Source organism: Bradyrhizobium sp. LA6.1, assembly GCF_040547805.1.
Classification (GTDB): domain Bacteria; phylum Pseudomonadota; class Alphaproteobacteria; order Rhizobiales; family Xanthobacteraceae; genus Bradyrhizobium; species Bradyrhizobium barranii.
In genome coordinates this window covers 1-54923 of record NZ_JBEPQK010000016.1, presented here as the reverse complement: position 1 = coordinate 54923, position 54923 = coordinate 1, and the positions used below count along the sequence as shown (strand labels likewise).

Below are 54923 nucleotides of genomic sequence, written 5' to 3'. Positions count from 1 at the left end.
GGATCACCGCGCGCACGTTCAGCCGGCAAAAAGGGCACCAATGGCCGCGAAAGAACATGACCGCCACCGGGCCGCGCGCGAGCAGCGACGGCAGCGTGACCAGCCGCCCCTTGTGGTCGGGCAACATGAAGGGCGGCATCACCTCGCCCGGACGCGGCGCATCCTCGCCGCCGCCGTTCTCGGTAAGTCTTGCCACTAGGCGATCGACCGCCTCGCCATAGGCCGGAAAGATCTCGCGCCCGGCATCGGCATAGGCTCGAAGCTGCTCGTTCAGCGTTCCCTCCATGTCACGGCAGCGCTGGAAGGCAAGCTTGAGCCGTTCGGCATCGACTGGTGAAAGGGACGTCATCTTCCGCTCCGGCACAGGAGTTGGACCTATTATTTCGCATTTCGGCCGCCCCGCAAGGGGCGACCATCGCGCGAGGCGCTATAGTCAGTTCACGTAAAAATTGCCGGTCGGATCGAGCCTGCCGGAGGTGTAGTAAAGCGAGCCGTTGTCCATGAAGAACACCGTATTCTCGGGCACCTTCTTCGCGTGCTTCATCATGGACTCGTGGTTCTTCTCAGTTGAGGCCAAGGCCATGGCCGACATTTTGCCCGGCCCATCATAGAGATAGGCCATACCGGACTTGAACTCCCACGGCGTCTGCGCGAATGCGGCTGTGGCGATCACAAATGCGCCGGCGGCGATGAGGCTCTTGGGCAGCTTCGTCATTGGATGTTCCTCCTGACATGAACGCCCGCTGATCGGGCGCTCTGCCATCGAATGCCCGTTCACAGAGGAACGGAAATGCCGATGCCCAATCGGTTTGATAGCCGCTGCCTATCGCGCACGCGATAGCGTGGGGCTATCGCCTCAAGAGCCAGACGGCATTTCACCTCCTTGAAGTCGGCGCCCATCCTGCACGCAATCCCGAGCGGCCCATTTAGAGGAGGAAACGCCATGAATCGTCTCATCACCTCACGTCTTACAAATTTCGCGACCTCGCTTCTGCTGTTGTTCCTCTTGTTTTCGGCAGCGACATCCGTCGCGCGGGCCGACAGCGATGATGGCATCGTCCGCCTGAAGAGCGCGGTACCAATGTCGGAAGCGATCAACCGCATCAAGTCGGACATTGCCGCCAAGGGCATCAAGTTCTTCCTGGAGGTCGATCAGTCGAAACTTGCCGCTGACGCCGGCATCAAGCTCCGGCCTTCCACCCTGCTCATCTTCGGCAATCCGCCGCTCGGTACTCAATTCATCACCGCTAACCCCAACGCGGGGCTGGACTGGCCGGTTCGCCTGCTGCTCACGCAAGACGACAATGGCGACGTCTGGGCCGTATGGACCGATTTCGATTGGATCGCCAAGCGGCACAACATCGGGAATCGCGAAGCGCAGTTCAAGATGGCGACCATGGTGGTCAAGTCCATCACCTCCACCATCACAACCAAGTAGCACGCAGCGAAGAATGCCCCGGCGTCGGACCGCATCGAAAGCGCGGCCCGGTCGCCCAAGCGACGCTCTCATCCGGCATTGGAGACCCGTCCTATGACCAGCGAGACATTCGACGTGGTGATCCTGGGCGGCGGCAACGCCGGCCTTTCGGTCGCGATGATTGAGCCTCGCGATCTTGGCGGCACTCGCCCTAACCGTGGCTGCACACCCAAGAAGATTCTGAACGCGGCAGGTCAGGCCCTGCACGACATCGAACGCGCGTCCGCTCATGACATCACGGTCGGTAAACCCTGGCTTGATTGGGCCGCGCTGATCGACCGTGAGAAGGCGATGATCAAGGATATTCCTACGAACCTCGCCCGCGCGATGGCGCGCCGGAACGTCGACGTGATCGGGGGCCATGGCGCCGTCGTCGCCTCCAACGCAATCCGCGTCGGGCGATCGCGTGCTCGAGGCCCGGCATGTCGTGATCGTCACCGGATCCAAGCCGCGATCGCTGCCAATTCCTGGCGCCGAGCACATGATCACCTCGGACGAGATGCTGAGCGATCACGAGCTGCCGGTATCCGTGGTCTTCATCGGCGGTGCGTGATCTCGTTGGAATTCGGTCATGTCTTTGCACGCGCCGGTGCCGCGGCGGTTCTCGAGGCGCTGCCGCAGCTCCCCCCGGCGATGGACCTTGATGCGGTCGCGCAACTGCAGGCGGAGAGTGAGCGGATCGGCATCAAGATCAGGACCGGCGTCGCCGTCCAGCGGATCGAGGCGGCCGGCGGTCGGCTTCGGGTGGTCTTCACCCATGGTGGTATCGAACAGTCATTCGAAGCCGATCGTGTTGTCAACGGCGCCGGCCGGATCGCCAATGTCGACTCACTCGATCTGGCGAGAGGTCAGGTCGAGCACGTAAACGGCCGGATCGCCATCGATCGACACCTGCGCTCGACCTCGAACCCTCGAGTCCACGTCTGCGGCGATGCCATGCCGATCTCGCCGCAACTGTCGCCGATTGCAACCTATGAAGGCGACATAGTCGGCCGCAAAATCGTCGACGGACCGAAACACACGCCCGACTACGCGGGCATGGCGACGTCGGTCTACACCGTGCCGGCGCCGCCGCCGTCGGCCTCACCGAGGAAGCGGCGCGGCAGACTGGCTATGCAGTCGACGTTCACGTCAACGACATGCGCGACTGGTTCTCGTCGCGATCATATGCCGAGACCATCGCCTGGTCGAAAGTGATCGTCGATCGCGCCACAGATCGCATCCTCGGCGCGCATTTCGTCGGCCATGCCGGCCAGGAGCTGATCAACGTCTTCACTCTCGCCATCAAGGTCGGCATCACCGCAAAGCAACTGCGCGACAACGTCTACGCCTATCCGACGTTTTCGGCCGACATCAAGCACATGCCGGGCACGCATAGCGGCTCGCTATCGTTTCGAAAGACACACGGCATTTCAAGGAACGCTCAACTTCGGCGAAGCTGATCTCATAGCCGGCGACCAGTGAGGTTACGGCCAACAGAGGAGACCTCCCTATGTTCAAGAACTTCGAATTAGCGCGCGTTGTCTGGCCTGGCCTTGCCCTCATCGGCGCGCTCACGCTCACCATGCAGCCCGTGCTCGCGGGCGAGTGCCCGGCCGGCAAGGTCAAGCCGAACGCGCAGCCGATGGTCGACTACAAGCCGGTCGGCGTCACCGACGTCACGCTCGGCTCGATAGACCTTGGCAAGCAGCCTGCGCACATCGAGGGCCGCGAGCTGCGCTTCCGCAAGCTGACCATCGAGCCTGGCGGCATCGTGCCCTGGCACAGCCATGACGATCGCCCGGCTTTGATCTTCGTGCAGCAGGGCGAGATCGTCGAATACGCCTCCAACTGCATCGACCCGATCGTGCACAAGGCCGGCGATCTCCGCCCTGAGGTCTTCGGCACCTCGCACTGGTGGAAGAACCTCGGCAAGGAGACCGTCATTCTCTATGTCGGCGACGTCCGCAAGGATCCGCGCGACCACAACATGTAACGAGCGCTCCCAGCCCCAGCCTCGTTACCGGATGTGATGACCCGGGATCCCCCGTGCCGCCCCGCACGCCGGGCGTCACATCCTCCTTTGAAGCCCTATGAGAGGTCGCGCAATGACCGAAATGTCCGCCCGCATGAAGTCGGTTGCGATCAAGATGCAGGAGCATTCGTCAGGCCTCGTGGTTCGCTACCTCGTGATCGGACTGACCGCATTCCTGACCGTCGTCGATCTGTTCGCAACGCAAGCGATCCTCCCTTCCCTGACGCGCCACTACGGCGTGACCCCGGCGGAAATGGGATTTGCAGTCAATGCCAGCACATTCGGAATGGCAATCGCAGGTCTCGTCGTCGGCTTCTTCAGCCCGCACATTGACCGAAGACTCGGCATCCTTCTCAGCCTGACGCTACTCGCGATCCCCACAAGCCTGCTTGCGATCGCGCCTAATATCACCGTCTTCACGATACTGCGCGTAGCGCAGGGTCTGTGCATGGCTTCCGCATTTACCTTGACGTTTGCGTACCTTGGTGAGCAGTGCAGTGCTATGGACGCCGGCGGCGCGTTTGCCGCCTACATCACCGGCAACGTTGCCAGCAATCTCATTGGCCGGCTGGTCTCCGCCGCAGTTGCCGACAGTCTGGGCCTGGCCTGGAACTTCTATTTCTTCGCGACCCTGAATCTCGCCGGCGCTGCCTTGGTCTACTTCTCCATACATCGCGTGCAGCCAATGCAGGCGATGACGGCAATCGACTCGCCACTTGGCGCCATGCTCGCGCATTGGCGAAATCCTCGGCTACGCGCAGCCTACGGTCTCGGCTTTTGCATCCTGTTTGCTTTCATCGGTACTTTCACATTCGTGAACTTCGTTTTGGTACGGCCACCACTATCGGTCGGCATGATGGACCTGGGCCTTGTTTACTTCGTGTTTCTGCCGTCGATTTTCACCACGCTGCTCGCAGGAAAGGCCGTCGCGTGGCTCGGGACTCGCCCAACGATCTGGACCGCCCTCGGCGTTGCCGTGATTGGCCTCCCTCTGATGCTGACGTCGCATCTGCCTCAAGTTCTGACTGGAATGGTACTGGTCGGCGTCGGAACGTTCTTTGCGCAGGCCGCAGCGACCGGATTCGTCGGCCAGGCCGCCAGCGAGAGCCGGGGAATTGCCAGCGGCACTTATCTCGCCTGCTACTTCCTTGGGGGGCTTGTCGGTACCGCGGTTCTAGGCCGGCTCTTTGACTCACTGGGATGGACCGCTTGCGTGATCGGCGTTGGAGCGTCTCTTGCTCTAGCCGCTGTGCTCACGCTGGCGTTGAAACCGAAATTGCGCTGACACGGGCTTGGGCGATTTAGAGCGGCAAGTTGCGGCAGCCCAGCGAGCCCGACGTTCGGCATTCTCATACAGCGCCGATATATTCGCCGCGCGCCGGATAGTCGTTCTTGATGATGAAGTCGAACGCCTGAACCATCTCGCCGAAGTTCGGCCGCGGGTCGGATCAGGAAGACGCCGGGTTCGGAGAAGAGCGCCGGCTCGTCGATACCAATTGAGGTCTTGCCGCACGAGGCGGAAATGTAGAGGCCCCATTCGCGTGCCCTGGCAAGGCTAAGTCCATACCCGAAGCGAAGCTTCGAGGCACTCACCTTCTCGGCCATTGCCCGCGCCCGCTCCTCGTTGTCGGAGCTGATCGCAATCGTGCTCACGCCGCGCTCAGCGAAGGCTGGAGAATGGCGTTCCAGCTCCTTGAGATAGTTGGCGCAGATCGGACAGTGCAGGCCGCGGTAGAAGCAGACGAGCGTGAAGCGCTGTGGCGCCTCGTTGGCGAGATCGAAGAGGCCACCGTCGAGCGTTTCGACGGAAAGTTCGGGAGCCTTCTGGCGGGGGATCAGCATAAGAGGTCCTTTTTGCGAGGGGGCCATCTCCTGGCCTCTTGCGACAACGAGCTCTTTCTGCCAGATTTTAAGATATGAAATATCCAGAAAACATGATTGAAAGTCCAATTGCCGCGAAACGCGACCGGCTCGCCGCTTTCTTCGAGACCTTCGACCTGTCGGTGGTCGTGGTTTCGACCGAAGCACCGGGCGCGACAGCCAACCTTGTCGTGGCCGGCGAGGCTGGCGTGGCGGAGCGGGTGCTCTTCCATTCGCGAGGCGACACCCTCGCCGATCCCGACCTGCTCGTCGCCGCGGCGGTCGACTTCGGAGGAACAACGAACCCTCTGGTGAATGCCCTGCCTGAAACGGTCGATGTCGACCTCGACGGGCGCCCAGCCTTGCAGGCCTTGGTCGAGGCCTTCGTTACCGAGGGACAGGGCAATCGCTGCGGGCGGCGGGTCGCCCTGAAGCGGCTCTGCGAATTGATCGTGCTCTTGGTGCTGCGGGAAGCGATCGACACGGCCGCGACGAACCCGGGTCTCCTTGCCGGCCTTTCGCATCCCTCCCTGCACAAGGCAATCGTCGCGATACACGACGAGCCGGCGAAACCTTGGAGCGTCGAGCAGTTGGCCGAAATCGCCGGCATGTCGCGCAGCCGGTTCATGGAGCTCTTTCCTAAAGTCCTAGGCACGACGCCCGCCGCCTATCTGAACGCCTGGCGCCTCACGCTCGGCCAGCGGCAACTTATGCGCGGCGGGCACGTGAAATCGGTGGCTCGTCGTGTGGGTTTTGGGAGTGCCGCCGCCTTCTCGCGGGCCTATTCCAGGATGTTTGGCCATTCTCCGATGTCTACGCGAGGTGCGCAGCAGGACATCGGCAGTGCCGGCCCAAGTGCGGAAGGGTGGTCGATTGGCGCCAGATCGGTGAGTCTACGTCGGCCCGATTCGAGCGCGCCAGGCGCAGAAGGACCTTGATCGGCGTGGAAGAGCCCGCGAGCTTCTCCCAGCCGGCGGTCCATCTTATCCGGCCGGATAGCACGCTCTACTTCGGTAGCGCGAATGCCCAGCGCACTGGAGAGGTAAATTCGCTAACGTTCCCATTGGCCCCAACATACCTCGTCCACAACGCCGCAGGGATTCTCACGGCGCCCGTTCTTGCGGCACCGTCCCCCGCGGCGGTTCGGGGGACGGAAAGCCTCATCGAAATGATACGATGAGTGATGCAGGAAACAATAGGTTCCATTGCGGCGCAAGAGAGCGAAAAATACCAAGCTCCTAGTAGCGCATCATCTTTCCTGATCCCGGAAATCGAGCGGGTGGCGGCTGCGTCGTTTGGCGCCCAGTGCATCCGCCGTGATGCCGCGCTCACGCGCCCATATGATCGCAGCGCTGCGACGGTTGACGCCAATCTTCCGATAGAGCGATGCGACGTGATTTCGTACGGTATTTTCCGACAGTTTCAGATGTTCGCTCATGTCGATATCGCTCTTTCCCTGACATATCAGGGCAAGGACCTCGCGCTCCCGCTCGCTGAGAAAGTCCAGGTCTTGAGATGTATGGTTCTTTGAGCCGTCTGGCGGAGACCTCTGAGCTTGTCGATGACATTGCGAGTAAACGATGAGGTATCGGCCAAAACCGCTTCGAACGCCGCCAACAGGTCACGGTTGGCCTCCTTGGTTTCCTGAATCACGCAGACGACGGACGGCTCGCCATTAATCGTCAAACTGGCAGCCTCCACGAAGCAGTCGATCGCTATCGAATCAGACTTTTGGAGCGGCAGGACCAGATTCCTGCAGTTCGCCGTTCACACGGCGGCGTGTTTTCTCGTCCATCCAAACGATCTGTCCATCGGCATCGGCAAGAATAACGCCGCCGCTCAATGCTGAAGCAATTTGTTCCCGTCGCTCATTATCGCGCGCATCATCGCTCACCACCTGGTCCATGGCTGTCCCCTGCGTTGCTTGATGTCTCTGTATGGTTGGGTCGCAGTACTAACGTCGACAAAGAAACCTAGTTCCTTTCCACTAAGTCCCTGGTAGTTATGCGCCAATAGCAGTCCCTCGCGATCGAGGGATGTCGAAAAACGGCGCAGCGTCCTATTTCCGACGATCCAATCCGCGGCTGATAACCACAAGCGAGATGCGCGAACCATCCGGCCGCGGCCGGATCATGCTCCGGCGCGACGGACGCATGCTTTGTGTGAATCGGCGCCGAAGGAGGCCCCGCAACGCCAAGCGGATCGAAGCGATTGTTGTGCCGATCAGCGTCGGCAGCCACGTCGATTGACAATCAAATGAAATTTGGGCGAAGGCGTTAAGGCGCCCTAAGTGGTGGACGTGCCGGCGTTGAGAAGCTGGGACACGGCGGTGACAAGCTGCGCCGGCGCGAAGGGCTTGGTCAGGAGAATGCTGTTGGGGACGCCGTTGGCGGCCCAGTCGTCCGCGCTATCGCCGGTCATGTAGACGACCGGAAATGCCGGATCGATTTCTCTGGCGTGCTTGGCGATTTCCCAACCCTCGATCTTCCCATTCAATTTGATGTCAGTAACCAGGGCGCGGTATTTGGGCTTGCTCGCATCGAGCAAACTCACCGCCTGCTCGCCGGAAGAAGCGATCGCAACTTCGAAGCCGCCTTCGATGAGAGCGTCTTTGACGATGTCTTGGACCATATGGTCGTCTTCGACCACCAGAATGGGAAGGGGTTGATCCAAGCTCCAACTCCTGGGCTTCATTGCCTGCGGGATGACGCAAAACACAAGGATCGGTTCCCTTAGAAAAGTCCAAAAGTGAACACAAGACCCCACCCGCGGTTCCCATGCTCGGCCCTCGCCCCTCGATCGCGGTAGGCCCCCCTGCGCCGAGGTGCTGGCGGCACCGATCCTTGCCTTCGGCCTTAATCGCCCCGAGAAATCCGTCCGCCTAAGGTGTTTAATTCAGACGGTCGCTTCAGGACCGTCTGGATGGTAGGATCCGACCAGACGGTAGACTGCTTCAATTGGGTCGGAGCTTTGATGCGATCTCTTCGGTCCCGGCTGCTTGCCCTTTGGATCATGTTGGTCGTTTCGGGCGCGACAACCGCCTACCTTTTGTTCGAGTCGTTCCGACAGACCTCCGATGCACGGGTTGCCCGGTCGGAGGAATTGGTGGCGCGCGCTTGCCGCGACATCGCCGACCGCTACCAGTTCTTCGTCTCGGGCTGGTCCGGCGGGCCGATCGACGACCGGTTGAAACAGGAGTTCGTCACCTTGGTCCGCACAGCCCTGGTTAATGCCGTGGGTGTCGAGGGCGGAGTCTGGCAGGCCGATACAGGGTCGCTCGCTTATGCATTCCCCACCTATGAAGGCACCGGCCCAAAGACCGACCTTCCGGCAGCGGAATCGGACACCATCCGCGAGGTGAACGCAGAAGCCTTGCGGTCGGCCGCCCCGCCATCATTCGCCAAACCGGTCGGTCACAAGTACTGCTGGTGCAGGCGTGCCCGCTGCGAGGGCCCCTCCAAGGTGTTACGGCCTGGACCATGACTCGAACGTTTACAGCCGAAGGGCCCGCCTACAAGCAGTTGCTCACGGGTCTGGCCGTGCTGGTCCTGACGATCTTCGGTTCCGCGCTATGGCTCGCGCGCGTGCTGCTCTCTTGGTCGCGCAAGATCGCGCTGATTGAGGACACGCTCGGCAAAGGCAAGAGCGGTTTGGTCGATCTTCCGACGCTACCGCGGACGGGCGAACAAGAACTCGACCGGCTGGTGGACGCATTGAACAACACGGGCGAGAGGCTTGCGCACGAGCGACAGCGCGCCACCGGTGCCGAGCGCCTTGCCGCCGTCGGGCGGCTTTCTGCCGGGCTTGCCCATGAAATCCGCAACCCAATTGCGGCGATGCGGCTGAAAGCCGAGAATGCGCTCGCCGCCAGCGATGACGCCCGAAAAGCGAATGCGCTCGAAGCAATCCTGCACCAGGTGGGCCGGCTTGACCGTCTGTTACACGATCTTCTTGCAATGACCCAGGCCAGCGAGCCGAAACTTGCGGATGTCGAACTTTCGTCCTTCCTGAAGAGCACCCTGGAGAGCCACCGGGAGTTGGCAACTGCCAAGGGGCTGTCCTTGAAGGCTGGAACCGAGGACCAATATAGTCCGTTACCTCAGCTTGATCCGTTTCAGATGCAGCGGGCTCTCGACAATCTGATCCTCAATGCCATCCAGAATACGCCCGGCGGCGGACGGGTCTGCGTGGATGCTCTTCGTCAAGGAGACAAGCTATTGTTGCGCGTGAGCGATACCGGCCCGGGCGTGAACGAGGAGGTTCGCGACCGCCTGTTCGAGCCGTTCGTAACGGCCAGGCCAGACGGGACGGGGCTCGGGCTTGCTATTGTCCGTGAAATCGCCCGCGCCCACCATGGAGATGCCCGGCTTGCCCGCAGTCACAGCGGCGCCACCTTTGAGATCGAAGTGCCATGGCGACCGTCCTGATCATCGATGACGACGCAGCCCTGCGGGATGGGCTATCGGAGACGCTGACCGATCTCGGCCACACGCCCCGGACGGCATCCTCCGGCCGAGAAGGACTGGCTGCCCTCTCGGGGGCAATCGATGCCGTGCTCCTTGATCTTAGGATGCCGGGCGGGCTCGATGGGATCGACGTTCTCCGCCGCATACGTTCGCAGGCCGCTGCGCCGCCGGTCGTGGTGCTAACCGCATTTGCGAGCGCCGAGAACACGATCGAAGCCATGCGGCTCGGCGCCTTCGACCATCTCACCAAGCCGATCGGACGAGACGAACTGAGAACCCTGCTCGATCGCCTGCCTTCGCGCACGCGTTCGGCGCTCAGCACGAGGCAAAGCAGCCCAGACGCGCTCGTCGGGCTGAGTGACGGCATGCGGCGTGTGCAGAAAGCGATCGGCCTTGCCGCCGACAGCCAGGCCACGGTTCTCATCCGTGGCGAGACGGGTACGGGGAAGGAACTGGTGGCTCGCGCTCTGCACGTTCATAGCCAGCGCAAGGATCATCCGTTCGTTGCGGTCAACTGCGCTGCGATCCCCGCGGACCTGCTTGAAAGCGAGTTGTTCGGCCATGTGAAAGGATTGTTCACCGGCGCGACCAGCGACCGCGCCGGCGCCTTCCGCGATGCTGAGAACGGAACACTGTTTCTCGACGAGATCGGCGACATGCCTCTTGCCATGCAGGCGAAAATTCTTCGTGCCCTGCAAGAGCGGATCATCACACCCGTCGGCGGCAAGCCGGTCCCGATCTTCGCACGCGTGATCGCGGCAACCCACCGGGACCTGTCAAAGCTCGTGGCAGCCGGACAATTCCGCGAGGATCTCTACTATCGCCTTAATGTCGTGCCGATCGCGATTCCGCCGTTGCGCGAGCGGCCCTCCGATATCATGCCGCTGGCCGAGCATTTTCTTCTCGCCGCTTCGTTCGGATCTTCGGGCAAGCAGCTAACCCCTGCAGCAATCGAGACGCTCTCGCGATACGATTGGCCCGGCAATGTTCGGGAGCTTCGCAACGTCATCGAACGCGCTTGCGTGCTGACGAGGAGCGACATCATCGATGCCTTGGATATCGACACCGGCGCGGGGGGAGGACAATCCCCGACGGCCACCTCTCAGCTCGAGGCCGACTTGCCTGCAGCCGTGGCAAAGCTGGAAGAGATCATGATCCGAACAGCGCTCCAAGCCTGCGGCGGCAATCGGACGGAAGCCGCGCGCCGTCTCAACATCAACCGCCAGCTGCTTTACACCAAGATGCAGCGCTATGGTCTCGCTGACGGCGAGCCGTCAGGAAAGGCGACACCCCCCGTCGGGAAAGACGACAGCTAAAGTCGCCGCGCTCAAGAAAACTCCTTCAAAATCAACGATGTCATCGCTTGGCACGGCGGTTGCTGAACCCTAGGCATCGGCGACTTCGTCGCAAACTTGAGGGAGTTTTCAGATGAACAAAACACGTATGCTGCGGTATGCGCTTCTCGCCACGACCGCGGTGGGTGCGAGCCCCTGCGCTTAGACCGTGGGAACAGTGTGGGATTCCTCGCAGCTTCCGGAAACACGAGGCACGGTCAGACAGTACACGCTTACCCCGCGCGGCGACGTCGACGGCCTGATTCTGATCGACGGTACGGAAGTCAAGCTGCCGCCGCATCTCACTGGGCAGATCGTCTTCGCTATCCGGCCGGGCGACGCGGTTTCGATCAGGGGGCTGCGCGCACGCGCCATTCCGCTGATCGATGCAACGGCGATCACGAATGTCGCGACCGGCAAGAGCGTCGTCGACAACGGACCGCCGGGCGGCGGCCGCGATCGCGGCGGGGACACACAAGCCGTCAGCGGCAGGATTGCCTCGACCTTGCACGGCAAGCGGGGTGAAGTGAATGGGGCGCTGCTCGAGGACGGCACCGTGCTCCGCCTTTCCCCACCCGAGGCAGAGCGCTTCGAAGGGTGGCTGCGGCCGGGACAAATGGTTTCCGTCCGCGGCGACATGCTCGATACCGCACTTGGCAGGGTGATCGACGTGCGCGCACTCGGTAGCTCGCCGGATCAGATGACCGAACTCGCCGGGCCTCGTCCGCCACGAGGCCCCAAGGACGGCCCCGACCGGCCCGGTCCGCCTCCCCCGCCGCCCGGCTTTGGGCCGCCTGCCCCGCCGCGGGGCTGATCACACCGGCAAGTCGCACTCAACAGACCAAACAGGAGACACTGATGCACTGGATTGACCCCGAGAGCCTGCCGGAAGTCGCCGGCACTGTCGAACGCTTCATCCTCAATTCTCATGGCGAGGTCGATGGCTTTGTCATGCAGGACTACAAACACGCGCCCATCCTCGTTCACACGCCCCCGCACCTGGAAGACGAGCTCACCCGCCATGTGAAGATCGGCGGAAAGGTCGGCGTGCGCGGCGTGCGGCCGCGCAGCGCGAAGCTCATTGCGGCAGTGGCCGTTAGTGCCGAGAACGGAGCGCAGATCATTGATAAGGGTCCGCCTCACGACCGCAAATCCCGCAAGCCGGACCATCGAAAAATGAAGGTCGAAGGAATCGTGCGGCTCTCGCTGTTCGGTCCGAAGGGCGACCTTCGCGGCGCGCTTCTGACCGACGGCGACATTCTGTGCATCGGTCCGAAGGAGGCCGAGCGGATTGCCGTACTGCTCGCGCCGGGCGCAAGAGTTGCCGCGAGCGGCGATGGCGTTGAGACCGGGCACGGTCGCGTCATCGCGGTGGGAGCGATCGGCATCGCAATGGATGAGCTTCGGCCGGTCGAGAGGCCGAAGCCCAAGCATCCTAAGCACGATCACGCGGCACACGGCTAAAGCCGGCATGCCCGTCGGGAGAAGATGCCGGAATCACCTCGAGGTTTGCCAAATGGCGCAAAGAGCCAATCAGAACCGACAAGCAAACCACGCGCTTGATGCCGCCAACTTCTTCCTCGCCGACGTTCGCGATGGGCTGGGGCCCTATCTCGCGATCTATCTCTTGACCGAGCAAAAATGGGATGAAGCCCGGATCGGCATGGTGATGTCAATCGCTGGCCTTGCTGGTGTCGTCGCGCAGACACCGGCGGGCGCGCTAATCGACACAACGAAAGCCAAGCGCCTCGTTATGGTGACTGCCGCCCTGGTCGTAACGTTGGCGTCGCTGTTGTTGCCGATGTTTCCGAGCTTTTGGGCGGTCGCGATCTCGCAAGGCGCTGCGCACGCGGCGGGCGTGATCTTCCCGCCAGCGATTGCCGCCGTGTCGCTGGGTGTCGTCGGCCATCGTGCCTTTACCGCGCGGATCGGCCGCAATGAGACTTTCAATCACGCCGGCAATGCTACGGCCGCCGCGATCGCAGGTCTTTCGGCCTACCTGTTCGGTCCGACCGTCGTTTTCTACCTTCTGGCCATGATGTCGCTCGCTAGCATCGTAAGCGTATGGGCGATACCGGAAAGCGCCATCGACCATGACCTCGCGCGCGGGCTGCACGACGTCGGGCCTGGGACCGCGCAGGTGCAAGACCAACCAGCCGGGCTAAACGTCCTCCTGACTTGCCGGCCGCTGCTGATCTTCGCAGTCTGCGTAACGCTTTTCCACCTGTCGAATGCAGCGATGCTGCCCCTCGTGGGCCAGAAGCTTGCGCTTCAGGACAAGAATCTCGGCACCAGCCTGATGTCGGCCTGCATCATTGCGGCTCAGATCATGATGGTGCCGATGGCGATGTTGGTCGGTGCGAAAGCCGATGACTGGGGTCACAGGCGGCTTTTCCTCGCCGCGCTCCTGATCTTGCCCATCCGTGGCGCGCTTTACACCCTGTCGGACAATCCCGCTTGGCTCGTCGGGGTGCAACTTCTCGACGGCGTCGGAGCTGGAATTTTCGGCGCTATCTTTCCGGTCATCGTCGCCGATCTCATGCGCAACACCGGGCGGTTCAACGTCGCGCAAGGCGCGGTCATCACGGCACAGAGCATAGGCGCGGCGCTCTCGACATCGCTTTCGGGACTGGTCGTCGTCGGGGCGGGCTATAGCGCAGCTTTCCTCACGCTCGGCGCGGTGGCGGCCATTGGAGCGGCGATTTGCTTCCTGACCTTGCCGGAAACTCGCAATTTTAGTCGAAGGTCGCGTCGTTGGCAGCGGGTGGCGGGATCGACCACCGGCGTCGCGGCGGAGTAGTCACCACATCCATCGAGGTCTCCTTTGCTAGTCGCTGCGTACCAAACAACCATCGCCTCGAGCATCATCATCCTGGCTACCGCGGGGGTCGTCGTCAGGCCGTTTCGCCTGCCAGAAGCCATCTGGTCGTTGGCCGGCGCCGTTGCGCTGGTGCTCTTTGGGCTTCTGCCCTGGGACGGCGCGCTCGATGGAATCCGCAAGGGTCTCGACGTTTATCTATTCCTAACCGGCATGATGCTGATCGCGGAACTCGCCCGGCAAGAGGGCCTGTTCGACTACCTTGCGGGGCTCGCGGTCGAATACGCGCGGGGCTCGCCGCAGCGGCTCTTCCTGCTGGTTTACCTGGTTGGCACGATCGTCACGGTCCTGCTGTCAAACGACGCCACAGCCATCGTGCTGACGCCCGCGGTATATGCGGCAACCCGTGCCGCAGGGGCTTCGCCACTGCCCTATCTGTTCGTCTGCGCCTTCATCGCCAATGCGGCGAGCTTCGTGCTGCCGATCTCGAACCCCGCCAATCTGGTGGTGTTCGGCGAACGCATGCCGCATCTGGCAGAATGGTTGCGCCAGTTCGCGCTGCCTTCCGTGGCGTCGATCGCGGTCACCTATGTCGTGCTGCGGCTGACTCAGCACCGCGCGCTGAAAGCCGAAAACATTGAACGCCGGGTGACGCACGCCCGGCTCAGCCGGGGCGGTCGGCTGACCGCCTGCGGTATCGCCACCATCGGCATCGTGCTCATCGGGGCCTCCGCGCTCGACGTTCGATCGGGATTGCCGACGTTCATCTGCGGGGTGGCCACGACTGTCGCCGTGCTCTTGCTGAGCCGTCAATCACCGTGGCCCGTGTTGAAGGGTGTTTCCTGGAGTGTTCTGCCGCTGGTGGCCGGCCTGTTCGTGATGGTGGAAGCCCTGACGCGCATCGGTGCGATCTCGCATCTAAGTGAGATGCTTCGCGGCTCGGTCGACCATTCCGTAGCAAAGTCGGCATGGGCAGTGGGCATCGCCACTAGCATCGCCGACAATATCGCGAATAATCTGCCGGTCGGCCTGGTCGCAGGATCGGTAGCGACCAACGATCACCTTCCTGCATCCGTGATGAGCGCAATGCTGATCGGCGTTGATCTCGGACCCAACCTGTCGGTCACGGGTTCACTCGCCACCATCCTCTGGCTGGTGGCCCTGCGCCGGGAGAAGATGGATGTCAGCGCCTGGCGCTTCCTGCGGCTCGGTCTGTTGGTGGCGCCGCCAGCGCTGCTCGCCGCTTTGGCCGCCGCGATCTGGTGAGTGGTCAAGTGCTCGCCAAACCAACCGCGCCTTCGCACCAAAAACCGACAACTACCGGAAAAACCGTGCTCGCCGAGGAAAGGGTGCCATCGATTGTTCAACCATGGTCTGACACCCTTCGAGCCCAGTCGGATGCTATCCCCAGCTATCATCACTCAACATCTTCGCCACTAGGACAGCAACTCTGTCATCGGAACAGAACAGTCGTTCGAGGAACGGTCTGATGGTAGCGGGACGATATGCCGAATCCCGTGCAGCGCGTTCCCCGCACACATTAATGCCCCGGCTAAAACAGTTCGATCGGATTGCCCGACGGATCGTCGAGCAGAAGTTGCGAACCGCCTACCCCTTTCAGTATTTCGTTACGAAAGCCCAGCCCGCTTGTGCGCAGTCGATTTGCTTCCGCCTCGATATCGCTAACCGTAAGCAGGATCCGGTTCCAGCCACCGGGGACCGGACGCCGGCCATCCGGCATGGGGCGCGCTCCGGAGCTACCTTGACCGCTCAGCAACAATCGAAGGCCTTCGCGGATAACGGAGGCAAAGGCCGGCCGAGCATCCTGCTCTAACGTGAAGCCGAGATGCGTGACGTAGAATTCAATCGACGCGGCGACGTCATCCACAATGTAGCGGACGCTTACGTTTTTCATTTTGGCCTCCTTTCAGGCGCAGACATATTGCCCCATCATCCCGGCATCCTCGTGCTCAAGAATGTGACAGTGATACATGAAAGGATGCTCCCGCGTCGCGGGGTGATTGAAGGCAACCAAAAGTTCGGCCTTGTCCTCGACGAGAACCACATCCTTCCACCCCGCTAGATGAGCAGGAGGTGGCGCGCCCGCCAGCGACAGAATCCGAAATGACGCGCCGTGCACATGAAACGGATGAGCCATGCCGACCGAGACGATTTCCCAGGCTTCAAGTGTGCCAAGCTGGGTCTCGGCGTCAATACGGGCCAGATCATGGGTCTTGCCGTTGATGCACATGCCGGGCAGCATGCCCATTTCCGTCGGTCGTTGACCTCCGCATATCCCGCTGTCCAGCACGAACTGGCGGCGGCGAACGGCCTTGGCTGAATCGGCTGCAGCAGGCTCAACTAGATGCGTCGGAAAATCTCTTACTGTTGCCGCCGCCGCCGTCGGTTCAAAGCGCAGGATCGAGACAAACGCGGCGCTCCCGTCCGGCGACACCGCGCCAAAGATACCCATGAGTGTGTCAGGGCCGGTCTCAAGCATGACTGGTTTGCGGTCGGCGAAATCGACTAGGATTTCGAATCGTTCCGCGGGAGAAATTCTGAGCTGCTTCACCGCGACCGGCGCTGAAAGGAATCCGGCGTCTGACGCTATGACACGAAACTCGCGACCGTCGCTGAACCGCAGGTCGAAATTTTGCGCGTTGGCTGCATTGAGAATTCGTAGCCGCACCAAACTGCATGGGACCTGGGCGACGGGACGAACCACGCCATTGACGATGATGGTGCTGCCCCGGCTGCCATACTGGATCGTTTGAGGATCGGGATCGCGATCGTACAAAAGCGACCCGTCGGTATCGAACGATCGATCCTGAATGATTATGGATAAATCGTCCAACCCGTATGTGTGCGGCAGACCGAGGCTGATGTCCGAGCCGTCGTCGACAATGATCAGTCCGGTGAGACCCATATAGATTTGCCGGGCCGTGTCATGGTGCAGATGGGGATGAAACCATGCAGTTGAAGCTGGCTGTTCAATCCTGAGTCTCGGGCGCCACATACTGCCCGACTTGATGATCTGATGCGGTCCGCCATCAACATTCCCGGGCACCAGAAGCCCGTGCCAATGGACTGTCGTATCAACGTCAAGCGCATTCTCGATCGTCATCTCCACCTCATCGCCACGGCGCAGGCGGATGACCGGTCCGAGGACGGGTCCCGAATAGCCATAGGAGCGTGTCGGCTTGCCCTGGAGGTAGGAATGCCGTCCGGACGCGACCTTCAGTTTTACTGCGTTGCCTTGCTTGGCCGCATCGATCAGCAGAGGAATGGGCAAGCGCGTGTTGAAGCGCACCGACTCGCTTTGCGCGACGTGAGCGCCGATGACTCCGCCGACGAGACCGCCCGATACGATTGCGGCAGATCCATTTGTAAATTGGCGTCGGGTCAGCATCGATTGCAGAACTCGCCTCTATTCCATTCGAACCAACGTGACGATGAGATGGTACCACATAAGGGGCCATCAGCATTTTGGGCGCACTATTGGGGAGCGGCCAGTAAACGTCTCGTGCTTTGACTGACGGTATCGGAAACCGATAATGATGGCAGATGTTTCTTCGCCTGACGAGGGAGAAAGCAGGATGACATCCTCCGCCGACCGGCTGCCCCAGCACTCAGTCGATCACCGTTTTTTGCGGGAAACGCGCTTCAGTCGTCGAGCACTGTTGCTGGGAGCCGGTACTGCGGGTTTGGCAGCGGTCGCGAACCGGTCTTGCTGCGCACAAGCTGCGCAGAGCTCTGCCGATCATACCATCCGGATTGCCCCTATCTCTCTGGAAATAGGGCCGAGCAGGGTCATCCAGACCACAGGCTACAACAATACGGTTCCGGGACCGCCGCTCCGACTAAAAGAGGGCATGCCAGTAACCATCAATGTCATCAACGATTCCGGCTATCCCAACCTGATCCACTGGCACGGGCTGTTCGTCCCGCCGCTTCAGGACGGCGCCATCGAAGAGGGGTCGCCGATCATCGCGCCCGGGGAGTCGCTGCTCTACAGCTTCGCACCCAAACCCTCGGGCACGCGATGGTACCACAGCCACGCCATGGCGATGACGGACCTCAATCGCAGCACGTATTCCGGCGAGTTCGGCTTCCTCATTATCGATCCAGCGGCGGGCGATCGCGGTCGATACGACCGCGAGGTCATGCTCGCCGCCCATCATTGGGAAGGCTCCTGGGTGAGTATGCAGGACATGCACAAGGGGCCGCCACCCGATAACGGGTTGGAGGCTATGTATCGTTCGGCTACTCTCGGCGATCGGATGCTGGGGCACGGTGAGCCAATCCGTGTGCGCCAGGGCGAGCGGGTGCTGTTCCGAATGCTGAACGCCAGCGGCAGCATGGGCATTTCACTGGCGCTGTCGGGACATCGGTTCACCGTTATCGCACTGGACGGCAATCCCGTGCCCGCGCCAACAACCGTGGATGTGTTGAAGATGGACGTGGCCGAGCGTGCGGACGTCATCGTTGAAATGAACAATCCCGGCGTTTGGGTTTTTGGATCGACAGACGATGATGACCGCAACATGGGTATGGGCGTTGTCGTCGAGTACGAAAATCGAAGCGGAGGCCCGGTCTGGTCTCCTCTCTCCAAAGCGGCATGGGACTACACCGCCTTTGGTCGGAGCAATCCGGCCGCGGCGCCGGACGAGACCATCAATCTGAAGTTCGAGAAAATCCCGGGAGGCCGTGGCGGCTACAACCGCTGGACCATTAACGGCAAATCCTGGCCCAATACCAATCCGTTATTCAAAGTGCAGCGCGGCAAGCGCTATCGCCTGGTTATGAACAATAACAGCGGCGATGAGCATCCCGTTCACCTGCATCGACATAGTTTCGAGGTCACCAAGGTTGGTGACAAGACCACATCGGGGCTAATGAAGGACACGATCAGCATGCCGCGCTACTCCACCGCGGAGATCGACTTCGTGGCCAATGATCGCGGCGACACACTGTTCCATTGCCATCATCAAGACCACATGGACGAGGGTTTTGCTGGACTGATCACCTATGCGACAACCTGAGCGCCTTAGCGCGACGATGGCTCCTGTCGGTTAGCGATTGCAAACAGAGGCAGGGAGATGAGCTGGGTGGCTACTGCGAACGCGACAAGTGCCCCCCGCGATTGGTCATACAGCAGCCCTGTCGCGACGCTGCCGATCAGCCACCCCACTCCATACCCTGTATAAAACAGACCGAACGCCAGATTGCGTTTGCCTTCGGGCAGCACGCCGGCCACCAGTGCCTTGAGCAACGTGTCCTGCGCTGCGTATCCAATACCCCAGAACACCATTCCGACCAGAACCGCCGAGAACGAGACTGGCGATCACGCCGCATGCCGTCGAAAACGCTAGAAAGACCGGTATCCAGTTTTCGGTGACGATCTTGGCCGTGACCAGGTGATAAGCGACCAGTTCGTAGCTCATCAGCCCGGCCGCGAAGCAGGCTGCCGCTACCATATACAGCCAATAGGATCGACTTAACCCGCCCGCTCGTGCCGTTCTTCCCTCTTCCAGACGCGAAGGAACGGGAAAGTTGATGCGCGCAACGGTCAACGCACCGAGCGTGAACACGCTCGAAACCAAAAGCAGCGCGTAGCCGGTCCGATAATCGCCGTGCAACAAAAGCACCAGCGCCATGATCAGGGGGCCAAGCGTGGCACCCGTCTCATCGAGCGCTGTGTTCACGCCGTACACCCATCCTTTGCCGTGCTTGCCCGTTGTATAGGAGAGCATGGCTTCGACCGTAGGCTTGCGAATGGCACGGCCGATGCGTTCAGCAAGGATGAGAAGGGCAGCGACCTGCCAGTTTCCGGCGAGCGCCATTGCAGGAACGGCGAGCAGGTTGATGGTATAGCCGACAAACGTGACAAGCCAGTAGCGCCCGGTCCTGTCTGCGATATAGCCGGAGACGGAGCGTATGGCGTAGCCCAGAAATTCTCCAAGCCCCGCGGTGATGCTGACGACGGCAGCGCTGGCGCCGAGCGTCGCCATGAACTGGCCGTTGATGGCCCCACCGCCCTCATAGGTCATGTCGCCGAACAGGTTCACGACCCCCATTGTCAGCACGAAGTTGAAGGCGGACGACGAACTGAGGCCCGATCTGACCATGGCGCGCTATTCCTTCCTCAGCCAATCGACCGACCACGGCCCGGCACCGACAATGGCTAGGTAGATGCAGCCGAGCAACATTGTGAGATCGGCGCGCGCTTCGTGCATCATGCTCCAGAAACCGGTGCGCTTGATGTCGCTGGCGATGTGAAACATCCCGACATCATGTCCGAGCAGGATCGGAAGCTTGGTCGAGATCAGGGCCACGATCATGATGATGATCAGCGGAATTGCCGCGAGACGGGTGAAGAACCCAATGATGATGAGCAAGCCGCATACGGTCTCGACGACGCCGACAAAAGGCCCCATCAAATCGGGGAAGGGAATCCCGATCTTGGCAAAGCGTCCCGTTCCCAGAAGATCCGGGAATGCCAGCTTCTGAATCCCTTCCGGCAGGAAGACAATGCCGACCAGAAGCCGCACCAGGATGGTCCAGCCGGAAACGTTGGTGCTGGAAAGGTCAGCCGACCTGATCGTCATTTTCAGTGCCGCCAACGCGGTGTGAATAGGGCGAGATCGTTTATGCGGTCTTGCGCCAGGCCGCTTCGTTCTTCTTTTCGTAATCGCCGAAAGCCTTGATCAGGCCGCCGAGCACCTCGGCTGAGGTCTCAAACATTGCCTTGAGCTGCGGTTCGTCGACCTTCTGGATGTCTTCCCGCAAATGGGTGACGGTCTCCTGCAGGCGGGTTTTCATCTTCTGGGTGTGATGTTGTGGGTTTCGGTCGGGCGCTGAAGCCATTATCGTTCTCCTTGCGTTACGCTGATGGCGGAAACGCTTGGCGACAGTATCGGTTCCCGATATCGTTGGACGATATTGGGGCCGAATCACATGAATTTGAGCAATGAAATTCGACGATCTCCTCACCGGCTTCATTCGGTTGCATATTCTGCATCACGCCGCGGAACACGAAATCTACGGGCAGTGGATGATCGACGAGTTGGCGCACCACGGCTACCGTCTCAGCCCTGGCACCCTTTACCCGATGCTGCATGCGATGGAACGCAAGGGGTATCTGACGTCGCGCGTGCAGCGCGAGGGACGTATCGCCAGAAAGCTCTACAAGGCAACCAAGCTGGGCAAACAGGGACTGGCGCTCGCCAAAGTCCGGGTTCGCGAGTTCACCGGCGAGGCCATGAAGCACTGACGTTCGTTGCCGGAGCTGCCCGATGAGCCGCGAATCTGCGAAGGGCTCGGTTGCGGAGGTGTTTGCGGCTTTCCTGAAGCTGGGCTTGACATCTTTCGGCGGCCCGATTGCGCACCTCGGCTATTTCCGCCACGAGTTCGTCGAACGCCGCAAATGGCTGGACGAGACGTCCTATGCTGATCTGGTCGCGCTTTGCCAGTTCCTACCGGGCCCGGCCTCCAGCCAGGTCGGCTTTACCCTCGGCATTCAGCGCGGCAACGGACTTTTGGGCGGGCTTGCGGCCTGGTTCGCCTTCACCATGCCTTCGGCGCTGATCCTGTTCGCTTTTGCGATGGGCGCCGCCGTGTTTACGGGGCCGGTTGCTGAAGGTTTTCTGCACGGGCTCAAGCTGGTCGCGGTCGCAGTGGTCGCGCAGGCCATTTGGGGCATGTCGCGAACCCTCACCCCCGATCGCACCCGCGCCGGCATCGCGCTCGCCGCGATTGGGATCGTTGTCATTTTCGCTGGATCGTTCGGGCAGATCGCGGCCATCGCGCTCGGCGCTTGCGCGGGCCTTTGGCTCTGCCGCGGTGAAGCCGCGCCGGTGTTCGGACATCTGAATTTTCCGGTGACCCGGCGCGCAGGCATTATTGCGCTGGTTCTATTCGCCGCACTTTTCTTGATTCCTCCGATCGTCGTGCGCGTGACCGGCGCGCAGGCGCTCGCGCTGTTCGACGCGTTCTACCGATCGGGTGCGCTGGTCTTTGGCGGCGGCCATGTCGTGCTGCCTCTGCTTCAGGCCGAGGTCGTCACGCCGGGATGGGTCAGCAACGAGACGTTTCTGGCAGGTTACGGGCTGGCTCAGGCCGTGCCGGGACCACTCTTCACCTTCGCCGCCTATCTTGGCGCAGTGACCGGTCCTCCGCCGAACGGTTTTGCCGGTGCAGCAATTGCCCTCGTCGCACTGCTCCTTCCAGGCATGCTGCTCGTATATGGCATGTTGCCGTTCTGGGATGCGATGCGCACACGGCCCGCCGCTCAGGCCGCCATGCGCGGCACCAATGCAGCCGTGGTCGGCATTCTCGGTGCGGCGCTCTACAACCCGGTCTGGACCAGTGCGGTTTTGACGCCGCGCGATTTTGCCCTCGCGCTCGCGGGCTTCCTGCTCCTCACAGTTTGGAAGTGGCCGCCCTGGGTCGTGGTGGTGCTTTTGGCGTTTGCCGGTCCCTTGTCACGAATGATCTGAACGTCATGCTCTGTGGAGACTCCATGCCCAGTGACCCCGTAATTGAACCCGCTGCACTTTCCGGTCTCGGCAAGATTCGCCTCCTCGACGTGCGGGACATAACGAGTTTCGAAGCGGGGCATCGGTCAGATGCCGCCCGCGTACCGATCGAAGTCTGGGAAGCTGCGGCGAAATCTGGTGAGGCCTCCTTCGAGAACACTGGCTATTGGAAAACAGCGATAGGTGCTCTGGAGTGGACGGCTCGGTGCCGGCTATCGTCTATGATGATGGGCGCATGACCGAGGCGGCGCGGGTCTGGTTCATTCTGCAATATTTCGGCGCCACGGCGCTCATCCTCAACGGCGGATGGCCGGCGATTCAGAACCGCGAAGGCCTGCGCGGGTTCGTTTCGGAAGCCGCCTGTGACCCAGATGCGGCAACGATCGTTACCCGAATGTGCGGAGACGCTAGCCAACGGTGGCTCCGGTCGCGGGTCTATGCCCGAGACTAGAGCATGACCGGCCGAAGGGCTGGCCGCGCAGACATCATTTCTCAGTCTACCCTGATAGCAGACATCCGGGGGACTAAGGAAAGGGTCCGAAATGGGCCAAGGCGATCCTGTCTTGAGCAAAATTGAACAGGCGGGATTGTCGATGCGGTTCAGTGTGAGGGATGGCCCGGAAAACAGACGCCCTAACCGCTGAAGAGTTCGCTTCGCTGCTTGTGGTTGGCAATGTGCCCCCAAACGGCCGCGCGCCCATAATCCCCGCCGCACACAGTGATCGGCTCATTGCTTTGGGCTACATGGTCTTTCTAGCGGGTAGACTGCGAATGACCACAAACGGCCGCGTTCGGATATACGCGGGGCAACTCGCGGCTGCCTGGGGCCTACTATTTTGGTGGCTGTAGCCCGGGCGATCTCAGCCATCGCTTATGTGAGAGCCGGTTTCGGCTTGGCGGGCCTCGCGGAGAGCGGCTTCACGTACAGGTCCGTGGTGCAGGAGTTCGGCTTCTTCGCGGAGGCGTTTGGCTTCTGCGGCAACGCGTTCTTCAAGGGAAACGGTTTGCTTAAATCGTCGGCGCGTCTGCATGGGCACTACCTCGGGTCATAACCGTGTGGTTTGAATTCCGATTCCTAATATGCCGATGAGCGGCCTTCAGTTCCGAAGTGAACATTTCAAATCAGGCCACCGTGATTTTCAAACTAGGCCACTGAGGTCGGAAACAGGCCAGCGCCCGCCCTGTGTATGGGAACATAGCGTCGGCACGTTTCAAGAACAGACTAAGAAAGTCAGCTCTGGGTCTTGAGCGGCGGTTTGGCGCTCGGCCGCAAACTTCCGGTCTGCCCTTATGAACCGACATGTAGCTGCATCGAGTCAACGGAAGCGATGAGCACAACAGCCGACATCTCCAAACATCGCAACAAGGGAACCACAAGGTCCATTCTCAACCGAAAATGAAATAGAGAACGTAGAGCGAGTAGCCGATCACAAGGAGGCCCATGACTACTGAAAGCAAGAATATGAGTTCATCATGTTTCATTGATGATCTACTGGCGGATCAAACCTTTGACGAGATAGCGAAGCCTATAGAGCCAATGCCTGACGAACAGCGGTAGCAGACAGTCAGATCTCCCCGCTTTGAGTCGAAACAAGCCGAATAGCGGCAGGACCTTCTATGTTGGCGCTAACATATTGCTGCGCGGCCGAAATGAGAGCTTCCACGGCGGAATTATTGTATGAGGAATGCTTCGGATTTAGGTGCAAGCCAGTTTCTATGATCATCACTTGGGTAACCCCAGAGGGCAGAATCTCGACGGCAAACGATACAAACGATACGCGGGGAGCTTTGAAAGACATTTGAGCTGCTTTCACTGACGTCGAACGTAGGTCGCGCCCCAGCCAAGGCCGAGTGTGGCGGCGACAAGCGAACCGAAGAGTACGCCCAGTTTCGCCGCCCTCAATAATCCTTGATCGGAGAAGGCGAGCATCGAGATGAAGATCGACATGGTAAAACCGATACCAGCCAGCAGGCCGACCAGACAGACGCCACCCCACGTAACTCCAGGAGCCAGGCGACACCAGCCCAGTCGTACCGCGATCCAAGTCGCGCCGACAACGCCAAGCGGTTTCCCAGCAACCAGAGCAAGCGCAGTGCCAATCATCACCAGATGGCCCCCTGCGGAGAGATCAGCGCCCGTTAAGCTGACGCCGGCATTCGCGAGAGCGAAGATCGGCATGACACCGTAAGCCACCCACGGATGCATTGCCATCTGCACCCGTGACACCGGCGGCAATAACTCGCGGTGAGCTACGCGAAGGTCTCGCAGCGGTTGCTCCAACAGGTGCGGATCCCTTGCCTTCACCGCATCGCTGCTTCGCAACTGTTTCAGCACTCGCGACACGACTTCCAGCGGCGGCTCCCGCATAGGTATGGCGCGTGCCGGAGTGATTAGCCCGAGCACGACACCTGCAAGGGTTGGATGGATCCCAGCTATCATGAACCCAATCCAAACCAAAGAGCCGGGCAGTATGTAAAACGGCGCGGAACCGATGCCGATCCGCTGAAATCCTAAAGCCGCGAGAACGCCAATTGACGCGATGATGAAACCGCCAGGCTGAAGACTGGCGGTGTAGAAGAGGGCAATGATCAGTACGGCAATGATGTCGTCGATGATTGCCAGAGCAAGTAGGAAGACCCGCACATTGACCGGGATCGTTCGTCCAAGCAGCGCGAGCACCCCGACGGCAAAGGCGATGTCTGTCGCGGTTGGCACGGCCCAGCCTTGCCCTCTAGCCGGATCGCTGTTGAGACTCAGATAGATGAGCGCCGGAACGATGACGCCACCAGTCGCGGCGACCAGCGGCAGAATGGCTTGGTCGAGTCTGCTCAGTGCGCCTTCATAGACCTCGCGCCGAATCTCCATGCCCACGACGAGGAAGAAGACTGTCATCAGCGCGTCGTTGACCCAGAAATGCAGCGACCGGGAAAAAACGTACTCGCCGACACCGATTGTGAGCGGAAGGTCCCAAAACGCGTAATAGCTATGAGCGAACGGAGAATTGGCCCAGATTAGTGCAGCGGCGGCGGCAACGAGAAGCGCGGCACCGCTGACGGCCTCGACATGCAGGAACCGATGAAGGGTGCTGAGGGCCTGTTCCGCGAGCCGCTGGGGTTTCGGCAGATCGTCAAATGAAGGGCTATCATTCATGGGGCGCACGCCTTCCGCGTGGCGGCCCGACCATCGCTCAGCCTGTCGCTGCTCCATGCAGCGAGCACCCGAACGCCGTTATACATGGCGATGGCGACAATTCAACCTCGCAGGAGTGATCGGTCAGCAATGTCTGTTCTGGGTGTGCGCCGTGACAAGGCGGCGCTTTCCAGTGGGTGCGAACCCCACCCGGCAACCGCTCCAGCCGGAAGCAATCGGAGCAGTCATGGAGGTAACGAAGTGGCTGAAGCCTTCGATTAGCGTGTCACGAATTGGTGATAGCGCGAGTGTGCAGGCCGTAACGCGAGTGAACGCTGAGCAATCCTCGAAAAGGACGATGCGCAGGCCGACCCGACAACCCTTTCGGGGAAGGCTGATACGGCTGGGTGAAGCAGAGCGAAGAGTACGCCCAGCCGCTGCGCCGGGGTAGTGGCGACAGCATGTACACAAGGAAAGCGTACGCAACACGGGAAGCCCCATGGCGTGGTCAGCAATGACCAACCGGAAGCCCGCGAGGGACAGACTGGGCGCCTTTGGTTCGAATCTTTGACGCGCAGACACCCAGTCCCTGAACTTAGTCTCCCTGGCTTTTCGTTTGAGCGCGTGCGGCAAGTGCCGCACCGGGCTCCCGTGTTGGGGTGGACGGCCCCCTTCCGCCACAGTGCGTGGCAAGATGAGGTCGTCCCTGACCCCAAACGAAGGAGCCGCCCGTGGAAACGATTGTTCGCATCGGTTTGGATACGTCAAAGAGTGTATTTCAGCTGCATGGCGTTGACGGGACGGAGCAGCCGGTTTTACCGCGTAAGTTGAGGCGCGGACAGGTTTTGGAGTTCTTCAGTCGTTTGCCGCCCGTGCTTGTCGCACTGGAGGCTTGCGGGGCGTCGCACTATTGGGCGCGGGAGCTGCAATCGCTCGGGCATGAGGTGGCGATGATTCCGCCGCAATATGTCAAACCGTATGTGCAGCGCGGAAAATCCGACGCTGCGGACGCCGAGGCGATTTGCGAGGTGGCAAGCCGGCCGAAACTGCGCAAGAACTTTGTGCCTGTCAAAAGCCCCGAGCAGCAAGGTGCACAGATGCTGGCGCGCGTGCGCAACCAGTTCATCGGCAGGCGAACCCAACTCGCCAACTCGATCCGCGGCTACGCTGCGGAGTTCGGCTTTACAGCGCCCAAGGGGCTTTCGTGGCTCCAACAATTGCTGATCGACATTCGGGCTGACGCGACAGTCCCCGAGTTGACGAAGGAGTTGGTGGACGCTTTGGCAACAGAACTGGCGCGCGTCGATGACCCGATCGCCAAGCTCGACAAGAAGCTCATGCAATTACACCGGAGTAACGAGATGAGCCGACGGCTGGCGGCTATCCCGGGCGTTGGTCCGATCGGCGCGACGCTGCTGTCGATCAAGGTCGTGGATGCACGCGGGTTCAAGTCGGCAAGAAATTTTGCTGTGAATCGGCGTCGAACTGAGCCCCTTGAACTAACGCCGATAATCCTTTGTGGCGAATAGGGGAATCTATGTTGGGGTGGGGGTCCCGATCGGCGCCGACGGTGACCCCATCTCGACCGGCGTTTGTTAATTGCCTTCAAAACGTTACTGCCGATACCTGCAACGGCCTGACCCCTGCGCCGAATCACACCCACAACGGATGGTCGCGTTGCGCTTGCGCAACGATCGTGGAAGGACAGCCTGGAAAAGCCAACAGAGGAGCAGAGATACGCCCGCGCGCCCACGAGCTTTGGGAGGCTGCCGGCAAACCGAGGGGCAACAGAACCAGTTCTGGTTTGAAGCTGAGCGTGAGCTCAGACAGCCGGATCCCGCGCTCAACCTTGATGAGAAATCCGGCACCTTCACCGAATGACGAGAGCGCCGCTTAGCGCAATTCGCGCCGCAGGCGCCACATTAAGACGGCGACTGCGAACCAGATCAGCGAAGCAGCGGCGAGGCAGAGGGCGGGCCGTGAGTCGGACGCCCGCCACCAGATCACGAGCGCGAAACAAGCAAGGCCCAGGCTTCCCCAGCCGGCCCCGGCGGCATCAAGCGCCGCCGCACTCCTGCCGCGCTCTTCGCCACGCAGGCCCTTTTGTTGCTTGCGCTCGCGCTCATGCTTTTCGATCAAGGTGGCACTCGCGCAGAAGATCGCTGGAAAGGCTAACATTAGCCCGCCGGCCACCGGCCCGGCCCAATCGGCCACAAGGCCCGCCACGACGGTCGCCAGTCCGCCCAATACAAAACGCACGACATATTCGTAAGGCCGTCCCTGCCTTAGCGCAGATAACTTGAAATGGACCACCATGACCATCACCCAATCAGAACTTGCTTGAGGCCTGCCGCCACCGCAAGCCAGATCGCGAGAGCGACGAGGGTGGCCTTCGGCGCGGACCAGTTGGCCCGCATCAGCAACTGACAGACAACAAGACTGTAAGCTGTGAGCGCGAAAGCGCCGAGGACCATCGAGCGACCTTCGATTGCAACGTATTCGCCGCCATGTTTCCAGAATGCAAGGCCCAGCGTCGCGAGCGCAACGGAAGGCGCGGCGCCAAACAATCCCGCAAAGCTCTTGGGGCGCAGTACGTCGCCTATCGCTGCAAACAGCGAGACGACCAAACCGCCAATCAGAAAGCGCAGCGCGTAGTCCACCATTCCCCCGTGCTCTTCGATTCGATGAGCGGCATCTAGCACGATCCTGGCATCAGCATGCTGATCGCCATGCCAACGCCATTGCCGCGGTTGATGCCCAGCCGAGCCAGTACAGCCAGCCTTCGACAACAAGCTTTCCCATCACGTCACGCCTCCTGACCAGCAACATCAGCATGGTCATCACGAGCCAGCACCCCGTTGATAACCGCGCTCCAGTAAAGCGCGACCAATGCGGCCCGAAATCTCTTGGATTGCCGCGCCATCAAGGGATAGCTCAGGAGCATCGTCCGCCGATGCCAAAGCCAAGCTGCGCGCCGGCCTGGCTGTAGATACCAATACCTGACGGTTCGTCGTCCAATGCGCCCGTGATCAGCCCGGGACCAAGCCGCTTCAGAAGGCTGCTCTGCGCCTTCATCTCTTTCGCGTCGGATCTTGCCATGTGCTCCTCGGGATTGGGGCAGCCCCAGGAGGGTCCCGTTGGCCACGCCGAGAAGCAGTGAGGGGTTCACCGGTTCGGACTCAACGCTCGATGCAGGACTAGAAATCCCGCGCAGCCTAAGCTCTGGATGCGCTGGTCATATCTGCGCCGGCCCATCCAGCTCGATGGTCCTCGTGTGGTTACTAACTCTAATGGTGCCAGAAGATCGCGAGCAACAGAATGATCGGCAGCGGTACGCCCAACAACCACAACAATGCGCCTCGTCCAAAGCCCATGGCACTCTCCTCAATTGATTTCCTTCGCTTCCAACGCATCCCTCCTGCGCACGGTTCCTGTCAGGGAACGGTTTTCGAGGCTGCTGATTGAAAGACTGAGGGCTCTACCTTTCCGATCGTTTTTTCGGTAATTGCTGCAGGGCGGTAATGTGAGTGTGTGAAGGGAGGCAGAGACAGTCGATGACTGTAAGAGTGCGTCCACTACCCGCCGATATCGAACTCGCGCGCGCGATAGCGCGAAACACCCGTCCGCTGCCGGAACGGATCTCGGCCGCCCTGACGTGGGGAGCAGACGAACATGTTCTGACAGCGCTCGCCCTGGGATGGTGGCTCTGGTCTCGCGCCAAACCGCTCCCACAGCGTCACGCAAGCAATCATGTGCTGCTGACGACGTTCACTACGGTTCTGCTGCCTCACCTTTTGAAAGCGCACTTCGATCAGGTGCGGCCGGACCGGCGCACCGTGCGCGGCCACCTGCATGGTATCCCGCTTTCCGGCCGCGCTCTCGATGCGTTCCCATCGGGCCACGCCGTGCATGTTGGAGCGCTCGCTTCCGCCGCCACGGTCCTGCCGCGCACTACGCGCAATTTTGTGTGGGCCATCGGGGCGGTTCTGGTGTCGACATGCGTGCTCCTGCTGGCCCACTGGGCAAGCGACGTGCTTGCGGGTCTGGCGATGGGGGCCGCGCTCGAGCGCATGCTGCGGCGGTTGATGGGATTTGGCCATCAGGGAAGATCGGGCTAGTCATGGGCCAACTGATCGCATCTCCCGGTCCGCACGCCATTCATCTCTGCATCGACATGCAGGGACTGTTCGCCCCGGGTGCCCCATGGGCAACGCCCTGGATGGAACGTGCGTTACCGCAAGCGCTCAAGCTGACTGCGCATGCCCCGCAGCGCACCGTTTTCACGCGCTTCATTCCGGTCCGCAACAAGGCCGAGGCGCGGGGCGTCTGGAAAGCCTATTACGAGAAATGGGAATGCGTGACACGCGACCAGGTCGATCCGAGGCTGCTTGAGCTCGTGCCTCCTTTGGCGCGCTTCGTGCCGCCTGCCACGGTAATCGATCGCCAAGCCTACTGCGCTTTTTCCAATAGCCGGCTGCAAGCCTTCCTCGATCAGCACCATGTCGAGACATTGATCGTCTCTGGCGGTGAAACCGATGTCTGTGTGCTCGCGACGGTGCTGGCCGCCGTCGATACCGGCTACCGCGTCATCCTGGCGGAGGATGCGCTCTGCAGCTCGTCCGATGAAAGCCACGACGCGCTGATCAATCTCTATACCCGGCGTTTCAGCTTGCAGATCGAGGTGGCACCAGTTGTCAGTATCATTGCGAGCTGGATCGTCGACGACTGACCACGGTTCCCGACGAGAAGTCGACGGGATTTCATCACGAACCGATCGTGATCCAGTATTGCCCATTAGGTATTTGAGAAGCGTGACAGCGCGCAGCTCCGACCGCCGACTGGGTCCTCTCGGGGTACCAAGGGCAACCGTCGGCCTTATCGACGCTTAATTCTGCGTGGCCGGCCGCAGCGGCGCGGCAGTTGCCGTGCAAAGCACGCCGCGTTCCGCTTCATCCGCGATGCGATTGAGGATAGCTGCCTTGGCGCGATCCTGCTCTGCCATGGCAAGCTTTCGGTAACCTAACGCGCGGCTGTGGTCGTTGGATGAACCGTTGGCTGAAAACATGAGATTTACGCACGTAAATAGACCGATCCCACCAAGCTGACAGAAGGCGAAACGTTCCTTCCGAGACCTGAAACAAGTCGCCGGCCTGCATGTTAAGCAGAAATGCCGGACGAACGTACCCGTTTGCTTGAGGAGGCTTCGCGATGTCGGCGTTTGGCTGCATCCATCAATGATCGAGATGCGGCTGCGAAGATCGAGGCGCTGGCTGAGGACTATGAGAGGCGCGCTGCGACGCTCAGCGCTTTCACAGAAGCGAACCACGCAAAGGGTTCGGACGAACCCCGATTGCGGTAAGCATCAGACTGTGTTCAGCAAGCCTACGCCTCTAGCGGGCCAGGCGCCGGATGGCTTTGGCCGCCCGGCCTGGACCATGCCATCCGAGAAATTTCAGCTCCTTGCCCTCAAGCGCATTCGTCGCCCGAAAGAACTGTTCAAGATCGTCGCGCGCATGGGTAGGAAGTTTGCGGATATCCTTGAGATCCGCTTCGAGCGGCGATCGGTCGGGCACCGCAAACACCCGATCGTTTCGCTCTTTCTTGCCTTTGCCTTTTTGTTCGACTTCGAGAATGCCGACCGGGCGACAGCGGAGCACGACACCCGGATAGGTCTGCGCGTCATGCAAGATCAGCACATCCAGCGGATCGCCATCCTCGGCTTTGGTCGAGGGAATGAAGCCCCAATCGTAAGGATAAGTCAGACCTGCCATCAGCGGTTTCGCCGGGGCAAAAACACCAAGCTTGGGATCGAAATCGAGCTTGCACGAGCTGCCCCGTGGCGTTTCGACCACGGCGAAGATGCTGTTGTCGTCGGCCCAACTCGGTAGTTTCGTCAGATCTGTCATGGCAACAGTCGATTACGCCTTTCGCATCGACAATGAGGGCGGGCCTGGCGAAATCGCTTCCGCGAGGCTCTTTGCATCACGCGGCGGTGGACGCTTTCTTGTTCACGCCCTTGCGCAGTGCGACGGTATTGAGCTTGGTGTTCGCCGCCTTCTCTTCGTTCAGATTCGTGGTCAGAAAGCGCACGACATCGTCGTGGCCGAGTTCTTCCGCCCAGGCAATCAGCGTGCCGTAGCGGCATATCTCGTAATGCTCGACGGCTTGCGCGTTCGCGACGATCGCCGCATCAAGCACCGTCTTATCTTCGATCTCGCCGGCTGTCTCGTTCGCTTCCTTGATCAGACCGTCGATCGCCGGACATTGCGTGCCGCTCGGCGCGTTGCCGAGCTTCTCAAAAGCCTTTTCGAGACGCTCGATCTGCTTGTTGGTTTCCTCCAGATGGATATTGAGGCCTGTCACCAGATCGCGGTTGGTCGCCTTCTCGATCATTTTCGGCAGCGCCTTGGTGATCTGTTGCTCGGCGTAATAGATGTCCTGCAAGCCGTGCAGGAGCAGGTCATCCATTGTCTTGATGTCTTTTGTGAAAAATCCCATGGCTTCGCTCCTCGTTCTTAAAGCGAGGGAACGCGCGCGTGCGAACCTTGTTCCTCTGAGCCAATGCTATCACCGGCGGCGCAAGGACTGTCCCTCGCGCGGCTTCCAGATTGGCTAATTTCCCGCCGCAAGAACGAATTAGCGACGGCCTGCCGCGCGGGCAGAAAGGAACCCCCACATGAAGCCGGCGTTTGCCTTTTTGTGGAGTTTTGCATGGTCAGCACCTCGCTATGGATGGATGCCGAGATATTGCCGGAGGCGAATGCGCTCAAAGGCAATGTGCATTGTGATGTGGCCGTTGTCGGCTCCGGGGTTGCCGGCATGTCGACCGCCTATGAACTCTTCAAGCGTGGTCAGTCGGTGATCGTCATCGACCGCAAGGGCATCGCGAGCGGCATGACGGCCCGTACCTCGGCGCGTCTTGCGCCGCTTTGCGATGATCTGATGAGCGAATTCAGGAAGCTGCGTGGTGCGGAAATCGCCAAGCTGTTCTACCAAAGTCAGGCGGCGGCCGTCGATCGTATCGAGGAAATCCAGGCGGGCGAAAAGATCGCCTGTGACTTTCGACGTCTGGAAGGGTATCTCTTTCAGGGCCACGGCATGCCGGCCGATGTTCTCGATGAGGAGCTGGAAGCGGTGCGCGAGGTCGGCGCGCCCGTCCACCGCCTAGTCGGCGTTCCACTCGAGGGATGCGAGAATCGCCACGTGCTGCGGTATCCGCGCCAGGCGACCTTCCACCCTCTCAAATATCTCGCCGGCATGGCCGCGGTTTGCGCGACCAGCGGCGTCCGTTTTTTCGCTAACAGCCCGGTCGAAGAGGTTGCCGAACGGGATGGCGCCGTCACGCTCCGAACCGCACAAGGGCAGATCACGGCCGGACACGCCGTGGTCGCGACCAATGCCTCAATTGCCGACCGCTTTCAACTGCATTCCAAGGTCGCTCCTTACCACACTTACGTGCTAGCTTTCGCGATTGCACGGGGCGAACTCCCCGACGCGCTCTATTGGGACACTGAGGATCCTTTATCACTACGTGCGGCTGCAGCCAGGTCCTGACGATCATGATCTCGTCCTTATGGGCGGCGAAGACCGCAAGAGCGGCGAGGCAAATGACGCCGACCAGCGCTTTGCCCGGCTGGAAAGCTGGGCCCGCGAATTGATCCGGGGCCTTGGCAGGGTCACACACCGCTGGTCAGGTCAGGTTCTCGATACCATTGATTATGTGATTATGCCGGCTTCATCGGCCTCGAGCCTGGCAGCCAGCGCATCTACCTCGCGATGGGCGACTCGGGTCAAGGGCTGACGCATGGTGTGATGGGGGCGATGCTGAACACCTCCCTTATTCTCGGCGAGGACAGCCCCTGGAGGTCTGTTTATGCGCCGGATCGTACGCCGCTTGCGGCCGCCAGGAATTTCCTACGCGAGAACCTGACCGTCCCACAAAATCTCGCGGAGTATGTGGCACCCGGTGAAATCACCTCCCTTCGGGAGATCGAGCCGGGTGAGGGTGCAATCTTGCGTCGGGGTTTCGAAAAGATCGCCGCCTACAGGGACAAGGCCGGCGAACTGCACCTTCATTCGGCAAGCTGCACGCATATCGGTTGTCATCTGCACTGGAACAGCTTCGAGTCCTGCTGGGATCGCCATTTAGATTTTGTCGTCAATGATTTCAATGATTTGCGGGCAGTTTTGCCTAACTTCTCTGATGGGTTAGGCAATCTGATATCGAAACCGGCTTGCAGCTTCGCCATCGCCGCAACTGCCAAACCCCTGCGCAGCGGCGCGGCAATAGCGCTCGATTTCGCGGATATCTGTGTGGCCGGTAATGCTCATGATTTCGAGCGCTGTGCTTCCGGATTCAGCCAAGCGATGGCACGCAGCCTTGCGCACACCTTGCGGAGAGGAGCGTGGAGGCAGGCCAGCGTCCGCCGCAGCCTCGCTAATCCAAGCCGAGAATGCTTTCTCGCTGTGCGCTCGGCCGTGAATGGTTGCAATGAAGGCCGGGCCATCCTTCGGGCAGTCGGCAATGTAGCGGGCCAAGTCGGTGTGCACCGGAATGCATAACTCCACATGACCTTGGCTCTTTTTGGTGGTGATGACGAAGCCGTCCTTCGTCAGGTGCTCCCAGCCAAGCCGCACGGCATCGGAGCGGCGCAGGCCGGTATGCAATAGCACCTCGAAGGCAAGCCGTAGCGGTGTGCCGACTTTATAGCGCCCGCGAAACGCGGTGATGTCCTTTTCCGTCCAGGTGCGATGGCCGGTGGTTTTGAGTTTCACGCGCTTGGCGACAACAACCGGGTTATCGCTGCGCATCTCAGCCGATACCGCATAGTCCATCACGGCCTTAAGGCGTTTTCTGAAATTGCTTGCGGCGCTCGGCGTGTCTGCCATCGCGTCAATCAGGTTGTTGACGTGCTTGGCCAGCAATCGGGCCGTCGCCGTGCTTGTCCACGAAACGGTTCAGGACGTTGCGATAAGTGGTTTGCGTGCTCTCGGCCAGCGCCTTGAATTCGGCGCTGCCGTAGTACCCCTTATCCTTGTCGCCGTACCCTTTGACAGCGGCAGCAATCGTGCCGGCCTTGATACGCCGCACCTCCGGCGTTGGCGCGTCGGTGCTCATCGCGGCGCGGTACGCCGTCCAGAATTCGGGCGAATACAACAGCGCGGGCAATGCGAGTTGAGGCTTGCCCGGCCGGCGCAGGTAGACACGGGGTTGCCCATGTCTATCCACCTATTCATTCACATACTTGGGTTTTCGCTGCCGCACGCCTTGTCCCAATAGTCAGATGCGTTGTCATTGGCGGCCGCCGGCTGGGCGCCGCCGAAAATAGAATCCAATTCCCGCCTGTCATACAATACTACACCTAGAATTTGGCGAGGGGCCGGGATTGCACCGGCCTTGCGCTGGGTGTCGAAATGGCTGGGAGAGATTCCGAGGTACCGCGCAGCCTCTGCACGGCGCAGGCCGCGCGGCTGAACGCGGTTGTTATCGTTGGCGGGAATGGGCAAAATCGCGCCCCTGAGTAGTTGCTCTGTAAACCTCGCCGGCTGGAGCCGACGCACTTGCTGGGTTTATACACGGTCGCCTCGAACAAATGCGGCACAAACCGACATTGTAATCGATTTATAACAATTCGTTACTTGCACTCCAAAAAAGTAGAAGGCCCGCGCCGGCTAAGACGCGGGCCGCTGCGGCGTGGCGGGACTGGGGTCAGGCCGCAGCCGGCAAATAGCCCAAACTGAATTTAGGAACCGGTGCCCCGGCGTCGGCATATTAGGAATCGAGAATTCAAACCCCAACGGTTAGGACCCGTAAAGACGAGGGTGTGCCATGCAGCAACGTCGTCGTTTCAAGCAAACCATCTCTCTTGAAGCTCGCCTTGCTAAAGAAGCGAAGCGCCTCCGCGAAGAAGCCAAAGCGCTTCCGCCAGGTCTCGAACGGGATCTCATTCTGAGAAAGGCCAGACAGGCCGAAACCGGCTCGCACCTGAGCGAATGGTTGACCTCGCCGGGATTGCGGCCTCCTGATTGAGATCAGGAAAGCAGGCACGCCTGTTAGCCGGTCATGGCAGAATCATTTGGCAACGCATTTACTGTCGTTGAAGTGACTGCAGACGACACAGAAACCCAGATTTGGATTGCGCTGGCCAAGCCAGGCCAGGCGCTCACATTGGTCCTCGCCGCCGCCTCAGAAGGTTCGACTGCGGAAGTGTTGAATGTTGCCCTGACGCCGAAGCAGCAGAAAATGTTCGAGGAACTCAACCTTCAGCCAGGCGACGTTTACAAGCTGGATGGATGAGGCCCCGAGCCGCCGCTGGAGCGGGCATCCGCGGCCTGCCTCTGATCGCCAAACTTTCTGTGAACCTTCCCTCGCCCCGGTAAGACCCACCTTCTGCCAGGATTTTGCATCGCCTTCCTGGGGCTAAGGCCAGCGCCGTCTGCAATCTTTTCAAGCAGGCGGCGTGGTATTGTTAGGTGTTCAGGTCCTTCGGAACTGATCGCGCCATTCTGCGTTTCGCAGATCGAAGAGATTTGCGAGGGAGCGCAAATGAAGGCCGAGCGACTGTTTCAAATCGCCATCTTTGGTCTGTTCATGTTTTCGGCCATCCTTGCGTCGATGCTGATCTTGAGTCCGTGACGAACTTGGAGGCGGCCGTGATAGTTTTGGTCGTATCGAACCCCGCCGCGTTCTCGGGGCAAGGCAGCATCATCCTGCTCGAATACATAGATGAGAATGCCGCGATGAAAGCGGCTAGAAAGATCGCTCAAGAAACCGGGCGCTCTGTCACGGTGCGCAACGAGGACATGCGCGTGATTGGTACAATACCGGCAGCCTCGACCCGTTGAAGTGCGGCGCTGTCTTGCTGGGACAGTAATAGCCCGCCCCAACGAGTGAGGCGGGCTTCGGCGGTCGTGCGGATATTGCTACTGTCGGGCGCCGAGCAGGATGTCGTCATCCGAAGTCCGCTTCGCCCACACCGAGCGGGCGTACTCTATGCGCATGACGCCAGCTGGGTCGTGGCGTGCAGCCCACTTGCCGAGGTTGTCCACCGAGGACTCCCTGAGGAGGAGGACGTGAAGAGCGCCGTTGCGGATAATCGGATTGCAGCCCCCGGCGCGCAGGCCAGACCGTGCGCAAAAAGGCGTGGAGAGTTCGATGGTCGCGCTAGCATTCGCGTGATGCGAGATCCCGGGCGGAAGGCTAGCGTTCCATAAAACGTTCGCCCTCGGAATTCACCAGGTAGCCGCCTTCGCCGCGCGCGCCTTCTGTGATGAGGCAGCCCGCCCCATAGATGCCAGTCGGATGAAACTGCATGAATTCCATGTCTTGCAACGGCAGGCCGGCACGCAAGGCTAAGCCGCCTCCATCGCCGGTGCAGGTATGCGCCGACGTGCAGGAAAAGTAGATCCTGCCGTAACCGCCGGTCGCCCGGATGACGGTCTGCGCTCGGAAGCGATGCAGCGTTCCATCCATCATTGACCATGCGTCGTTGGCGCGGGAGAAGGGCATCCCCGCATGCTCCAGTTCGATGACGGTGGGGACGGCTTGCCGGCACATATATTCGATGGCGTCCTGGTCGCCGAGCCAATCGGCTCCTTTGACCGTGTCATACATATGCCATTGCCAACTGTCTTCGCCGAGGTTGCCGAGACTGGCAGCAATGCCACCCTGGGCCGCGACCGTATGGCTGCGTGTCGGAAACACCTTTTGTGATGCAGGCGGTCGTTAAGCCAGCCTCGACAGCGCCCTGGGTGGCCCGCAAACCGGCTCCCCCGGCACCGACGACGACCACATCAAATGTATGGTCGATAAATTCGTAAGCGGTTGTCGAACTCATGCTGTCCCTCGACGCACCAGGATTGGGTGCCGGCAATTCGCGGAACGTTTAGATTAGATGTTTTAGATATCACTAATTGACAATATAACATGACTAGTTAGGATGCAAGGATGACGCTTGGTCGTCGTCGAAAACGGGGTGATGGGGCAATCCGGTGATCACAGCGGCTCAACTGCGGGCGGCCAGGGTGCTCCTCGGTATCGATCAGCGCCGGCTCGCAGAAATGTCCGGGCTATCGGTGCCGACCATCCAACGTATGGAGGCTAGTGAGGCGATGGTTCGGGGCAATGTCGATTCGCTGGTGAAGCTGATTACAGCCCTCGACGCCGCCGGCATTGAGTTGATCGACGAGGGGGCGGTCAGTAACGCCGAGGGACGCGGGGTGCGGCTGAAACTCAACTCCGGATCGGAAAAATCTATTTGAACAATCGGACAGAAAACAAAGCGTCAAGCGGAAGGAAGGCGCGCACATAATGTCGGCTGTCGTTGTCCAAATGCTGTGTGTTGCCGGATTGCTTGGATCGGCAGTTCTGGCGATTGTTCTGAGCCGCTCAAAGACGGCCACGGCCATCATCTATAGCGCGACGTTGACCGCGTCTGCGATCGCGTTGACTGGGTCCATCCACTGGTTGCTTGGCGCCACGGCGAGCGCCTCCGATCTGACCCTCCCAATCGGATTGCCATGGCTTGGCTCCCATTTCCGCCTCGACCCGCTGGCCTCGTTTTTCCTTATCGTTGTCAATCTCGGAGGAGCCGCGGCAAGTGTTTATGGCCTCGGCTACGGCCACCACGAGCCGACGCCGCAGCGCGTGCTTCCCTTTTTTCCGGCCTTTCTAGCCGGCATGAATCTTGTGGTGCTGGCGGGTGATGCGTTTTCTTATCTGCTTTGTTGGGAATTCATGTCGCTCGCGTCCTGGGCGCTCGTAATGGCGCACCATCGTGAACCGGGCAACGCGAAAGCCGGTTACGTCTATCTCGTCATGGCGAGCTTCGGCACGCTCACATTGCTGCTGGCCTTCGGCCTTTTGGCGGGGCCGGCGGGGGACTACGAATTTGTCGCCATTCGCACGGCTCAACATACGCCCTACGTGGCCACGTTGGTGTTGATCCTGATGTTGCTCGGCGCCGGTTCAAAGGCCGGCCTGGTGCCGCTGCACGTCTGGCTGCCACTCGCTCATCCCGCGGCTCCGAGCCACGTTTCGGCACTGATGAGCGGCGTCATGACCAAGGTCGCGATCTACGGCTTTATTCGCGTGGTATTCGATCTACTGGGGCAGCCGAGCTGGTGGGCGAGCGTGATCGTGCTTTCTCTTGGCGGCATCACCGCCGTAATGGGGATCTTGTATGCGATGATGGAAAAGGACCTCAAACGTCTGCTCGCCTACAGTACGATCGAAAATGTCGGCGTCATCTTCGCAAGCCTCGGCCTTGCATTGGCCTTCCAGGCCAACGGCCTGAAACTACTGGCCGCGCTCGCGTTTGCGGCGGCTCTGTTTCACGTTCTCAATCACTCCTTCTTCAAGAGTCTGCTTTTCTTCGGCGCCGGCGCCGTCCTGACAGTGACCGGCGAGCGGGACATGGACAAGCTGGGTGGCCTCATTCATCGCATGCCGTACACAAGCTTCGCCGTTCTCGTCGGCTGTGTCTCGATCTCAGCGCTTCCGCCGTTCAACGGTTTCGTCTCGGAATGGCTCATGTTCCAGGCCGTGCTGCAGAGCCCGGAGTTGCCGCAATGGGCGCTGAAGATCACCGTGCCTGCGGTCGGAGCTCTATTGGCCTTGGCTGCTGCGTTGGCGGCGGCGTGTTTCGTCAAGGCCTACGGCGTGACCTTTCTCGGGCGTCCGCGCGACGTGGCGGCGGAAACCGCGGAGGAAGTCGACCGCTACTCGCTTTCGGCAATGTTCATCCTCGCCGCACTTTGCTTGCTGGCCGGAATTCTGCCGGGGCCGGTGATCGACGCGCTTTCGCCGATCACGCTACAAATCCTCGGGGGCCGCATGCCGATCCAGGCCAACGAACCCTGGCTTTCGATCGCGCCGATTGCGGAGAGTCGCAGTTCATACAACGGGCTGCTTGTTATGGTGTTCATCGCGATATCCGCCTCGGCGGCCGTCGTCTTTATTCATCGCTTTGCCTCTCGTGCGTTAAGGCGGGGGCCGGCCTGGGGCTGTGGCTTTTCCGATCCGACACCCGCGGCCCAATATTCGGCCGGAAGCTTCGCTCAGCCTATTCGCCGCGTTTTCGGTACGCTCGTGTTCCACGCTCGCGATCATGTCGAGATGCCGCCCCCCGGGGATATCAGGCCCGCGCGCCTGCGAATCGAATTGCACGATCTGATCTGGGAGCGAATGTATGAGCCGATAGCAGACGTGGTTGGCTTCTCTGCCGATAAACTCAATCGCCTGCAGTTCCTGACCATCCGGCGGTATCTCAGTCTGGTTTTTGCGACCCTCGTCACACTCCTTCTGGTCCTCGCGATATGGTCGTGATGTCGGACATTCTTGTGCAAGGCATGCAGATGCTTCTGGTGCTGCTGCTGGCGCCGCTGCTGACCGGCTTTGTGCGCAAGATGAAGGCCCGCCTGCTGCGTCGACAGGGAGCGTCGGTCTTTCAACCGTATCGGGACCTCCTGCGATTGCTCCGCAAGGAAGTGGTGCTGGCGGACAACGCCTCCTGGCTGTTCCGCGTGACGCCCTACGTGACCTTTGCTGCGATCTGGGTTGCTGCCGCCCTGGTGCCGACGTTCGCCACCGGCCTCCTCTTCAACTGGACGGCGGACCTGATTGCCATCGTGGCGCTGCTGGGAAGTGCACGCTTCTTTCTTGCGCTCGCCGGGATGGACGTCGGCACCAGTTTTGGCGGCATCGGCTCCAGCCGCGAAGTCATGATTGCGGCGCTTGCGGAGCCGGCAATGCTGCTGTTTGTATTTTGCACGGCCCTGGTTGCCGGCTCGACCCAACTTTCGACGGTCGCGAATTTCATGGCCTCGTCCTATGTCGGCTTACGAGTATCGCTGGGAATGGCGCTGATCGCGCTCATCATGGTGGCACTCGCGGAGAACGCGCGAATTCCGGTCGACAATCCGGCGACGCACCTGGAGCTCACCATGGTGCACGAAGCGATGGTTCTCGAATATTCCGGTCGCCATCTGGCAATGATCGAATTCGGCGCCTTCCTCAAACTATTGCTCTATATCTCGCTAATCGCGTGCGTGTTCCTACCCTGGAAGATAGCAGTCTTCGGTACCGGTCCGTTGTCCTATGCCATCGGCGCCGCCGCCTACCTCATCAAGCTCGCGGCTGCCGGCTTTTTCCTCGCACTGTTCGAGACCGCCACGGCAAAAATGCGGGTCTTTCGCGTTCCGCAATTTCTCGGTGCGGCCCTCATGCTGGGCCTGCTCGGCACCCTCCTCCTGTTCGTGTCAAAGAGCTTCTGATGCAGATGCACAGCCTCTCCTTCGACGTCTCGCACACGCTGGCTGGCGGGCTCGTCCTGATCAGCTTCATGATGCTGTACCAGGACAGGCTTTATTCGCTTCTCAACGTTTTTGCGCTTCACGCCCTGGTGCTCGCGCTTTCCGTCGCTTGGCAGGCCTTTGTCCAGAGCGCTCCTCATCTTTACATCACGGCTGCAATCGCCCTCGTCTTCAAGGCGATCGTCATTCCGGTGGCGTTGCATCGCATCGTCAAGCAGCTTGGGATTCATCGCGACATCGAGGCGGCCGTGGGGATCGGCCCGACCATGCTGGCCGGGATGGCACTGGTTGCCCTCTCCATGGTGCTGATGCTGCGGGTGACCGCGGAGGCCGATCCATTGGCGCGCGAGGATCTCGCTTTTGCCTTGTCGGTCGTACTGCTCGGACTTCTGGTCATGGTGACCCGTCGCAACGCCGTCAGCCAGGTCGTCGGATTCATGTCGCTCGAGAATGGGCTGGTGCTGGCGGCAACCGGCGCCAAGGGCATGCCGCTGGTGGTCGAGATCAGCGTCGCCTTCTCGATCCTGATCGCCTTCATCGTCATCGGCATCTTCCTATTCCGGATCCGCGAACGTTTCGATTCCGTTGATGTCTCTGCGCTCGACGACTACCGGGGCGAACGGCGATGAACGTACCTTCCTTCGATCCGGTGGCGGCTATCCTGATAATTCCGATCGGCTCGGCAGCGTTGCTGGCCATACTGCCGGGTTACCGGCTGACGGCGAGGTTGAACGTCGTGGCGAGCTTGGCGACATTTCTTTCGGCCCTCTCGTTGTTCGTCATCGAACGTCCGCCGCCGGGGCCGTACGTGCTCGTCGACGATCTGAACATCGTCTTCATCGTACTCAACACCTTCGTGGGGTTCACGACCAGCATCTTCAGCGCCAGCTACATCGCGCATGAACTGGAGACTGGTCGGTTGACACCGGTTTATCTGCGTTTCTACCACGCCATGTATCAGACCATGATGTTCGGCATGAACCTAGCTTTCGTGTCGAACAATATCGGCCTGATGTGGGTCGCGGTGGAAATTGCGACGCTCACCACAGTGCTGATGGTCGGCATCTATCGCACCCACGCCGCTCTGGAAGCGGCATGGAAATATTTCATTCTGGGGAGCGTCGGAATAGCGTTCGCCCTGTTCGGCACGATCTTGATCTACATGGCAGCGCGTCCGGTCATGGGCGAGGGTCAGGACGGCATGGTCTGGACACTTCTGATCCAACATGCCGCGAATTTCGATCCTGCGCTTCTCAACGTCGCTTTCATATTCCTGCTGCTCGGCTACGGCACCAAGGTCGGTCTGGCGCCGCTGCACGCATGGCTGCCCGACGCCCACGCCGAAGGTCCGACGCCGATATCGGCGGTACTGTCGGGGCTACTGCTGAATGTCGCGCTCTACGCGCTATTGCGCTTCAAGATATTGCTGGCCGCCCATCCGGCAGCGATCGCTCCTGGTCCCCTTATGGTGACGATGGGCCTAGTTTCGCTCGTCTTCGCGGCTTTCATGCTCTACCGCCGACGCGACATCAAACGGCTGTTCGCCTATTCCTCGATCGAACACATGGGCATCATCGTGTTCGCGTTCGGCATGGGCGGCCCGCTCGCCAATTTCGCAGGGCTGTTGCACATGGTGATGCACAGCCTAACCAAGTCCGCGATCTTCTACGCCGTCGGACATATATCGCAGATCAAGGGCACGCAGCGAATCTCCAGGATCCGGGGCTTGACCGTGACCCATCCGGCGCTCGGCTGGGGTCTGGTAACGGGCGTCGTCGCGATCGCGGGCTTGCCGCCGCTCGGCATCTTCATGAGCGAATTCCTGGTCGTAAGCTCGACCTTCGCACGCCAGCCGCTGCTCGCGATTGTACTGGTGTTCGGGCTGTTGTTGGCGTTCGGCGCTTTGACGTTACGCCTGACAAGCGTCGCATTTGGAGAACCTCGCGGCAGCACCAAGTCAGCCGAGGCTTCCTATGTGCCGATGTTTGCCCATCTCTCGCTGGTTCTGATCGCGGGAATCTATCTTCCAGCGCCGCTCGTCACCTGGTTCCAACACGTGGCTCGCCTTCTTGGATAGTTTGGAGATCAACAGGATATGCCATCGCTGATCGATCTCATGCTGGAGGGCCGCCCGGTCCAACAACACAGCCCGTGGCCGCGAGCTACAGTCGATGCTTCCGTTTGGACATTTGCGGCAAGCGAGCTGGCACATGGACGCTGGAGCCTACTCGGCCTTTGGGGAGAACCCTCAACGGTGCACATGGCGATTATGGATGGACATACGGCAGAAGTCGCCACCGTCAGCCTGGATTGCCCCGACCGCGCTTATCCTTCAGTCGGCAAACACCACCCTCCGGCGCTTCGATTGGAGCACACCATCAACGATCTGTTTGGATTGTCAGCGGAAGGCTTGCCTGACACTCGTCCGTGGCTTGATCACGGTTGTTGGGCCGTTCACTTCCCCTTGGGAAACCGCATCAACGCATTGTCGAAGGCGTCGCCCTATCATTTCCTGCCGGCGGAAGGCGGCGGCCTGCATCAGGTCGCGGTCGGTCCGGTGCACGCGGGAATTATCGAACCCGGGCATTTTCGGTTTACGGCAAGCGGTGAGACCGTGGTCCGGCTGGAACAACGGCTGGGATACACCCACAAGGGTATCGAGGGCCTCATGACTGGAGCCAATCTTGAACGGGCTGTCCAGCTCGCCGGACGCGTATCAGGCGACAGCACAGTCGCCTACGCCTTTGCGTTTTCGCGAGCGGCCGAAGCAGCCTTACAGCTTGTCGTACCCGATCGCGCGGTTTGGCTGCGAGCGCTGCTCGCTGAACTTGAACGGCTTGCCAATCATCTCGGCGACATCGGCGCAATCTGCAACGACGCGTCCTTCGCACTGATGCACGCTCTGTGCAGCGTGTTGCGAGAGAGCATTCTGCGCGCATCCCATACCGCATTCGGTCATCGGCTGATGCGGGATATTATCGTGCCCGGTGGCGTGACCCGCGACCTTAACGATGAAGGGAGAGAGACCATCCAGGCGGCGCTGGATAACATCCGCCGGCGGTTTCCTGCTTTGGTCGAACTCTACGACAATACGGCATCGCTGCAGGATCGCACGGTCGATACGGGCGTGCTTAAGCCCGCATTGGCCAAGCAGTATGCCGCTGGAGGCTACATAGGCCGCGCATCCGGTCGGTCCTTCGACGCGCGAAGCACACTTAAGTATCCACCGTATGACGCGCTGCGCTTCGAAGTCCCGGTCCTGAACGAGGGGGATGTCAACGCGCGCGTCTGGATCCGCGTGCGCGAGGTTGAACAGAGCCTTCTGCTGATCGACCAAATATTGGACCAGCTTCCCGATGGCCCGCTGGGAACGCATGCGGGGCACCGGCGGGAAGTCCGGGAAGGCATGGCGATCGTCGAGGGATTTCGCGGCGACGTCCTGGTTTGGCTCCGCTTGCGGGATGGCCGGGTCGAACGATGCCATCTGCGCGACCCGTCGTGGTTTCAATGGCCGCTTCTAGAGGCCGCAATCGAGGGCAACATCATCGCCGACTTCCCGCTCTGCAACAAATCCTTCAATTGCTCCTATTCGGGCCACGATCTCTGAGGAACGGCACCAGATGCGCAAGCTGCTTTTTGAGAGCCTGTTTCGCCGGCCGTTCACCGAGCAAGCACCGTCACCGGACGACGCCGCGGTGACCGAGCTCGCCACTGCCGTCGGTCGCGCGGCGCGACGGCGTCTCGGCCGAAGCCTCTCGATACGCGAGGTCGATGCTGGATCTTGCAACGGATGCGAACTTGAAATCCACGCATTGAACAATGCCTACTACGACGTCGAGCGCTTCGGTCTCCGGTTCGTTGCGTCGCCGCGTCATGCCGACGTGTTGATGGTAACCGGACCGGTGACGAAGAACATGCGCGACGCGTTGGAGCGCACCTACGATGCGACCCCCAACCCGAAGTGGGTCGTTGCCGTGGGAGATTGCGCCCGGGATGGCGGCTGCTTTGCCGGCAGCTATGCAGTGGTAGGAGGGGTCTCGCAAGTGGTTCCCGTCGATCTTCATATTCCCGGTTGTCCTCCGCCGCCCACCATGATCTTGCAGGGCCTTCTCGCCCTGCTCGATCGAGCGGCCAAAAGCGCCGCTTCCACTTGAGGCTCTGGGGACGCCTTCGACTATTCCAAGCCGGCTTGATCGCAGGGTGCGTTCAAACCGGAATAGTCCTTGCGATGACGCCGTTGATATTCCTTTTCGCACAATATCGGGATGATGGTTCCAGCACGTCTAGTCGCGCCCCGATGTTGTCAGTGGTCTCGTTGCTGCCATTGATCTACGTGGTGCTCGCTGCGGGGGTCGCTCTGACGAAGCACCGCTACGTTACGTTGACGAGCACGCGAATCCACCACGCATCGCGCCTGATGTCGACCTCCGAGCCTGATCGAACAGCCAGTACGCTCGCCATCTGTCTCTTTTTTGCGTCCATCGGGTGCGCATCGCTTGCCCTGCAGCCGCCTCCGGGCATCCTGGTCTCGATGACCTGGCATCTCGGCCCCCACGCGGCTGCGCCCATATTGTGGTCGGCGCTATTGAGCGTCTGCGTGGCCAGTTTCGGAGCTAACGCGCATGCCGCCGTCGACGCCACGCACTGATCTAGAAGGTGACGCTGAATCTCGGGACTAACGGTTCGTCGCATCGGAGAGGCGACTAGACGAAAATATGATCGTTATGTATACATCTATGGGCGATCGCTACTGATGTACAACACATCACATTTGACGAGAGTAGCCTTGAAGATCATCGGCAAATACAAAGGCAAGCTGGGTGAGATCGCGATCTGGGAAAGCGAACAGACGGGCGACCGCTTCTATCGCGAAGGCGAAATTTTCCAGAGCCAAAGCTCGACGTCCGGGGAGAGTAGATTCCCCTACGTAAAGATAATGGAAGCGTTTTTCAGCGACGCCAACAGTGTCCTGCTTCTCGGATGTGGTGGAGGTAACCTCGCGACGATGCTGGCACGCCAAGGAAAGAGCGTGACCGTGGTCGACCACAACCCAGTCAGCTTCGACATCGCCAAGCGCTTCTTCGGATTGCCGAAGGAAATTCCCTGCGTCGTCGCGGATTTTAGGGAGTATCTCTTAGCTGAGACGCGTATTTTTGACGGCATAGCGATCGACGTCGGCGGACCCGGATTTTGCTTCGAGGAGCAGTTCGATCCGGCAACCTGTCATTCGATCACGGCTCGGCTGAAACCCAGCGGACGCGCAATCCTGAACATGCTTGTCGCGACCGATTTTGACGCTGCGCCTGACATGATCAGCAGCGATCTGTCCGAAGGTCACATGACTTCATGGATATTCGACCATCCGGGTCGTCTAAACCGAAATGTCCTCATCGCCTGCCTGCCGAGGCGGCGCCGGGCCGCCAATCGGCGCTACATAGCGAAGCTTTCCAAAACCGTCGGCTGTGGTTGGACGTTGCGGCGCCCGCGTCAGCCCTGGCATGACAATAGGCCCGTCGTCGTCGACACTTGCACGTCCTAACCCGCGCCCAGGGAGAAACGAAATGTTAGAACAAGGCACACGCAACCCGGAATTCGGGGCAGACAAATTCGGGTTCAGAGATCTCAAAGGGGTGAACTGGAATTTCCTTGAACCCGAACTGTACGAATGCGCCCTCAAGGACGGTGAAGCGCAGCTCACCTCCGGCGGTGCGCTCTGCGCCGAAACCGGCGTGCACACCGGCCGCAGCCCAAAAGACAAGTATATTGTCTGTGACGACCAGACGGAGCAGACCATCTGGTGGGAAAACAACGGCAAGATGACCCCCGCGCAATTTGCGCGACTGTACCAGGACTTCATTGCTCACTCCGCCGGCAAGACGTTGTATGCTCAGGATCTACGCGCCGGCGCCGATCCGGAATTTGGAATGCCTACGCGCGTTTTCACGGAGCTTGCCTGGCACTCGCTTTTCATCCGCACTCTGTTGCTCAGACCCAACCGCGGCGAACTCTCGACATTCGTGCCGGAGCTCGCGATCTACTGCTGCCCGACCTTCAAGGCTGATCCCAAGCGCCATGGCGTTCGCAGCGATACAGTGATCGCGATCGATTTTTCACGAAAGATCGTCTTGATAGGGGGAAGTTCGTACGCCGGCGAGATCAAGAAGGCCGTGTTTACGACGTTGAACTACTTTCTTCCCGCTCACAATGTCATGCCGATGCATTGTTCCGCAAATGTCGGCCCGCAGGATGATGCGGCCATCTTCTTCGGTTTGTCTGGAACCGGAAAAACAACTCTATCCGCTGATCCGGGACGCACACTGATCGGTGATGACGAGCACGGTTGGGGCTCCAAGGGCATCTTCAATTTCGAGGGCGGTTGCTACGCGAAGGCAATCAAGCTGAGTGCTGAAGCCGAGCCGGCCATATATGCGACCACTCAGCGCTTCGGAACGGTCCTGGAGAACGTCGCCTTCGATCCGATCACGCGCGTCTGCGATTTCGACGATGGCTCGAAGACGGAGAACACGCGTGCCGCGTATCCGATGCACTTCATTCCCAACGCTTCAAAAACCGGGCGCGCCGGGCATCCGAAGAATCTCGTCATGCTGACTGCGGACGCCTTCGGCGTGATGCCCCCCATTGCCAAGCTGACCGCGGCGGAAGCCATGTTTCACTTCCTGTCGGGGTACACCGCCAAGGTCGCTGGAACGGAAAAGGGCGTGGTCGAACCTGAAGCCACCTTTTCGACCTGCTTCGGTGCCCCGTTCATGCCCCGGCAGCCCTCGGTCTACGGCGATCTGTTGCGCTCGCTCATTGCCAAGCACAACGTAAACTGCTGGCTGGTGAACACCGGTTGGACCGGGGGGAAATACGGGGTGGGACAACGGATGCCCATCAAGGTGACCCGTGCTCTGCTGACGGCCGCACTCGACGGCACACTCAACGACGGCGAATTCTACACCGACAAGCACTTTGGCTTTCAGGTACCAGCATCGGTCAAGGGTATCGACAGCCGTATCTTGAAGCCCCGGGAGACATGGGACGACAAGGAGGCGTACGACGCCGCTGCGGCTAAGCTTGTCCAGATGTTCCAGGACAATTTTGCGAAGTTCAAAAGCGTCGTTCAAGCGGACGTCATGGTGGTCGCGGTGTCAGCGTAGGTTCTAACGGAAGGAAAAGCACCTCAGCCGATCAGTGCTCGGGTTCCCTGCCCGATCGCCCTCAAGCCGGGGTAACTTAACTCGGATGTCCGCGAGCGGTTCACATTTGCCTGTGCGCATCTGGCCGACGGTCGCTCGGGCAGTGGCCGGAAAGTGTCCCGCGTGCGGTCAGGGGAGGCTCTTCCGGAGTTATCTGCATCAGGTGGAAAACTGCACCTCCTGCGGCGAGCACTACGGCAAGACCTCACGCCGACGACGGACCGGCTTGGCTGACAATCCTCGTCGTCGGCCATTTGGTCGTACCGTCGGCGTTATATGCCGAGACCACGTTTCGCTGGCCTCTTCGGGTGAGCATAACAGTCTGGCCGCTGACTGCGGCGGCGCTAACATTGACTATTCTGCCGCGTGCGAAAACCATCTTCATCGCGGCAATCTGGGCGATGAACGCTCCGGGTTTCGAATGACGCGACTGGAAGCACAAAATTCGTCGCTTCTTCGTTTGGGGGAGCGAAATATCGAGAAGCGAGTTCGATTCTTCTACATTACCAATCTCCTCACATCTCGCTCGAGCTTTGACTTGGTAGTATCGTCCCGCGTCGCGGCGTAAACAGGCAAGCTTAAGGTCCGCCCGAAATCGCTGGAAACAAAGACGTGAAGCAAGGCCTTGAGTTCTTTTCCGCTTCTGGTTGCGGCCAACCTTTATTTTTCCGCCTCGAATTGATATTGGCCATCGAAGCTCGATCGGCGTCGCTGTTTTCGGACAGCATCGCCTTTCTCGAAGCAACGAGCGTGAGCGTCTTGATGTCGTCCGGATACAACCGGAGCATGCCGGGCCGGGAGACATTTGCCCGATTCTCCAGAACGATCATTCTCATTCCGACCGGTTTTTGCTTTGGATGATCGCGGCGAACTGTTGCGGCGCCGCGATCCCGTCCGCGACGCCGTTGGCCGCAACCGCCTCGGCGTTCCTGCTGACCAACATCGCCTATCTTGTCCAAGCACGGCCTGTTCGCGCATTTGGCCGGTTCGTTCTCCGACATTCGCAATCATGCGGTCATGAACATCGTCATCGTTCTAGCCGTCCTCTTGACCTGGGCATCAGGGACGATGTGGCCGGATGTGCTTACCGCCCTTGGAATTCTATGTGTGAATGTCAGTGGGGCCGAGCATATATGGCTTGTGGCGCGGGAGGCGCCGCCGGTCGATGCATGATCCGCTAAGGCAGCTATTCTTCGGCTCGCGGAACGAGCTTTCCCTGCGACGCCTTGTGATGATACTGCAACGCGATCAAAAGACTTTTCAGGCCTCGTAAGGGCCATAGCGTGACTATCAGGATCAACGGGATCCACAGTACCGCGTGGACCCAGTACGGCGGTTGATACTTGACCTCGGTGACCAAAGCGGCTCCCACGACAATGGCGCCGGCGATCATGATGACGAATATGGCAGGCCCATCACCGGCGTCGGCAAAGCTGAAATCGAGGCCGCACACGTCGCACTTTGATTTCAGGGTCAGGAACCCCTCAAACAACTTTCCCTTGCCGCAACGCGGACATCGACACAGAAGGCCAGCGGTATATGGCGATGGCGTTTTTTCCGAGATCTTTTCGGCCGAGAGGTCCATCGTCAGCTTTCTGCGTTTCGATTGGGTGGTGACTGAGCAAGCCAACTCGAAACGCTAGTGCGAGCCAATTTCCGCCAACCGTACCGAACTCGCAGCTCCCGGCACGTCGACCGTCGCTATCTCGACGCGGGCCGCCTGCTGACGGTTGGGATAGTCGTAAAGATTGGGATAGTCGTTAAGATTGGCGGCTACCGTCAGACAGAAAAGCGTCCGGCCGTCTTGTCCGCCCAACTGACATGCGACCGCATGCCGGCCCGGTACGTGAACGCGATGTGTGATCCGCCCGCCCGGTTGCACACGGACAAAAAGCGACTGTCGGGCGGCAGCCGCCCAGACGGCGCCTTCAGCGTCCCCGCAGATGCCGAGTGGGCTCATCCCCTCGAAGTCGGCGAAAACTTTTCGATGCAGCAATCCTCCGTCGCTGCCGATCTTGAACTCGAGAAGCCGATTTCCGAGCGTCTCCGCAACCAGTAGGTTATGCGAACTTGTGATTGCCAATCCGTTCGGATGTGCGATGTTGTCGGCAACCGATCGGATATTGCCGTCCGGCATTGTCAGAAGGACCCGAGCCGACGCGAAGCCGTCGGGTCCTGTTGCATCCGCGTCGAAAGACGTCACATAGGCGTTTCCATCGCGAGCGACGGCTAGGTCCCGTAGATACCCAGATGCGACATCGGCCATGTCGGCATGGATCACGGGCTTCTCAGCACCGAGTTTCAGGATCAGCCGCCGGGTCATCGAGGCGACCAATAAGCTACCGTCGGGCAAAAAGCCCAGCCCGAAGGGGCGATCTGGTACGTCGGCGACGATCGTAACCTTGCCGTCCAGATCGATGCGGAAGATCTTTCCGGCGCGTACGTCGGACACCCATAAGGCGCCCAGATGCCATCTAGGTGCCTTAAGGCGCGAGAATCCGCTTGCGAGTACACTTGTCTTCAGCGTTTTCATCATCCTCGATCGAGAAACCCATCATTCGGATGGCTCGGGGGGTCATCGCGCCCGTTCCAAAGTCCGCGGCGAAGAAGGCTTGGGCTGCTTCGTGTTCTTCACTTTCGGCTTCGTGACGTGCTCCCTGAGACGGACGCCTCGACCACCGGCCGAACTCTGCCCTCCCGGATTGATCAATTCGATCCCGGCATTCTCCAATGCAGAAACCAATTTCATCAAAGAATCGACGTTCCCGCGGATAACTCCGTCACTTGCTTCCATGCGTTGAATGGTGGGGACTGAAAGATCAGCGAGTTCGGCCGTCTGCCGCTGGTCAATATTCAGAAGCGCGCGGGCGGCCCTAAGTTGGTTGGCCGTGATCATGAAATGGCGAGCTCCGGTAAGTTTCTCATGGAGAGATCTACACCATCCAAATTACTGTCTCAAGCATCAATCTAGATAAAGAATATATCATTGCCGAATTCTCAATGGCGTGAACTGGATTGCGGCCGGAGACTTGTATCGAATTTCTATCGGAGAATGCGGAAACATTACCAGCAGGACCCGAAATCGTTGGTGCCCCGCAAATTACATGATAAGAGATGTTTAATGCATGTATTCTGATACTCTAATCTTAGGATAGTTGCCTGCCGTGAAACTGCTGGGGCGTTATCAAGGAAAGAACGGACAGATCGATATCGTCGAATGTTCTTGGGACGGTACGCGCGTGTACTTCGAAGAAGGCGTAAGGCAAAGTCAGGCAACGCCCGACGGCGAAAGCGTCTTCACCTATGTCAAGCTCATGGACGAACTCCTATCCCGCTCCGAACAAGTCCTCGTCCTGGGCTGTGGCGGCGGAAATCTTGCGACACGGCTGTGGCGTCTCGGCAAGAGATTGACCATCGTCGACATCAACCCGATCAGTTTCGTGCTCGCGCACAGGTATTTCGATCTTCCGGACGAATTGCCATGCATCGTCTCCGACTTTCGAAAATTCGTGTTCGATGACCGCGCATATTACGACGGCATTGCGATCGACGTCGGTGGACCGGGCTTCCGTTTCACGGAAGAGTTTGATGCGGAGACCTGCGACGCCATCCGCGCCCGCCTGGCACCGGGCGGCCGGATCGTGATGAACGTAATGGTCGCCCACGACATTGATCCGACACCCGACCGGATCGCAGCAAGGCTCGCCGGTGAAGAACTGCGGACATGGATTGTCGACGAGCAATTCATCGAGGATCGCAACGCCGTCATCGCCTGCATCCCCGAGAAGACCTTGGGTTCACGGGCGGCGCTCGATCGCGTGATGCGCCATAGCCATGAACGCTGGGCAATCCGCCGCGGAAGATTGCGAAGCCGCGATCTTGCCTGTGGATTGCGCTAATGTCGCAGCTTTCGGCAGACCGACACGAGACGTGGATAACAGGCGTCGGGCTCGTCTCCTCCCTGGGGGAACGCAGCTATCCAATCTGCTCGCCGGCAACATATCGATCGTCCACGGTGTGTCCGGATCGTCGCGGACCTTTATGGGCGAGGCAGCCGCCGGCGTGGACGCCGTCCGGATTGCGTGGGCGAAGATCGCCTCCGGACAGAGCGAGGTTGCCTTGGTCGGCGCCGCGCACAACGGCGAGCGCAAGGAAATGCTGATGCTCTACGAATGCGGCGGCTTCAATCTCAAGAAGGACTTCGCATCGGTCTGGTCGCGGACCGGCGGTGGCTTTGCTTTGGGATCGGGTGGCGTATTTCTGGTGCTTGAGTCGAGACCTCATGCGGAGCGCCGAGGCGCCAAGCCGTTTGCACGGCTCGTCAACGTCGTCTCCGGTCATTCCTCTCGATCTGCCGCGGGCGGAGTCGAAGGCGTTCTGGAAGGCCTCTGGGCGTCCCTGAGGATCACCGAAGATTCAACCGCGATCTACACGGCAGCGACCGGCGCTGCCATTGCCACCGAGGAAGAAGCAGCCTTCCTGTCGGCACACGGGGATGTCCCCGTCCGCGCGATCGGCACGTCCTTCGGACATCTCAGCGAAGCGCAATTCCCGTTAGCATTGGCGCTTGCTTCGTTGAGCGTGTCCCGCGGCGCGTTGGTCCCTCCAAACGACACATCCGGCCGAGGGACCGAGATCGGCGTGATGCCGGCCCAGATAGTGGCCATCGGCGTCGGTCATTGGCGCGGAGAGGGAATGGCGCTCATAGAGGCCGTCGCATGACGGCACTCCTTGAAACCGGCTTGGCATCCACAAAGCTGCGGAGCGCGAAGACGAAGACGCGTGACGGCCACAATCGTCCCATCGTCGTCGTTACCGGTATGGGCGTGATCACGTCGCTTGGCGAAGGCAAGGCTGAGAATTGGGCGAAAATTACCGCCGGAGAGTCTGGAATAAGCACCATCCGGCGGTTCTCCACCCATGGTTTGAAGACGCGTATCGCCGGCACTATCGACTTCGTCGAGGTGAAGCCGTTCTCGTCGACAAAGCTGGCCGAGCGTCTGGCGGATATCGTCATCGAAGAGGCTGTCGGCCAATCGGGAATTGGACGAAAGGGTGATTTTCCAGGCCCGTTGTTTCTCGGTCTGGCGCCGGTCGAAGTCGAGTGGCCGCAACGCGAAGAAATCGCGCGAGCCTCCAGCGAATCAGGCTCCATAGACTACGACATCCTGCTCCAGACCAGCGGCGGCGGGCGTTTCACGCACGTCCACGCTCGCTATCTGTTCGGCTCGGTTGCTGACCACCTCTGTGAGACCTTCGGCACAAAAGGATCGCCCATCTCGGTCTCAACGGCCTGCGCGTCGGGGGCAACAGCGATCCAGCTTGGCGTCGAGGCCATTCGGCGCGGAGAAACCGACGCCGCGCTTTGCGTCGCAACCGATGGTTCCATCAATGCCGAGGCAATGGTGCGATTTTCCCTCCTGTCGGCGCTATCCACTCAGAACGATGACCCCGCGCAGCGCATCGAAGCCCTTTTCGAAGAACCGGCAAGGATTCGTGATGGCTGAAGGTGCCGGCGCGCTCGTGCTGGAGAGCCTGGACGCCGCGCGAAAATCTTGGGCGTGATCGCCGGCTGCGGTGAATTGGCGGACACTTTCCATCGTACCCGTCCCAAACCGGACGGAGTTCCGATCGCCGATTGCATCCGCAACGCTCTCGCCGATGCAAGCATGACCTTCGATCAGATCGACTACATCAACGCTCACGGAACCAGTACGCCAGAGAACGACAAGATGGAATATCTCGGCGCCGCCGCCGTCTTTGGCGATCATGCCCGCAAGATCCCCGTCTCGTCCAACAAGTCGATGATCGGACACACACTCTCTGCCGCCGGTATCATAGAAACGGTGTTCACCCTGTTGACGCTGGAACACCAGCGCATTCCACCCACCATCAACTACGATGTTCCGGATCCGGCAATTCCGTTTGACGTCGTGCCCAACAAGGCAAGAGACGCGCGGGTCGCTACGGCAATGTCGAACTCGTTCGGATTCGGCGGCCAAAATGTATCGCTCATCATGCGACGTGAGCCGGGGTAGACATCCGGGAGACTCGGCAAATATTGAGCGTCCGATCATCTTACACATTCGGAGGTGGGGGCTCGAAGAATGCTGATGAAGTTCGAGAAGCTTGACAGCGTATGGCGCGGACTACCGCAAGATCGAGCGAGGTCATCCATGTCAATTCCGACAATTGAAAAACGCGAGGAATACGTCGGCTACGCCGAGCATTGCGTGAAGTTAGCGAGACAAACAAATGATCGGGAATCGCGTAAGATTCTGCGCGAGATGGCAGCGGAATGGCTAAGATTGGTAGACGCGGCCGACCACTAAGCCCAAGCGAACTGTCCAACGATCGCCATAACGCCGGCGAGTTTGGGCGGGCGAACCAATCGGACCACCATGGCCTCTAGCTCCAACACCAGTATCGCCAAGAAAGCGCGCACGAAGGACGAGGCGGATTTCGCCACTTGGCTCATGCCCTGCTGCTAGGGAGCGCGCGAATTATTTTTGCTAGCTAAGACAGCGCGTCAGTTTGTTGGTATTCCTGTTGGTATCGCCCGAACACGAAGACAAAAATTGCTTTATATTCAATCGGTTATGGTATTAAGCGATTGACGGCCAGGGGCGCCAACTAGGCTGTTCAAGCCCGTTCCAAAGCGTCCGCAGCCGTCCGCGCGCAGGGTCGTGTCCCCGGCGGTGGTGTAGCTCGGTAGAGCAAAGCCGCCCGGACGCGCGCCTCAACTAGCGCCGTAGCGGGCGGGCGGCTTTGCGGTG

General features: G+C 60.2%; 60 protein-coding genes and 8 pseudogenes (1 of these 68 running past the window's edge). 40 read left to right on the top strand and 28 right to left on the bottom strand.

From position 1 onward, the window contains the following. Together ABIB99_RS31595 and ABIB99_RS31590 are read right to left on the bottom strand one after the other, a co-directional pair. A protein-coding gene (locus ABIB99_RS31595; protein ID WP_354121869.1) for a peroxiredoxin-like family protein crosses the window boundary here: on the bottom strand, positions 1–349 show its start. The gene continues 368 nt to the left of window position 1, outside the view; 349 of the gene's 717 nt are visible here — the first part of the coding sequence; its start codon is at positions 347–349; its stop codon lies beyond the left edge, outside the window. Positions 350–433: 84 nt separating this feature from the next. Next, the gene (locus tag ABIB99_RS31590; RefSeq protein ID WP_354121870.1) at positions 434–715 is read right to left on the bottom strand and encodes a hypothetical protein; all 282 of its coding nucleotides are present in this window, start codon (positions 713–715) and stop codon (positions 434–436) included. A gap of 228 nt (positions 716–943) precedes the next feature. On the opposite strand from ABIB99_RS31590, the gene ABIB99_RS31585 reads away from it, so the two are divergent. The 5 genes and pseudogenes from ABIB99_RS31585 to ABIB99_RS31560 all read left to right on the top strand — a co-directional run bounded on the left by ABIB99_RS31585 (position 944) and on the right by ABIB99_RS31560 (position 4776). Continuing rightward, the gene (locus ABIB99_RS31585) at positions 944–1438 is read left to right on the top strand and encodes a DUF302 domain-containing protein (RefSeq protein ID WP_354121871.1); all 495 of its coding nucleotides are present in this window, start codon (positions 944–946) and stop codon (positions 1436–1438) included. 93 nt (positions 1439–1531) lie between these two features. Then, positions 1532–2674, top strand: a complete 1143-nt coding sequence (locus ABIB99_RS44525; protein WP_502917523.1) for an FAD-dependent oxidoreductase — start codon at positions 1532–1534, stop codon at positions 2672–2674. Then, a pseudogene (locus ABIB99_RS31570) lies at positions 2605–2919 on the top strand (oxidoreductase dimerization domain-containing protein); the annotation flags it as partial. The gene ABIB99_RS44525 and the pseudogene ABIB99_RS31570, both read left to right, overlap by 70 nt. A gap of 50 nt (positions 2920–2969) precedes the next feature. Continuing rightward, the gene (locus ABIB99_RS31565; protein ID WP_354121874.1) at positions 2970–3452 is read left to right on the top strand and encodes a cupin domain-containing protein; all 483 of its coding nucleotides are present in this window, start codon (positions 2970–2972) and stop codon (positions 3450–3452) included. A 112-nt stretch (positions 3453–3564) separates the two neighbouring features. Further along, positions 3565–4776, top strand: a complete 1212-nt coding sequence (locus ABIB99_RS31560; RefSeq protein ID WP_354121875.1) for an MFS transporter — start codon at positions 3565–3567, stop codon at positions 4774–4776. A 64-nt stretch (positions 4777–4840) separates the two neighbouring features. On the opposite strand, the pseudogene ABIB99_RS31555 reads toward ABIB99_RS31560, so the two are convergent. Beyond that, positions 4841–5333: pseudogene (locus ABIB99_RS31555) on the bottom strand (peroxiredoxin-like family protein). Positions 5334–5407: 74 nt separating this feature from the next. Between ABIB99_RS31555 and ABIB99_RS31550 the strand changes: the two are divergent. Continuing rightward, a complete protein-coding gene (locus ABIB99_RS31550; RefSeq protein WP_354121876.1) occupies positions 5408–6289 on the top strand; it encodes a helix-turn-helix transcriptional regulator in 882 nt (293 codons plus the stop codon). A gap of 311 nt (positions 6290–6600) precedes the next feature. On the opposite strand, the gene ABIB99_RS31545 is transcribed toward ABIB99_RS31550, so the two are convergent. The 3 genes from ABIB99_RS31545 to ABIB99_RS31535 all read right to left on the bottom strand — a co-directional run bounded on the left by ABIB99_RS31545 (position 6601) and on the right by ABIB99_RS31535 (position 8024). Further along, positions 6601–6858: a response regulator transcription factor gene (locus tag ABIB99_RS31545; protein ID WP_502917528.1), complete on the bottom strand. Its 258-nt coding sequence runs from the start codon at positions 6856–6858 to the stop codon at positions 6601–6603. A 216-nt stretch (positions 6859–7074) separates the two neighbouring features. After that, entirely contained in the window at positions 7075–7257 is a 183-nt protein-coding gene (locus ABIB99_RS31540; RefSeq protein ID WP_354121877.1) for a hypothetical protein, read from the bottom strand. A gap of 380 nt (positions 7258–7637) precedes the next feature. Continuing rightward, a complete protein-coding gene (locus tag ABIB99_RS31535) occupies positions 7638–8024 on the bottom strand; it encodes a response regulator (RefSeq protein WP_354121878.1) in 387 nt (128 codons plus the stop codon). 300 nt (positions 8025–8324) lie between these two features. On the opposite strand from ABIB99_RS31535, the gene ABIB99_RS31530 reads away from it, so the two are divergent. The 7 genes from ABIB99_RS31530 to ABIB99_RS31500 all read left to right on the top strand — a co-directional run bounded on the left by ABIB99_RS31530 (position 8325) and on the right by ABIB99_RS31500 (position 15235). Further along, a complete protein-coding gene (locus ABIB99_RS31530; RefSeq protein WP_354121879.1) occupies positions 8325–8834 on the top strand; it encodes a hypothetical protein in 510 nt (169 codons plus the stop codon). Next, the gene (locus ABIB99_RS31525; protein ID WP_354121880.1) at positions 8831–9778 is read left to right on the top strand and encodes a sensor histidine kinase; all 948 of its coding nucleotides are present in this window, start codon (positions 8831–8833) and stop codon (positions 9776–9778) included. Before ABIB99_RS31530 ends, ABIB99_RS31525 begins: the two co-directional genes overlap by 4 nt. Continuing rightward, entirely contained in the window at positions 9763–11133 is a 1371-nt protein-coding gene (locus tag ABIB99_RS31520; RefSeq protein ID WP_354179285.1) for a sigma-54-dependent transcriptional regulator, read from the top strand. Before ABIB99_RS31525 ends, ABIB99_RS31520 begins: the two co-directional genes overlap by 16 nt. A 196-nt stretch (positions 11134–11329) precedes the next feature. After that, positions 11330–11965 carry a hypothetical protein gene (locus tag ABIB99_RS31515; protein WP_354121882.1) on the top strand — a complete coding sequence of 212 codons (636 nt, stop codon included), beginning with the start codon at positions 11330–11332 and terminating at the stop codon, positions 11963–11965. Positions 11966–12009: 44 nt separating this feature from the next. Continuing rightward, on the top strand, positions 12010–12615 hold the full coding sequence (locus ABIB99_RS31510; RefSeq protein ID WP_354121883.1) for a hypothetical protein: 606 nt from the start codon (positions 12010–12012) through the stop codon (positions 12613–12615). 52 nt (positions 12616–12667) lie between these two features. Beyond that, the gene (locus ABIB99_RS31505; protein WP_354121987.1) at positions 12668–13951 is read left to right on the top strand and encodes an MFS transporter; all 1284 of its coding nucleotides are present in this window, start codon (positions 12668–12670) and stop codon (positions 13949–13951) included. Positions 13952–13975: 24 nt separating this feature from the next. Further along, positions 13976–15235, top strand: coding sequence for an arsenic transporter (locus tag ABIB99_RS31500; RefSeq protein ID WP_354121884.1), 1260 nt, complete (start codon positions 13976–13978; stop codon positions 15233–15235). Positions 15236–15521: 286 nt separating this feature from the next. Here ABIB99_RS31500 and ABIB99_RS31495 read toward each other — a convergent pair whose 3' ends face one another. Next, positions 15522–15884 carry a VOC family protein gene (locus ABIB99_RS31495; protein WP_354121885.1) on the bottom strand — a complete coding sequence of 121 codons (363 nt, stop codon included), beginning with the start codon at positions 15882–15884 and terminating at the stop codon, positions 15522–15524. A 12-nt stretch (positions 15885–15896) separates the two neighbouring features. Then, complete coding sequence (locus ABIB99_RS31490) at positions 15897–17378, bottom strand: multicopper oxidase domain-containing protein (RefSeq protein ID WP_354121886.1); 1482 nt, start codon at positions 17376–17378, stop codon at positions 15897–15899. Between the two features lie 145 nt (positions 17379–17523). Here ABIB99_RS31490 and ABIB99_RS31485 point away from each other — a divergent pair, with 145 nt between their 5' ends. Continuing rightward, complete coding sequence (locus ABIB99_RS31485) at positions 17524–19011, top strand: multicopper oxidase family protein (protein ID WP_354121887.1); 1488 nt, start codon at positions 17524–17526, stop codon at positions 19009–19011. A gap of 5 nt (positions 19012–19016) precedes the next feature. Here ABIB99_RS31485 and ABIB99_RS31480 read toward each other — a convergent pair whose 3' ends face one another. From ABIB99_RS31480 to ABIB99_RS31465, 4 genes and pseudogenes are all read right to left on the bottom strand, one after another. Beyond that, on the bottom strand, positions 19017–19280 hold the full coding sequence (locus ABIB99_RS31480) for an MFS transporter (protein WP_354121888.1): 264 nt from the start codon (positions 19278–19280) through the stop codon (positions 19017–19019). A 571-nt stretch (positions 19281–19851) separates the two neighbouring features. Further along, positions 19852–19980, bottom strand: a pseudogene (locus ABIB99_RS31475) (MFS transporter); the annotation flags it as partial. 123 nt (positions 19981–20103) lie between these two features. Continuing rightward, entirely contained in the window at positions 20104–20577 is a 474-nt protein-coding gene (locus ABIB99_RS31470) for a DoxX family protein (RefSeq protein WP_354121889.1), read from the bottom strand. A 40-nt stretch (positions 20578–20617) separates the two neighbouring features. Then, complete coding sequence (locus ABIB99_RS31465) at positions 20618–20836, bottom strand: hypothetical protein (RefSeq protein ID WP_354121890.1); 219 nt, start codon at positions 20834–20836, stop codon at positions 20618–20620. 103 nt (positions 20837–20939) lie between these two features. On the opposite strand from ABIB99_RS31465, the gene ABIB99_RS31460 reads away from it, so the two are divergent. The 3 genes from ABIB99_RS31460 to ABIB99_RS31450 all read left to right on the top strand — a co-directional run bounded on the left by ABIB99_RS31460 (position 20940) and on the right by ABIB99_RS31450 (position 22957). Beyond that, positions 20940–21242: a PadR family transcriptional regulator gene (locus tag ABIB99_RS31460; protein WP_354121891.1), complete on the top strand. Its 303-nt coding sequence runs from the start codon at positions 20940–20942 to the stop codon at positions 21240–21242. 22 nt (positions 21243–21264) lie between these two features. After that, a complete protein-coding gene (chrA, locus tag ABIB99_RS31455; RefSeq protein ID WP_354121892.1) occupies positions 21265–22467 on the top strand; it encodes a chromate efflux transporter in 1203 nt (400 codons plus the stop codon). Between the two features lie 232 nt (positions 22468–22699). Then, positions 22700–22957: a rhodanese-like domain-containing protein gene (locus tag ABIB99_RS31450; RefSeq protein ID WP_354121893.1), complete on the top strand. Its 258-nt coding sequence runs from the start codon at positions 22700–22702 to the stop codon at positions 22955–22957. A 380-nt stretch (positions 22958–23337) separates the two neighbouring features. Here ABIB99_RS31450 and ABIB99_RS31445 read toward each other — a convergent pair. Both ABIB99_RS31445 and nhaA read right to left on the bottom strand, forming a co-directional pair. Beyond that, positions 23338–23537: pseudogene (locus ABIB99_RS31445) on the bottom strand (hypothetical protein). Between the two features lie 779 nt (positions 23538–24316). Continuing rightward, on the bottom strand, positions 24317–25657 hold the full coding sequence (gene nhaA / locus ABIB99_RS31440; RefSeq protein ID WP_354121988.1) for a Na+/H+ antiporter NhaA: 1341 nt from the start codon (positions 25655–25657) through the stop codon (positions 24317–24319). Positions 25658–26367: 710 nt separating this feature from the next. Between nhaA and ABIB99_RS31435 the strand changes: the two genes are divergently transcribed. Next, the gene (locus ABIB99_RS31435; RefSeq protein WP_354121894.1) at positions 26368–27165 is read left to right on the top strand and encodes an IS110 family RNA-guided transposase; all 798 of its coding nucleotides are present in this window, start codon (positions 26368–26370) and stop codon (positions 27163–27165) included. 364 nt (positions 27166–27529) lie between these two features. On the opposite strand, the gene ABIB99_RS31430 is transcribed toward ABIB99_RS31435, so the two are convergent. From ABIB99_RS31430 to ABIB99_RS31415, 4 genes and pseudogenes are all read right to left on the bottom strand, one after another. Then, a complete protein-coding gene (locus ABIB99_RS31430) occupies positions 27530–27952 on the bottom strand; it encodes a DUF3147 family protein (protein WP_354121895.1) in 423 nt (140 codons plus the stop codon). Positions 27953–27957: 5 nt separating this feature from the next. Further along, entirely contained in the window at positions 27958–28299 is a 342-nt protein-coding gene (locus ABIB99_RS31425) for a DUF3147 family protein (protein WP_354121896.1), read from the bottom strand. Between the two features lie 49 nt (positions 28300–28348). Continuing rightward, positions 28349–28477 carry a hypothetical protein gene (locus ABIB99_RS31420; protein WP_354179278.1) on the bottom strand — a complete coding sequence of 43 codons (129 nt, stop codon included), beginning with the start codon at positions 28475–28477 and terminating at the stop codon, positions 28349–28351. 41 nt (positions 28478–28518) lie between these two features. Beyond that, positions 28519–28735: pseudogene (locus ABIB99_RS31415) on the bottom strand (divalent metal cation transporter); the annotation flags it as partial. Between the two features lie 455 nt (positions 28736–29190). Between ABIB99_RS31415 and ABIB99_RS31410 the strand changes: the two are divergent. Both ABIB99_RS31410 and ABIB99_RS31405 read left to right on the top strand, forming a co-directional pair. After that, on the top strand, positions 29191–29754 hold the full coding sequence (locus tag ABIB99_RS31410; protein ID WP_354116238.1) for a phosphatase PAP2 family protein: 564 nt from the start codon (positions 29191–29193) through the stop codon (positions 29752–29754). Positions 29755–29756: 2 nt separating this feature from the next. Beyond that, a complete protein-coding gene (locus ABIB99_RS31405) occupies positions 29757–30365 on the top strand; it encodes a cysteine hydrolase family protein (RefSeq protein WP_354121899.1) in 609 nt (202 codons plus the stop codon). A gap of 156 nt (positions 30366–30521) precedes the next feature. Here the strand turns inward: ABIB99_RS31405 and ABIB99_RS31400 are convergent, their stop codons facing one another. The 3 genes from ABIB99_RS31400 to ABIB99_RS31390 form a co-directional block, all read right to left on the bottom strand. Further along, a complete protein-coding gene (locus ABIB99_RS31400; RefSeq protein ID WP_354116236.1) occupies positions 30522–30701 on the bottom strand; it encodes a hypothetical protein in 180 nt (59 codons plus the stop codon). A 325-nt stretch (positions 30702–31026) separates the two neighbouring features. Next, positions 31027–31542: an inorganic diphosphatase gene (locus ABIB99_RS31395; RefSeq protein WP_354121900.1), complete on the bottom strand. Its 516-nt coding sequence runs from the start codon at positions 31540–31542 to the stop codon at positions 31027–31029. A gap of 76 nt (positions 31543–31618) precedes the next feature. Then, entirely contained in the window at positions 31619–32134 is a 516-nt protein-coding gene (locus ABIB99_RS31390; RefSeq protein ID WP_354121901.1) for a YciE/YciF ferroxidase family protein, read from the bottom strand. A 213-nt stretch (positions 32135–32347) separates the two neighbouring features. Here ABIB99_RS31390 and ABIB99_RS31385 point away from each other — a divergent pair, with 213 nt between their 5' ends. Further along, complete coding sequence (locus ABIB99_RS31385; protein ID WP_354121902.1) at positions 32348–33190, top strand: NAD(P)/FAD-dependent oxidoreductase; 843 nt, start codon at positions 32348–32350, stop codon at positions 33188–33190. 19 nt (positions 33191–33209) lie between these two features. Next, the gene (locus ABIB99_RS31380; RefSeq protein ID WP_354121903.1) at positions 33210–33437 is read left to right on the top strand and encodes a hypothetical protein; all 228 of its coding nucleotides are present in this window, start codon (positions 33210–33212) and stop codon (positions 33435–33437) included. A gap of 407 nt (positions 33438–33844) precedes the next feature. On the opposite strand, the gene ABIB99_RS31375 is transcribed toward ABIB99_RS31380, so the two are convergent. The 3 genes from ABIB99_RS31375 to ABIB99_RS31365 all read right to left on the bottom strand — a co-directional run bounded on the left by ABIB99_RS31375 (position 33845) and on the right by ABIB99_RS31365 (position 35143). Then, positions 33845–34561, bottom strand: a complete 717-nt coding sequence (locus ABIB99_RS31375; RefSeq protein ID WP_354121904.1) for a tyrosine-type recombinase/integrase — start codon at positions 34559–34561, stop codon at positions 33845–33847. Continuing rightward, entirely contained in the window at positions 34530–34805 is a 276-nt protein-coding gene (locus ABIB99_RS31370) for a hypothetical protein (RefSeq protein ID WP_354116232.1), read from the bottom strand. Before ABIB99_RS31370 ends, ABIB99_RS31375 begins: the two co-directional genes overlap by 32 nt. Before the next feature lie 68 nt (positions 34806–34873). After that, positions 34874–35143: a helix-turn-helix transcriptional regulator gene (locus ABIB99_RS31365; RefSeq protein ID WP_354116231.1), complete on the bottom strand. Its 270-nt coding sequence runs from the start codon at positions 35141–35143 to the stop codon at positions 34874–34876. Between the two features lie 322 nt (positions 35144–35465). On the opposite strand from ABIB99_RS31365, the gene ABIB99_RS31360 reads away from it, so the two are divergent. The 3 genes from ABIB99_RS31360 to ABIB99_RS31350 all read left to right on the top strand — a co-directional run bounded on the left by ABIB99_RS31360 (position 35466) and on the right by ABIB99_RS31350 (position 36481). Next, on the top strand, positions 35466–35666 hold the full coding sequence (locus ABIB99_RS31360) for a hypothetical protein (RefSeq protein ID WP_354116230.1): 201 nt from the start codon (positions 35466–35468) through the stop codon (positions 35664–35666). A 33-nt stretch (positions 35667–35699) separates the two neighbouring features. Next, on the top strand, positions 35700–35933 hold the full coding sequence (locus ABIB99_RS31355) for a hypothetical protein (RefSeq protein ID WP_354121905.1): 234 nt from the start codon (positions 35700–35702) through the stop codon (positions 35931–35933). Positions 35934–36289: 356 nt separating this feature from the next. After that, entirely contained in the window at positions 36290–36481 is a 192-nt protein-coding gene (locus ABIB99_RS31350; RefSeq protein WP_354121906.1) for a hypothetical protein, read from the top strand. A 358-nt stretch (positions 36482–36839) separates the two neighbouring features. On the opposite strand, the pseudogene ABIB99_RS31345 reads toward ABIB99_RS31350, so the two are convergent. Further along, positions 36840–37473, bottom strand: a pseudogene (locus ABIB99_RS31345) (FAD-binding protein); the annotation flags it as partial. Between the two features lie 154 nt (positions 37474–37627). Here ABIB99_RS31345 and ABIB99_RS31340 point away from each other — a divergent pair. The 12 genes from ABIB99_RS31340 to ABIB99_RS31285 all read left to right on the top strand — a co-directional run bounded on the left by ABIB99_RS31340 (position 37628) and on the right by ABIB99_RS31285 (position 49320). Continuing rightward, complete coding sequence (locus ABIB99_RS31340) at positions 37628–37897, top strand: helix-turn-helix domain-containing protein (RefSeq protein WP_354121907.1); 270 nt, start codon at positions 37628–37630, stop codon at positions 37895–37897. A gap of 49 nt (positions 37898–37946) precedes the next feature. Next, the gene (gene hyfB / locus ABIB99_RS31335) at positions 37947–39962 is read left to right on the top strand and encodes a hydrogenase 4 subunit B (RefSeq protein ID WP_354121908.1); all 2016 of its coding nucleotides are present in this window, start codon (positions 37947–37949) and stop codon (positions 39960–39962) included. After that, complete coding sequence (locus ABIB99_RS31330) at positions 39953–40909, top strand: respiratory chain complex I subunit 1 family protein (protein ID WP_354121909.1); 957 nt, start codon at positions 39953–39955, stop codon at positions 40907–40909. Before hyfB ends, ABIB99_RS31330 begins: the two co-directional genes overlap by 10 nt. A gap of 5 nt (positions 40910–40914) precedes the next feature. After that, positions 40915–41577: a hydrogenase-4 component E gene (locus ABIB99_RS31325; protein WP_354121989.1), complete on the top strand. Its 663-nt coding sequence runs from the start codon at positions 40915–40917 to the stop codon at positions 41575–41577. Further along, positions 41574–43025 carry a hydrogenase 4 subunit F gene (locus ABIB99_RS31320; protein ID WP_354121910.1) on the top strand — a complete coding sequence of 484 codons (1452 nt, stop codon included), beginning with the start codon at positions 41574–41576 and terminating at the stop codon, positions 43023–43025. The genes ABIB99_RS31325 and ABIB99_RS31320 overlap by 4 nt, the downstream gene beginning before the upstream one ends. A gap of 18 nt (positions 43026–43043) precedes the next feature. Beyond that, positions 43044–44555 (top strand): hydrogenase large subunit, encoded by a 1512-nt coding sequence (locus tag ABIB99_RS31315; protein ID WP_354121911.1) that lies wholly within the window; start codon positions 43044–43046, stop codon positions 44553–44555. A 13-nt stretch (positions 44556–44568) separates the two neighbouring features. Next, on the top strand, positions 44569–45102 hold the full coding sequence (locus ABIB99_RS31310) for an NADH-quinone oxidoreductase subunit B family protein (protein ID WP_354121912.1): 534 nt from the start codon (positions 44569–44571) through the stop codon (positions 45100–45102). A 632-nt stretch (positions 45103–45734) separates the two neighbouring features. Further along, positions 45735–46487 carry a methyltransferase domain-containing protein gene (locus ABIB99_RS31305; protein WP_354179269.1) on the top strand — a complete coding sequence of 251 codons (753 nt, stop codon included), beginning with the start codon at positions 45735–45737 and terminating at the stop codon, positions 46485–46487. A 22-nt stretch (positions 46488–46509) separates the two neighbouring features. Further along, a complete protein-coding gene (locus tag ABIB99_RS31300) occupies positions 46510–48108 on the top strand; it encodes a phosphoenolpyruvate carboxykinase (protein WP_354121914.1) in 1599 nt (532 codons plus the stop codon). 104 nt (positions 48109–48212) lie between these two features. After that, positions 48213–48572 (top strand): DUF983 domain-containing protein, encoded by a 360-nt coding sequence (locus ABIB99_RS44520; protein ID WP_502917527.1) that lies wholly within the window; start codon positions 48213–48215, stop codon positions 48570–48572. Positions 48573–48759: 187 nt separating this feature from the next. After that, positions 48760–49008 carry a hypothetical protein gene (locus tag ABIB99_RS31290; RefSeq protein ID WP_354121916.1) on the top strand — a complete coding sequence of 83 codons (249 nt, stop codon included), beginning with the start codon at positions 48760–48762 and terminating at the stop codon, positions 49006–49008. A 90-nt stretch (positions 49009–49098) separates the two neighbouring features. Then, positions 49099–49320: a hypothetical protein gene (locus ABIB99_RS31285; protein WP_354121917.1), complete on the top strand. Its 222-nt coding sequence runs from the start codon at positions 49099–49101 to the stop codon at positions 49318–49320. Between the two features lie 13 nt (positions 49321–49333). Here the strand turns inward: ABIB99_RS31285 and ABIB99_RS31280 are convergent, their stop codons facing one another. From ABIB99_RS31280 to ABIB99_RS31270, 3 genes are read right to left on the bottom strand one after another with little or no spacing between them, the layout of a single operon-like run. Continuing rightward, positions 49334–49732 carry a DUF983 domain-containing protein gene (locus ABIB99_RS31280; protein ID WP_354116217.1) on the bottom strand — a complete coding sequence of 133 codons (399 nt, stop codon included), beginning with the start codon at positions 49730–49732 and terminating at the stop codon, positions 49334–49336. A 54-nt stretch (positions 49733–49786) separates the two neighbouring features. Continuing rightward, positions 49787–50680, bottom strand: a complete 894-nt coding sequence (locus tag ABIB99_RS31275) for an SMP-30/gluconolactonase/LRE family protein (protein ID WP_354122502.1) — start codon at positions 50678–50680, stop codon at positions 49787–49789. A 42-nt stretch (positions 50681–50722) separates the two neighbouring features. Then, positions 50723–51043: a helix-turn-helix transcriptional regulator gene (locus ABIB99_RS31270; RefSeq protein ID WP_354116215.1), complete on the bottom strand. Its 321-nt coding sequence runs from the start codon at positions 51041–51043 to the stop codon at positions 50723–50725. 268 nt (positions 51044–51311) lie between these two features. On the opposite strand from ABIB99_RS31270, the gene ABIB99_RS31265 reads away from it, so the two are divergent. The 3 genes and pseudogenes from ABIB99_RS31265 to ABIB99_RS31255 all read left to right on the top strand — a co-directional run bounded on the left by ABIB99_RS31265 (position 51312) and on the right by ABIB99_RS31255 (position 54185). Continuing rightward, on the top strand, positions 51312–52046 hold the full coding sequence (locus ABIB99_RS31265) for a spermidine synthase (RefSeq protein WP_354121919.1): 735 nt from the start codon (positions 51312–51314) through the stop codon (positions 52044–52046). Continuing rightward, a pseudogene (locus ABIB99_RS31260) lies at positions 52015–52869 on the top strand (beta-ketoacyl synthase N-terminal-like domain-containing protein); the annotation flags it as partial. The gene ABIB99_RS31265 and the pseudogene ABIB99_RS31260, both read left to right, overlap by 32 nt. Continuing rightward, a pseudogene (locus ABIB99_RS31255) lies at positions 52866–54185 on the top strand (beta-ketoacyl-ACP synthase). The pseudogenes ABIB99_RS31260 and ABIB99_RS31255, both read left to right, overlap by 4 nt. Positions 54186–54923: the final 738 nt, after the last annotated feature.

Coding starts and splice junctions, on each gene's coding strand:
- ABIB99_RS31590 (WP_354121870.1), bottom strand. CDS start 715: ATGACGAAGCTGCCCAAGAGCCTCATCGCCGCCGGCGCATTTGTGATC.
- ABIB99_RS31585 (WP_354121871.1), top strand. CDS start 944: ATGAATCGTCTCATCACCTCACGTCTTACAAATTTCGCGACCTCGCTT.
- ABIB99_RS44525 (WP_502917523.1), top strand. CDS start 1,532: ATGACCAGCGAGACATTCGACGTGGTGATCCTGGGCGGCGGCAACGCC.
- ABIB99_RS31565 (WP_354121874.1), top strand. CDS start 2,970: ATGTTCAAGAACTTCGAATTAGCGCGCGTTGTCTGGCCTGGCCTTGCC.
- ABIB99_RS31560 (WP_354121875.1), top strand. CDS start 3,565: ATGACCGAAATGTCCGCCCGCATGAAGTCGGTTGCGATCAAGATGCAG.
- ABIB99_RS31550 (WP_354121876.1), top strand. CDS start 5,408: ATGAAATATCCAGAAAACATGATTGAAAGTCCAATTGCCGCGAAACGC.
- ABIB99_RS31540 (WP_354121877.1), bottom strand. CDS start 7,257: ATGGACCAGGTGGTGAGCGATGATGCGCGCGATAATGAGCGACGGGAA.
- ABIB99_RS31530 (WP_354121879.1), top strand. CDS start 8,325: ATGCGATCTCTTCGGTCCCGGCTGCTTGCCCTTTGGATCATGTTGGTC.
- ABIB99_RS31525 (WP_354121880.1), top strand. CDS start 8,831: ATGACTCGAACGTTTACAGCCGAAGGGCCCGCCTACAAGCAGTTGCTC.
- ABIB99_RS31520 (WP_354179285.1), top strand. CDS start 9,763: ATGGCGACCGTCCTGATCATCGATGACGACGCAGCCCTGCGGGATGGG.
- ABIB99_RS31510 (WP_354121883.1), top strand. CDS start 12,010: ATGCACTGGATTGACCCCGAGAGCCTGCCGGAAGTCGCCGGCACTGTC.
- ABIB99_RS31505 (WP_354121987.1), top strand. CDS start 12,668: ATGGCGCAAAGAGCCAATCAGAACCGACAAGCAAACCACGCGCTTGAT.
- ABIB99_RS31495 (WP_354121885.1), bottom strand. CDS start 15,884: ATGAAAAACGTAAGCGTCCGCTACATTGTGGATGACGTCGCCGCGTCG.
- ABIB99_RS31490 (WP_354121886.1), bottom strand. CDS start 17,378: ATGCTGACCCGACGCCAATTTACAAATGGATCTGCCGCAATCGTATCG.
- ABIB99_RS31485 (WP_354121887.1), top strand. CDS start 17,524: ATGATGGCAGATGTTTCTTCGCCTGACGAGGGAGAAAGCAGGATGACA.
- ABIB99_RS31480 (WP_354121888.1), bottom strand. CDS start 19,280: ATGGTGTTCTGGGGTATTGGATACGCAGCGCAGGACACGTTGCTCAAG.
- ABIB99_RS31470 (WP_354121889.1), bottom strand. CDS start 20,577: ATGACGATCAGGTCGGCTGACCTTTCCAGCACCAACGTTTCCGGCTGG.
- ABIB99_RS31465 (WP_354121890.1), bottom strand. CDS start 20,836: ATGGCTTCAGCGCCCGACCGAAACCCACAACATCACACCCAGAAGATG.
- ABIB99_RS31460 (WP_354121891.1), top strand. CDS start 20,940: ATGAAATTCGACGATCTCCTCACCGGCTTCATTCGGTTGCATATTCTG.
- chrA (WP_354121892.1), top strand. CDS start 21,265: ATGAGCCGCGAATCTGCGAAGGGCTCGGTTGCGGAGGTGTTTGCGGCT.
- nhaA (WP_354121988.1), bottom strand. CDS start 25,657: ATGAATGATAGCCCTTCATTTGACGATCTGCCGAAACCCCAGCGGCTC.
- ABIB99_RS31430 (WP_354121895.1), bottom strand. CDS start 27,952: ATGGTGGTCCATTTCAAGTTATCTGCGCTAAGGCAGGGACGGCCTTAC.
- ABIB99_RS31425 (WP_354121896.1), bottom strand. CDS start 28,299: ATGGTGGACTACGCGCTGCGCTTTCTGATTGGCGGTTTGGTCGTCTCG.
- ABIB99_RS31420 (WP_354179278.1), bottom strand. CDS start 28,477: ATGACCATGCTGATGTTGCTGGTCAGGAGGCGTGACGTGATGGGAAAG.
- ABIB99_RS31410 (WP_354116238.1), top strand. CDS start 29,191: ATGACTGTAAGAGTGCGTCCACTACCCGCCGATATCGAACTCGCGCGC.
- ABIB99_RS31405 (WP_354121899.1), top strand. CDS start 29,757: ATGGGCCAACTGATCGCATCTCCCGGTCCGCACGCCATTCATCTCTGC.
- ABIB99_RS31400 (WP_354116236.1), bottom strand. CDS start 30,701: ATGTTTTCAGCCAACGGTTCATCCAACGACCACAGCCGCGCGTTAGGT.
- ABIB99_RS31395 (WP_354121900.1), bottom strand. CDS start 31,542: ATGACAGATCTGACGAAACTACCGAGTTGGGCCGACGACAACAGCATC.
- ABIB99_RS31390 (WP_354121901.1), bottom strand. CDS start 32,134: ATGGGATTTTTCACAAAAGACATCAAGACAATGGATGACCTGCTCCTG.
- ABIB99_RS31385 (WP_354121902.1), top strand. CDS start 32,348: ATGGTCAGCACCTCGCTATGGATGGATGCCGAGATATTGCCGGAGGCG.
- ABIB99_RS31380 (WP_354121903.1), top strand. CDS start 33,210: ATGGGCGGCGAAGACCGCAAGAGCGGCGAGGCAAATGACGCCGACCAG.
- ABIB99_RS31360 (WP_354116230.1), top strand. CDS start 35,466: ATGCAGCAACGTCGTCGTTTCAAGCAAACCATCTCTCTTGAAGCTCGC.
- ABIB99_RS31355 (WP_354121905.1), top strand. CDS start 35,700: ATGGCAGAATCATTTGGCAACGCATTTACTGTCGTTGAAGTGACTGCA.
- hyfB (WP_354121908.1), top strand. CDS start 37,947: ATGTCGGCTGTCGTTGTCCAAATGCTGTGTGTTGCCGGATTGCTTGGA.
- ABIB99_RS31330 (WP_354121909.1), top strand. CDS start 39,953: ATGGTCGTGATGTCGGACATTCTTGTGCAAGGCATGCAGATGCTTCTG.
- ABIB99_RS31325 (WP_354121989.1), top strand. CDS start 40,915: ATGCACAGCCTCTCCTTCGACGTCTCGCACACGCTGGCTGGCGGGCTC.
- ABIB99_RS31320 (WP_354121910.1), top strand. CDS start 41,574: ATGAACGTACCTTCCTTCGATCCGGTGGCGGCTATCCTGATAATTCCG.
- ABIB99_RS31315 (WP_354121911.1), top strand. CDS start 43,044: ATGCCATCGCTGATCGATCTCATGCTGGAGGGCCGCCCGGTCCAACAA.
- ABIB99_RS31310 (WP_354121912.1), top strand. CDS start 44,569: ATGCGCAAGCTGCTTTTTGAGAGCCTGTTTCGCCGGCCGTTCACCGAG.
- ABIB99_RS31300 (WP_354121914.1), top strand. CDS start 46,510: ATGTTAGAACAAGGCACACGCAACCCGGAATTCGGGGCAGACAAATTC.
- ABIB99_RS31280 (WP_354116217.1), bottom strand. CDS start 49,732: ATGGACCTCTCGGCCGAAAAGATCTCGGAAAAAACGCCATCGCCATAT.
- ABIB99_RS31275 (WP_354122502.1), bottom strand. CDS start 50,680: ATGAAAACGCTGAAGACAAGTGTACTCGCAAGCGGATTCTCGCGCCTT.
- ABIB99_RS31270 (WP_354116215.1), bottom strand. CDS start 51,043: ATGATCACGGCCAACCAACTTAGGGCCGCCCGCGCGCTTCTGAATATT.